Source organism: Streptomyces sp. NPDC048270, from assembly GCF_040652335.1.
Lineage (GTDB): Bacteria > Actinomycetota > Actinomycetes > Streptomycetales > Streptomycetaceae > Streptomyces.
Genome location: NZ_JBEZLV010000014.1, coordinates 112,413 through 166,898 on the forward strand (window position 1 = coordinate 112,413; position 54,486 = coordinate 166,898).

55 protein-coding genes and 2 pseudogenes (1 of these 57 cut by a window edge) are annotated in these 54,486 nt (G+C 72.4%); 35 read left to right on the plus strand and 22 right to left on the minus strand.

The window, feature by feature from the left end:
- From AB0D66_RS15280 to amaP, 8 genes are all read left to right on the plus strand, one after another.
- A protein-coding gene (locus AB0D66_RS15280; RefSeq protein WP_362302272.1) for an ABC-F family ATP-binding cassette domain-containing protein crosses the window boundary here: on the plus strand, positions 1 to 1,243 show its 3' portion. It extends 356 nt beyond the left edge of the window; the window shows 1,243 of its 1,599 coding nt (coding positions 357-1,599); its start codon lies off the left edge, out of view; its stop codon occupies positions 1,241 to 1,243.
- Positions 1,244 to 1,578: 335 nt separating this feature from the next.
- Entirely contained in the window at positions 1,579 to 1,800 is a 222-nt protein-coding gene (locus AB0D66_RS15285) for a helix-turn-helix domain-containing protein (protein WP_030010789.1), read from the plus strand.
- 157 nt (positions 1,801 to 1,957) lie between these two features.
- Positions 1,958 to 2,737, plus strand: a complete 780-nt coding sequence (locus tag AB0D66_RS15290) for an enoyl-CoA hydratase/isomerase family protein (protein WP_362302275.1) — start codon at positions 1,958 to 1,960, stop codon at positions 2,735 to 2,737.
- Positions 2,738 to 2,869: 132 nt separating this feature from the next.
- A complete protein-coding gene (locus AB0D66_RS15295; protein WP_362302278.1) occupies positions 2,870 to 3,304 on the plus strand; it encodes an Asp23/Gls24 family envelope stress response protein in 435 nt (144 codons plus the stop codon).
- Between the two features lie 17 nt (positions 3,305 to 3,321).
- On the plus strand, positions 3,322 to 3,507 hold the full coding sequence (locus tag AB0D66_RS15300; RefSeq protein ID WP_362302281.1) for a hypothetical protein: 186 nt from the start codon (positions 3,322 to 3,324) through the stop codon (positions 3,505 to 3,507).
- A gap of 7 nt (positions 3,508 to 3,514) precedes the next feature.
- Positions 3,515 to 3,946, plus strand: coding sequence for a hypothetical protein (locus tag AB0D66_RS15305; RefSeq protein WP_362302283.1), 432 nt, complete (start codon positions 3,515 to 3,517; stop codon positions 3,944 to 3,946).
- Positions 3,943 to 4,527 carry a DUF6286 domain-containing protein gene (locus AB0D66_RS15310; RefSeq protein ID WP_362302286.1) on the plus strand — a complete coding sequence of 195 codons (585 nt, stop codon included), beginning with the start codon at positions 3,943 to 3,945 and terminating at the stop codon, positions 4,525 to 4,527. Before AB0D66_RS15305 ends, AB0D66_RS15310 begins: the two co-directional genes overlap by 4 nt.
- Before the next feature lie 4 nt (positions 4,528 to 4,531).
- Positions 4,532 to 5,089: an alkaline shock response membrane anchor protein AmaP gene (gene amaP / locus AB0D66_RS15315; protein ID WP_362302289.1), complete on the plus strand. Its 558-nt coding sequence runs from the start codon at positions 4,532 to 4,534 to the stop codon at positions 5,087 to 5,089.
- A gap of 114 nt (positions 5,090 to 5,203) precedes the next feature.
- Here the strand turns inward: amaP and AB0D66_RS15320 are convergent, their stop codons facing one another.
- The 5 genes from AB0D66_RS15320 to AB0D66_RS15340 form a co-directional block, all read right to left on the minus strand.
- Complete coding sequence (locus tag AB0D66_RS15320; protein WP_362302292.1) at positions 5,204 to 5,959, minus strand: SDR family oxidoreductase; 756 nt, start codon at positions 5,957 to 5,959, stop codon at positions 5,204 to 5,206.
- 9 nt (positions 5,960 to 5,968) lie between these two features.
- Entirely contained in the window at positions 5,969 to 6,763 is a 795-nt protein-coding gene (locus AB0D66_RS15325) for an SURF1 family protein (RefSeq protein ID WP_362302295.1), read from the minus strand.
- Positions 6,764 to 6,864: 101 nt separating this feature from the next.
- Positions 6,865 to 7,098, minus strand: a complete 234-nt coding sequence (locus AB0D66_RS15330; RefSeq protein ID WP_362302298.1) for a hypothetical protein — start codon at positions 7,096 to 7,098, stop codon at positions 6,865 to 6,867.
- A gap of 86 nt (positions 7,099 to 7,184) precedes the next feature.
- Positions 7,185 to 8,264: a DEDDh family exonuclease gene (locus tag AB0D66_RS15335; RefSeq protein WP_362302301.1), complete on the minus strand. Its 1,080-nt coding sequence runs from the start codon at positions 8,262 to 8,264 to the stop codon at positions 7,185 to 7,187.
- 60 nt (positions 8,265 to 8,324) lie between these two features.
- Complete coding sequence (locus tag AB0D66_RS15340) at positions 8,325 to 8,951, minus strand: TetR family transcriptional regulator (RefSeq protein ID WP_362302304.1); 627 nt, start codon at positions 8,949 to 8,951, stop codon at positions 8,325 to 8,327.
- Between the two features lie 126 nt (positions 8,952 to 9,077).
- Here AB0D66_RS15340 and AB0D66_RS15345 point away from each other — a divergent pair, with 126 nt between their 5' ends.
- Genes AB0D66_RS15345 through AB0D66_RS15360 form a run of 4 tightly spaced genes read left to right on the plus strand, consistent with a single transcriptional unit; the run spans position 9,078 to position 13,301 of the window.
- The gene (locus tag AB0D66_RS15345) at positions 9,078 to 9,875 is read left to right on the plus strand and encodes an acetoacetate decarboxylase family protein (protein WP_362302307.1); all 798 of its coding nucleotides are present in this window, start codon (positions 9,078 to 9,080) and stop codon (positions 9,873 to 9,875) included.
- Between the two features lies 1 nt (position 9,876).
- Complete coding sequence (locus AB0D66_RS15350; RefSeq protein WP_362302310.1) at positions 9,877 to 10,761, plus strand: SDR family NAD(P)-dependent oxidoreductase; 885 nt, start codon at positions 9,877 to 9,879, stop codon at positions 10,759 to 10,761.
- Between the two features lie 30 nt (positions 10,762 to 10,791).
- Positions 10,792 to 12,084: an amidohydrolase family protein gene (locus AB0D66_RS15355; RefSeq protein ID WP_362302441.1), complete on the plus strand. Its 1,293-nt coding sequence runs from the start codon at positions 10,792 to 10,794 to the stop codon at positions 12,082 to 12,084.
- The gene (locus AB0D66_RS15360; protein WP_362302313.1) at positions 12,081 to 13,301 is read left to right on the plus strand and encodes an amidohydrolase family protein; all 1,221 of its coding nucleotides are present in this window, start codon (positions 12,081 to 12,083) and stop codon (positions 13,299 to 13,301) included. The genes AB0D66_RS15355 and AB0D66_RS15360 overlap by 4 nt, the downstream gene beginning before the upstream one ends.
- Positions 13,302 to 13,320: 19 nt before the next feature.
- On the opposite strand, the gene AB0D66_RS15365 is transcribed toward AB0D66_RS15360, so the two are convergent.
- A complete protein-coding gene (locus AB0D66_RS15365; protein ID WP_362302316.1) occupies positions 13,321 to 16,386 on the minus strand; it encodes an NACHT domain-containing protein in 3,066 nt (1,021 codons plus the stop codon).
- 93 nt (positions 16,387 to 16,479) lie between these two features.
- Between AB0D66_RS15365 and AB0D66_RS15370 the strand changes: the two genes are divergently transcribed.
- The 3 genes from AB0D66_RS15370 to AB0D66_RS15380 are packed head-to-tail and all read left to right on the plus strand — an operon-like array spanning position 16,480 to position 19,226.
- Entirely contained in the window at positions 16,480 to 17,457 is a 978-nt protein-coding gene (locus AB0D66_RS15370) for a sterol desaturase family protein (RefSeq protein WP_362302319.1), read from the plus strand.
- Complete coding sequence (locus AB0D66_RS15375; protein ID WP_362302322.1) at positions 17,454 to 18,152, plus strand: lysoplasmalogenase; 699 nt, start codon at positions 17,454 to 17,456, stop codon at positions 18,150 to 18,152. Before AB0D66_RS15370 ends, AB0D66_RS15375 begins: the two co-directional genes overlap by 4 nt.
- 30 nt (positions 18,153 to 18,182) lie before the next feature.
- Positions 18,183 to 19,226: a zinc-dependent alcohol dehydrogenase family protein gene (locus AB0D66_RS15380; RefSeq protein ID WP_362302325.1), complete on the plus strand. Its 1,044-nt coding sequence runs from the start codon at positions 18,183 to 18,185 to the stop codon at positions 19,224 to 19,226.
- A gap of 75 nt (positions 19,227 to 19,301) precedes the next feature.
- On the opposite strand, the gene AB0D66_RS15385 is transcribed toward AB0D66_RS15380, so the two are convergent.
- Complete coding sequence (locus AB0D66_RS15385) at positions 19,302 to 20,846, minus strand: S8 family serine peptidase (protein ID WP_362302328.1); 1,545 nt, start codon at positions 20,844 to 20,846, stop codon at positions 19,302 to 19,304.
- Positions 20,847 to 21,107: 261 nt separating this feature from the next.
- On the opposite strand from AB0D66_RS15385, the gene AB0D66_RS15390 reads away from it, so the two are divergent.
- The 3 genes from AB0D66_RS15390 (at position 21,108) to moaA (ending at position 24,262) form a co-directional block, all read left to right on the plus strand.
- Positions 21,108 to 21,479 carry a DUF485 domain-containing protein gene (locus AB0D66_RS15390; protein ID WP_362302331.1) on the plus strand — a complete coding sequence of 124 codons (372 nt, stop codon included), beginning with the start codon at positions 21,108 to 21,110 and terminating at the stop codon, positions 21,477 to 21,479.
- Positions 21,480 to 21,517: 38 nt separating this feature from the next.
- Complete coding sequence (locus AB0D66_RS15395; protein WP_362302444.1) at positions 21,518 to 23,119, plus strand: cation acetate symporter; 1,602 nt, start codon at positions 21,518 to 21,520, stop codon at positions 23,117 to 23,119.
- Between the two features lie 153 nt (positions 23,120 to 23,272).
- On the plus strand, positions 23,273 to 24,262 hold the full coding sequence (gene moaA, locus AB0D66_RS15400; RefSeq protein ID WP_362302334.1) for a GTP 3',8-cyclase MoaA: 990 nt from the start codon (positions 23,273 to 23,275) through the stop codon (positions 24,260 to 24,262).
- Between the two features lie 25 nt (positions 24,263 to 24,287).
- On the opposite strand, the gene AB0D66_RS15405 is transcribed toward moaA, so the two are convergent.
- Positions 24,288 to 24,527: a hypothetical protein gene (locus AB0D66_RS15405; RefSeq protein ID WP_362302337.1), complete on the minus strand. Its 240-nt coding sequence runs from the start codon at positions 24,525 to 24,527 to the stop codon at positions 24,288 to 24,290.
- A gap of 146 nt (positions 24,528 to 24,673) precedes the next feature.
- Entirely contained in the window at positions 24,674 to 24,952 is a 279-nt protein-coding gene (locus AB0D66_RS15410) for a DUF3099 domain-containing protein (protein WP_362302447.1), read from the minus strand.
- A 241-nt stretch (positions 24,953 to 25,193) separates the two neighbouring features.
- On the opposite strand from AB0D66_RS15410, the gene AB0D66_RS15415 reads away from it, so the two are divergent.
- Positions 25,194 to 25,472 (plus strand): GlsB/YeaQ/YmgE family stress response membrane protein, encoded by a 279-nt coding sequence (locus AB0D66_RS15415; RefSeq protein WP_362302340.1) that lies wholly within the window; start codon positions 25,194 to 25,196, stop codon positions 25,470 to 25,472.
- A 94-nt stretch (positions 25,473 to 25,566) separates the two neighbouring features.
- On the opposite strand, the gene tyrS is transcribed toward AB0D66_RS15415, so the two are convergent.
- From tyrS to AB0D66_RS15430, 3 genes are read right to left on the minus strand one after another with little or no spacing between them, the layout of a single operon-like run.
- On the minus strand, positions 25,567 to 26,835 hold the full coding sequence (gene tyrS, locus AB0D66_RS15420; RefSeq protein ID WP_362302343.1) for a tyrosine--tRNA ligase: 1,269 nt from the start codon (positions 26,833 to 26,835) through the stop codon (positions 25,567 to 25,569).
- 52 nt (positions 26,836 to 26,887) lie between these two features.
- Entirely contained in the window at positions 26,888 to 28,288 is a 1,401-nt protein-coding gene (locus AB0D66_RS15425; RefSeq protein ID WP_362302346.1) for a metallopeptidase TldD-related protein, read from the minus strand.
- Positions 28,285 to 29,808: a TldD/PmbA family protein gene (locus AB0D66_RS15430; protein ID WP_362302349.1), complete on the minus strand. Its 1,524-nt coding sequence runs from the start codon at positions 29,806 to 29,808 to the stop codon at positions 28,285 to 28,287. The genes AB0D66_RS15425 and AB0D66_RS15430 overlap by 4 nt, the downstream gene beginning before the upstream one ends.
- 184 nt (positions 29,809 to 29,992) lie before the next feature.
- Between AB0D66_RS15430 and fabG the strand changes: the two genes are divergently transcribed.
- The 3 genes from fabG (at position 29,993) to AB0D66_RS15445 (ending at position 32,105) form a co-directional block, all read left to right on the plus strand.
- A complete protein-coding gene (gene fabG / locus AB0D66_RS15435; RefSeq protein ID WP_362302352.1) occupies positions 29,993 to 30,712 on the plus strand; it encodes a 3-oxoacyl-[acyl-carrier-protein] reductase in 720 nt (239 codons plus the stop codon).
- 5 nt (positions 30,713 to 30,717) lie between these two features.
- The gene (gene fabI / locus AB0D66_RS15440; protein ID WP_362302355.1) at positions 30,718 to 31,488 is read left to right on the plus strand and encodes an enoyl-ACP reductase FabI; all 771 of its coding nucleotides are present in this window, start codon (positions 30,718 to 30,720) and stop codon (positions 31,486 to 31,488) included.
- A 185-nt stretch (positions 31,489 to 31,673) separates the two neighbouring features.
- Positions 31,674 to 32,105, plus strand: coding sequence for a hypothetical protein (locus AB0D66_RS15445; protein ID WP_362302358.1), 432 nt, complete (start codon positions 31,674 to 31,676; stop codon positions 32,103 to 32,105).
- 100 nt (positions 32,106 to 32,205) lie between these two features.
- On the opposite strand, the gene AB0D66_RS15450 is transcribed toward AB0D66_RS15445, so the two are convergent.
- On the minus strand, positions 32,206 to 32,883 hold the full coding sequence (locus tag AB0D66_RS15450) for a FadR/GntR family transcriptional regulator (RefSeq protein WP_362302361.1): 678 nt from the start codon (positions 32,881 to 32,883) through the stop codon (positions 32,206 to 32,208).
- Positions 32,884 to 32,940: 57 nt separating this feature from the next.
- Here AB0D66_RS15450 and AB0D66_RS15455 point away from each other — a divergent pair, with 57 nt between their 5' ends.
- The 4 genes from AB0D66_RS15455 to AB0D66_RS15470 all read left to right on the plus strand — a co-directional run bounded on the left by AB0D66_RS15455 (position 32,941) and on the right by AB0D66_RS15470 (position 35,523).
- Positions 32,941 to 34,278: an MFS transporter gene (locus AB0D66_RS15455; protein WP_362302364.1), complete on the plus strand. Its 1,338-nt coding sequence runs from the start codon at positions 32,941 to 32,943 to the stop codon at positions 34,276 to 34,278.
- Between the two features lie 5 nt (positions 34,279 to 34,283).
- Positions 34,284 to 34,403, plus strand: coding sequence for an SGM_5486 family transporter-associated protein (locus tag AB0D66_RS15460; protein WP_279628666.1), 120 nt, complete (start codon positions 34,284 to 34,286; stop codon positions 34,401 to 34,403).
- 301 nt (positions 34,404 to 34,704) lie between these two features.
- The gene (locus tag AB0D66_RS15465; RefSeq protein ID WP_362302450.1) at positions 34,705 to 34,902 is read left to right on the plus strand and encodes a hypothetical protein; all 198 of its coding nucleotides are present in this window, start codon (positions 34,705 to 34,707) and stop codon (positions 34,900 to 34,902) included.
- A 99-nt stretch (positions 34,903 to 35,001) separates the two neighbouring features.
- Positions 35,002 to 35,523 carry a histidine phosphatase family protein gene (locus AB0D66_RS15470; protein WP_362302368.1) on the plus strand — a complete coding sequence of 174 codons (522 nt, stop codon included), beginning with the start codon at positions 35,002 to 35,004 and terminating at the stop codon, positions 35,521 to 35,523.
- Between the two features lie 77 nt (positions 35,524 to 35,600).
- Here AB0D66_RS15470 and serB read toward each other — a convergent pair whose 3' ends face one another.
- Positions 35,601 to 36,800, minus strand: a complete 1,200-nt coding sequence (gene serB / locus AB0D66_RS15475; RefSeq protein WP_361765697.1) for a phosphoserine phosphatase SerB — start codon at positions 36,798 to 36,800, stop codon at positions 35,601 to 35,603.
- A 194-nt stretch (positions 36,801 to 36,994) separates the two neighbouring features.
- Positions 36,995 to 38,599 (minus strand): streptophobe family protein, encoded by a 1,605-nt coding sequence (locus tag AB0D66_RS15480; protein WP_362302372.1) that lies wholly within the window; start codon positions 38,597 to 38,599, stop codon positions 36,995 to 36,997.
- A gap of 242 nt (positions 38,600 to 38,841) precedes the next feature.
- Between AB0D66_RS15480 and AB0D66_RS15485 the strand changes: the two genes are divergently transcribed.
- A complete protein-coding gene (locus tag AB0D66_RS15485; RefSeq protein ID WP_362302375.1) occupies positions 38,842 to 41,331 on the plus strand; it encodes an FHA domain-containing protein in 2,490 nt (829 codons plus the stop codon).
- Positions 41,332 to 41,432: 101 nt separating this feature from the next.
- Here the strand turns inward: AB0D66_RS15485 and AB0D66_RS15490 are convergent, their stop codons facing one another.
- From AB0D66_RS15490 to AB0D66_RS15500, 3 genes and pseudogenes are all read right to left on the minus strand, one after another.
- Positions 41,433 to 42,110, minus strand: coding sequence for a transglycosylase SLT domain-containing protein (locus AB0D66_RS15490; protein WP_362302378.1), 678 nt, complete (start codon positions 42,108 to 42,110; stop codon positions 41,433 to 41,435).
- 465 nt (positions 42,111 to 42,575) lie between these two features.
- Positions 42,576 to 42,834, minus strand: a pseudogene (locus tag AB0D66_RS15495) (hypothetical protein); the annotation flags it as partial.
- An 871-nt stretch (positions 42,835 to 43,705) separates the two neighbouring features.
- Positions 43,706 to 44,376 (minus strand): annotated as a pseudogene (locus AB0D66_RS15500) (SDR family oxidoreductase); the annotation flags it as partial.
- A 98-nt stretch (positions 44,377 to 44,474) separates the two neighbouring features.
- On the opposite strand from AB0D66_RS15500, the gene AB0D66_RS15505 reads away from it, so the two are divergent.
- From AB0D66_RS15505 to AB0D66_RS15515, 3 genes are all read left to right on the plus strand, one after another.
- On the plus strand, positions 44,475 to 45,620 hold the full coding sequence (locus AB0D66_RS15505; RefSeq protein ID WP_362302381.1) for a GAF domain-containing sensor histidine kinase: 1,146 nt from the start codon (positions 44,475 to 44,477) through the stop codon (positions 45,618 to 45,620).
- The gene (locus tag AB0D66_RS15510; RefSeq protein WP_362302384.1) at positions 45,613 to 46,269 is read left to right on the plus strand and encodes a response regulator transcription factor; all 657 of its coding nucleotides are present in this window, start codon (positions 45,613 to 45,615) and stop codon (positions 46,267 to 46,269) included. The genes AB0D66_RS15505 and AB0D66_RS15510 overlap by 8 nt, the downstream gene beginning before the upstream one ends.
- A gap of 147 nt (positions 46,270 to 46,416) precedes the next feature.
- Complete coding sequence (locus AB0D66_RS15515) at positions 46,417 to 46,662, plus strand: chaplin (protein ID WP_362302453.1); 246 nt, start codon at positions 46,417 to 46,419, stop codon at positions 46,660 to 46,662.
- Positions 46,663 to 46,928: 266 nt separating this feature from the next.
- Here the strand turns inward: AB0D66_RS15515 and AB0D66_RS15520 are convergent, their stop codons facing one another.
- Positions 46,929 to 47,717: a hypothetical protein gene (locus AB0D66_RS15520; protein ID WP_362302387.1), complete on the minus strand. Its 789-nt coding sequence runs from the start codon at positions 47,715 to 47,717 to the stop codon at positions 46,929 to 46,931.
- A gap of 134 nt (positions 47,718 to 47,851) precedes the next feature.
- Here AB0D66_RS15520 and AB0D66_RS15525 point away from each other — a divergent pair, with 134 nt between their 5' ends.
- The 4 genes from AB0D66_RS15525 (at position 47,852) to AB0D66_RS15540 (ending at position 51,134) form a co-directional block, all read left to right on the plus strand.
- Positions 47,852 to 48,646: an ABC transporter ATP-binding protein gene (locus tag AB0D66_RS15525; RefSeq protein WP_362302390.1), complete on the plus strand. Its 795-nt coding sequence runs from the start codon at positions 47,852 to 47,854 to the stop codon at positions 48,644 to 48,646.
- A gap of 55 nt (positions 48,647 to 48,701) precedes the next feature.
- A complete protein-coding gene (locus AB0D66_RS15530; protein ID WP_362302393.1) occupies positions 48,702 to 49,130 on the plus strand; it encodes an NfeD family protein in 429 nt (142 codons plus the stop codon).
- 84 nt (positions 49,131 to 49,214) lie between these two features.
- Entirely contained in the window at positions 49,215 to 50,201 is a 987-nt protein-coding gene (locus AB0D66_RS15535) for an SPFH domain-containing protein (RefSeq protein WP_362057396.1), read from the plus strand.
- Positions 50,202 to 50,363: 162 nt separating this feature from the next.
- Positions 50,364 to 51,134, plus strand: coding sequence for a sulfite exporter TauE/SafE family protein (locus AB0D66_RS15540; RefSeq protein ID WP_362302456.1), 771 nt, complete (start codon positions 50,364 to 50,366; stop codon positions 51,132 to 51,134).
- A gap of 36 nt (positions 51,135 to 51,170) precedes the next feature.
- Here the strand turns inward: AB0D66_RS15540 and AB0D66_RS15545 are convergent, their stop codons facing one another.
- The 3 genes from AB0D66_RS15545 to AB0D66_RS15555 all read right to left on the minus strand — a co-directional run bounded on the left by AB0D66_RS15545 (position 51,171) and on the right by AB0D66_RS15555 (position 53,203).
- Positions 51,171 to 51,698: an HNH endonuclease gene (locus AB0D66_RS15545; RefSeq protein WP_362302396.1), complete on the minus strand. Its 528-nt coding sequence runs from the start codon at positions 51,696 to 51,698 to the stop codon at positions 51,171 to 51,173.
- A gap of 149 nt (positions 51,699 to 51,847) precedes the next feature.
- Entirely contained in the window at positions 51,848 to 52,381 is a 534-nt protein-coding gene (locus AB0D66_RS15550; RefSeq protein WP_362302399.1) for a YbhB/YbcL family Raf kinase inhibitor-like protein, read from the minus strand.
- A 39-nt stretch (positions 52,382 to 52,420) separates the two neighbouring features.
- Entirely contained in the window at positions 52,421 to 53,203 is a 783-nt protein-coding gene (locus tag AB0D66_RS15555; RefSeq protein ID WP_362302402.1) for a sporulation protein, read from the minus strand.
- Positions 53,204 to 53,300: 97 nt separating this feature from the next.
- On the opposite strand from AB0D66_RS15555, the gene AB0D66_RS15560 reads away from it, so the two are divergent.
- Complete coding sequence (locus tag AB0D66_RS15560; RefSeq protein ID WP_362302405.1) at positions 53,301 to 53,942, plus strand: DNA-3-methyladenine glycosylase; 642 nt, start codon at positions 53,301 to 53,303, stop codon at positions 53,940 to 53,942.
- Positions 53,943 to 54,486 lie beyond the last annotated feature (544 nt).

Below are 54,486 nucleotides of genomic sequence, written 5' to 3' on the forward strand. Positions count from 1 at the left end.
CGAGCGCCAGGAGACCGAGTTCCTCACCAAGGGCGGGTACGCCGCCGAGTCGGAGGCCGCGACCATCTCGGCCGCCCTCAGCCTCCCGGACCGGGTCCTCGGCCAGCCGCTGCACACCCTCTCCGGCGGTCAGCGCCGCCGCGTCGAGCTCGCCCGGATCCTCTTCTCGGACGCCGACACCCTGCTCCTCGACGAGCCCACCAACCACCTCGACGCCGACTCGATCGTCTGGCTGCGCGACTACCTGAAGAACTACCGCGGCGGCTTCGTCGTGATCTCCCACGACGTCGACCTGGTCGAGACCGTCGTCAACAAGGTCTTCTACCTGGACGCCAACCGGTCCCAGATCGACGTCTACAACATGGGCTGGAAGCTCTACCAGCAGCAGCGCGAGGCCGACGAGAAGCGCCGCAAGCGCGAGCGCCAGAACGCGGAGAAGAAGGCCGCGGCCCTGAACTCGCAGGCCGACAAGATGCGCGCCAAGGCGACCAAGACCGTCGCCGCGCAGAACATGGCCAAGCGCGCCGAGCGGCTGCTGTCCGGCCTGGAGGCCGTCCGCGTCTCGGACAAGGTCGCCAAGCTGCGCTTCCCGGACCCGGCGCCCTGCGGCAAGACCCCGCTGACCGCCGAGGGCCTCTCGAAGTCCTACGGCTCGCTGGAGATCTTCACCGACGTCGACCTGGCCATCGACAAGGGCTCCCGCGTGGTCATCCTCGGCCTCAACGGCGCCGGCAAAACCACGCTGCTGCGCCTGCTGTCGGGCACAGAGAAGCCGGACACCGGCACGGTCGTCCCCGGCCACGGCCTCAAGCTGGGCTACTACGCCCAGGAGCACGAGACCCTGGACCCGGACCGCACGGTCCTGGAGAACATGCGGTCCTCCGCGCCCGACCTGGACCTGGTCGCCGTACGCAAGACGCTCGGCTCCTTCCTCTTCTCCGGGGACGACGTGGACAAGCCCGCCGGGGTGCTCTCCGGCGGTGAGAAGACCCGTCTGGCCCTGGCCACGCTGGTCGTCTCCTCGGCGAACGTGCTGCTGCTCGACGAGCCCACGAACAACCTCGACCCCGCCAGCCGCGAGGAGATCCTGGGCGCCCTGCGCACGTACAAGGGCGCCGTCATCCTGGTCACCCACGACGAGGGCGCCGTCGAGGCGCTGGAGCCGGAGCGGATCATCCTGCTGCCGGACGGCGTCGAGGACCTGTGGGGTCCCGACTACCGGGACCTGGTCGCCCTCGCCTGATCCAATTCCTTATGGATCATTCGGCTCAGGGGTGATCCATCATCTGAGTGAGACGGTCTCGTACCGTTGCGCGTCGTACGACGGCCCCGGCCGCACTCGCGAGAGTGCGCGACCGGGGCCGTTCTTGTCTGCGCCACCCGCCCCTGACCTGGCGATTCCCCGCGAGGGCGGCGGAGTGTGACGGAGGTCATGCGGCGGAAGAGAAGATTCCGTTCTGCTCGGGTGTCCACGCCTCGAGAAATGCCGTCGTACCGACCTTGCGGAATGGGTGGCCAGGAAGCGTGGGAGGGGTGATCATGAGAAGTCCAGAGCGCACTTCCCACGAGGAGGCACGGGTGGCCGAGACTCTGAAGAAGGGCAGCCGGGTAACCGGCGCCGCGCGCGACAAGCTCGCGGCAGACCTGAAGAAGAAGTACGACTCCGGTGCGAGTATCCGGGCGCTGGCCGAAGAGACCGGCCGGTCCTACGGATTCGTCCACCGGATGCTCAGTGAGTCCGGGGTTTCGCTGCGCGGTCGCGGTGGCGCGACGCGGGGCAAGAAGGCCGCCACGGCCTGACCCTGGGCCCAACGGATCCGACGCTCGAACGTTTCACCGTTCCACATGGTCCGACGTTCCCTTCGGTGACCCCCGGTCGGCCGTCCGGTCGACTGGGTGGTTACTGTGCAGTCACTTAGGCCGGCTTTGCGGCCGACTGCACACCGGAGGCATACAGATGGCTCTGCTCGACAAGGACGGCGTACGGCTCACCGTCGACGACTCGCTCGCCACGGTGACACTGACCAATCCGGCCAAGCGAAACGCCCAATCCCCCGCGCTCTGGCGGGCTTTGGCGGAGGCCGGAAGGTCGTTGCCGGGCACCGTCCGGGTCGTCGTGCTGCGCGGCGAGGGAAAGTCCTTCTCCGCCGGGCTCGACCGGCAGGCGTTCACCCCCGAGGGTTTCGAGGGCGAGCCGTCCTTCCTCGACCTGGCACGCGGTTCGGACGAACTGCTCGACTCCACGATCGCCGAGTACCAGGAGGCTTTCACCTGGTGGCGGCGTAACGACATCATCTCCGTCGCTGCGGTGCAGGGGCACGCGATCGGCGCCGGCTTCCAGCTCGCGCTCGCGTGCGACCTGCGCGTCGTCGCCGACGACGTGCAGTTCGCCATGCGCGAGACCAGCCTGGGCCTGGTGCCCGACCTGGCCGGCACCCAGCCGCTGACCTCGCTGGTCGGCTATGCCCGTGCGCTGGAGATCTGCGCCACGGGTCGCTTCGTGCATGCCGAGGAGGCGGAGCGGGTGGGCCTGGCCAACCTCGTGGTGCCCGCCGACGAGCTCGACGCCGCCGTGCAGGACCTCGCCACCGCGCTGCTGGCGCCGCCGCGCGACGCCGTCATCGAGACCAAGGCGCTGCTGCGCGACGCGCAGTCCCGGCCGTACGACGACCAGCGGACCGCCGAGCGCGCCGCCCAGGCCCGCCGCCTGCGCGACCTGGCCGGGCTGTCGGACTGACCCGGGGCACGGACGGGGTCCGGGGCCGGCCGGGCCCCGGATCTTGCCCGGGTCGGCGTAGTCCTCGGGCGGGGGCGGCCTCGCGCGCTTACCGTGGTGCGGAGTGAGTCCGTACGCGCGAAGGGACATGCGATGACCGAATCCGCATCGGGCAGCAGCCCCGGCAAGGCGCCCGCCGACCGGGGCCGCACCTCCATCGCCGACGGGGTGGTCGAGAAGATCGCCGGGCTGGCCGCGCGCGAGGTGGTCGGCGTGCACGCCATGGGCAGCGGCAGCGGGCTCTCCCGCACCTTCGGCGCCGTCCGGGACCGCGTACCCGGCGGCGCGAAGGCCTCCGTCAGCCGCGGGGTCAAGGCGGAGGTCGGCGAGGTGCAGACGGCCCTCGACCTGGAGATCATCGTCGACTACGGCGTGTCGATCAGGGACGTGGCCCGGGCCGTCCGGGAGAACGTCATCTCGGCCGTCGAGCGGATGACCGGCCTGGAGGTCGTCGAGGTCAACATCGCGGTCAGCGACGTCAAGCTGCCCGACGAGCCCGACGACGAGCCGGAGTCCCGGCTCCAGTAGCCGAGAGGAGCCACGCAATGAGCATGGCGATCGCCGGCCTGTTCGCCGGCATGGCCCTGGCGTTCGCCGGGTACTTCGGCGGCTTCGGAGCCTTCCTGCTGGTGGCGGCGCTCGGCGCCATCGGCTTCGTCGCCGGCCGGTTCCTCGACGGGGACCTGGATCCCGGGGACCTGTTCCGGCGCCGCGACGACCGGCGCGGGTGAGGCGCCGATGAGCAGCACCCCACCGAAGGGCGCCCCGCCGAACGGCACCGGGGCCGCGCCGCCCGCGGCCCTCCCGCCCCGCGCCGCCCCGCCCCGGGTGGCCCCCGCGGACCGGGGCGCCACCCGGATCGCCGACCGGGTCGTTGCCAAGATCGCCGCCCAGGCAGCCCGGGAAGCGCTCGCCGAGCCGCCCGCGGACCGGGCGGCGGCCCCGCACGCCACCGTCACCGTGCACCACGACATCGCCCGGGTACGGATCAGCCTGGAGCTGGACTACCCCTCCGACCTCGGCGCCCAGTGCGCGGCCGTCCGCCGCCAGGTCGCCCTCCGGATCGAGGAGTGCGCGGCGATGTCCGTACCCGAGGTGGACATCGACATCGAGCACCTGCACCCCACGCACGCCCGGCCCGCGGCCGGGCGGGACCGGCGGCTGCGGTGACGGACACCACCCCGGTCGAACCCCGGACCCCTCGCGAACCGCGCGCCCACCGGTTCCGCTCGGCCCGGCGCGTCCCGGCGGCGCTGACCGCGCTCGCCGTCCTGGGGGCGGCGGGGCTGTTCCTGTACGACCTGGCCGCCGTACGGGCCGGCCGGCCCGGCATGGCCTGGCGGCGCGAGCTCGCCCGGCAGCTGGACCGGCAGACCCCGGCCGATCTGGGCGTGCTGCTGGGCGCCGGCGCCCTCGCCGTCGCCGGCGCGGTGCTCCTGCTGCTGGCGCTCGCCCCGGGACTGCGCGGGCTCCTGCCCATGCGGACTCCGCAGGCGGGCGCGGGCACCGGGCTGCGGGCCGGGCTCGGGCGCAAGGACGCGGCACAGGTGCTGCGGGACCGGGCCATGGAGGTGTCCGGGGTGCGCTCGGTCCGGGTGAGGGTGGGCCGCTCGCGCATCGGGGTCAGGGCCACCTCGCACTTCCGCGAACTGGACGACGTACGGGCCGATCTGGACGCGGTGCTCGCCGTCGGCGTCGAGGAGCTCGGCCTCGCGCACCGGCCGCACGCGCAGGTCAAGGTCAGGAGGTGACGGCATGCTCGCAGCGGTGAACCGGACCCTGCTGGCCCTGGCGGGCCTGGTCCTGCTGGCGGCCGGGGTCTCGGTGCTCGCGGCGTCCTGGCCGCTGGGCGGCCGCCATGCGCCGCTGCTGACCGAGGAGGCCCGGCGCGGGTACTGGCATGCGGAGGGCTGGTGGTGGTGGGCGGTGATCGCCGGCCTCGGGCTGGGCGTGCTGCTGTCGCTGTGGTGGCTGCTGTCCCAGCTGAGGCGCTCGCGCCTGCAGGCCGTGGCGGTCGACTCCGGCGACGGGGCGTTCGCCCTGCTGCGGGGGCGCGCCCTGGAGGAGGCGGTGGCGGCGGAGGCCGGCGCCCTGGACGGGGTGGCCCGCTGCCGGGTCGCGCTGCGCGGCAGGCGGGGATCGCCCGCCCTGCGCATCGCGCTGGAGCTGGAGCCGCACGCCGTCCCGGCCGATGTGCTGGCCGCCCTCGCGGGGCCGGTCCTGACCCACGCGCGCACCTCGGCGGGCCTCGCCGAACTGCCGGCGGAGGCCCGCTTGAAGGTGACGTCCCACAAGGCCCAGCGGGTCACGTGACCGCGGTCGCGGCCACGGGCCGGACCACGGGCCGGACCACGGGCCGGACCACGGGCCGGACCACGCGCCGGACCACGCGCCGGACCACGCGCCGGACCACGGGCGGGCAGCGGGTCAGAACCCGTGCCGGGAGCCGCCGTCGACCGGGAGCATGACGCCCGTCAGGTACGAGGCGGCCGGGGAGAGCAGGAACGCCGCCGTGCGGCCGAACTCCTCCGGGGCGCCGTAGCGCCGCAACGGGATCCTGGACTCGTTCCCGGCCCGGGCCGCCGCCGCGTCCCCGGACAGCGCGTCCAGCTCGCGCACCCGGTCGGTGTCGATCCGCGCCGGGAGCAGGCCGACGACCCGGATCCCGCGCGGGCCGAGTTCCACCGAGAGGGACTTCGCGAAGCCGGCCAGGCCCGGGCGCAGGCCGTTGGAGATGGTCAGGCCGGGGATCGGCTCGTGGACCGAGCCGGACAGGACGAAGCCGACGACCCCGCCCTCGCCGAGTTCCGCGGCGGCCGCCCGGGCGAGGCGGACCGCGCCCAGGAAGACCGACTCGAAGGCGGCCGTCCACTGCTCGTCGGTGTTGTCCAGCGCGGAGCCGGGGGCGGGGCCGCCGACGCTGATGAGGATGCCGTCGAGGCGTCCGAAGCGCTCGCGCGCGGTCGCGATGAGCCGTCCGGCCGCCGCCGGGTCGGCGTTGTCGGCCGCCACCGCGACCACGTCCGGGCCGAGTTCGGCGGCGGCCGCGGCCGTCCGCTGCTCGTCGCGGCCCGTCAGGACGACCCGGGCGCCGTCGGCGGTCAGTTCCCGGGCGGCTGCGAAGCCGAGGCCGCGCGTGGCCCCGGTGACGATGTAGACACGGTCCTTCAGTCCAAGATCCATGCCGACACGCTACGCCGTCGCGGGCTCCCGTTCGGCGCCGGATCCGGATCCGGCCGCCTGTTCCGCGCGCTCGCGCTTCTCGCGCCGTACGAGGACCACCCATCCCACCGGGACCGCGGACGCGAACAACCACCACTGGACGGCGTACGCCATGTGCGCGCCGATCGAGTCGTGGTCGGGTTCGGCCACGGGCTGGGGGCTGCCGTCGGCCGGGGCCGGAGAGGTGAGTTCCAGGTAGCCGCCGAGGACCGGCCTGCCGAGGGAGCGGGCCTGCTGGGTGCTGTTGATCAGCATCACCTGGCGGTCCGGCAGGCCCTTGCGGTCCTTGATGCCGCTGCCGCCGCTGGTCTCGTCGGCCTTCAGCCGGCCGGCGACCGTGACCTCGCCCGCGGGGGCGGCCGGGACGGGCGGGTAAGCGCGGGGGTCGTCGCCGCCCGGCACCCAGCCCCGGTTGACGAGCACCACCCGGCCGTCGCCGAGGACGAGCGGGGTCAGGACGTGGAAGCCGACCTTGTCGTCGTTGTCGGTCCGCATCCGGACGACCACCTCGTGCGCGGTGTCGTACGTGCCGGTCGCGGTGACCGCCCGCCAGAAGTCCGCGCGGGGGACGCGGTGGCCGGGGGAGGTGACCTCGGTCATGGGGACCGGCGCCGCCCGCAGGTTCTCCTCGATCAGGTGGTTCTGCGCGACCCGGTGCTCATGGCGGTGGAACTGCCAGAACCCCAGCTTGACCATCACGGGGATGAGGACGAGGGCGATGAGGGTGAGGCACACCCACTGCCGGGTCAGCACAAAGCGGTACACGCCCACGACGGTACCCCCAGCGGGTCGGCCCCGGGCGGCCGGGTGGCCGTCCGGGGCCGGGCGGGCAGGGGAGCGGGGGATCGGGGTGCGGGGACGGGGTGTCAGACGTGGTCCTTGACGCCCACCTTCCCCTCCGCGCGGGCGCAGTGCGCCCCGCAGAACCACTGCCCCTCGACCTCGACGCCCTGGCCGATGATCTGGACCCGGCAGTGCTCGCAGATGGGCGCCATGCGGTGGATGGCGCAGGAGAAGCAGTCGAAGACGTGCACGGCGCCCTGCGCGTGCACCTCGAACGACATGCCGTAATCGTTTCCGCAGACCTCACAACGTGCCATGCGCCGCATGCTCCGCACGGCGGCGGACCGGAACAAGATCCACCGGGGTGAGTCGCGGCGCCTGCACCCTCCCGGCGCAATCGCGCTCAGTCCGCGGCGCGGTCCGGGCCGTCGTGCGCGCCGTGGTCCGAGGCGTGCCCAGAGCCGTGCTCCGAGCCGTCGTCCGAGGCCGGGTCCCCCGCGGCCGCGTCCTGCGCCGCGGCCGCCACGTCCCGCAGCAGCTGGGTGAACGCGGCCTCGTCGACGACCGGCGTGCCGAAGGACTTCGCCTTGACCGTCTTCGAGGTCGCCGAGTCGGGGTCGTTCGTCACCAGCAGGCTGGTGAGCCGCGACACACTCGTCGCGATGTGCAGGCCCGCCTCCACCGCGCGGTCCTCCAGCAGCTCCCGGTCCACGGAGGTGTCGCCGGAGAAGGCGATCCGCATGCCCTGCTTCAGCGGCTTGCCGTCCTCGTAGCGCCCCGGGTTCGGGTGCGGGCACGGCGGCCGCTTGCGCGAGGGCCGCCAGCCGCCGCCCCGGTAGGAGGCCTGGTAGCCCACCCGCGGGGTGGCGGGGGAGTCGGACCACTCCGTCAGCGGCCGGCATTCCAGCAGGGGCAGCCGTACGCCGTCCCGCGCGGCCGCGTGCAGCGACGGACGGAACGCCTCCGCCAGCACCCGGGCGTCGTCGAGCGCGTGGTGCGCGCGCTGCTGGACCACGCCGAAGTGCGCGGCGAGCGATTCGAGCTTGTGGTTGGGCAGCGGGAGGTTCAGCTCCTTCGACAGGGCGATGGTGCACAGCCGCTGACGGACCGGCGCGGTCTCGGCGGCCCGCGCGTACTCCCGCGCGATCATCTGCCAGTCGAAGATGGCGTTGTGCGCGACCAGCACCCGGTCGGCGAGCCGGCCCGCGAACTCCTCGGCGATGTCCTTGAAGAGCGGGGCGTCGCCGAGCATGTCGCTGGTGATGCCGTGGATCCACACCGGCCCGGGATCGCGCTGCGGGTTGACCAGCGTGTACCAGTGGTCCTCCACGTTGCCCTGCGCGTCCAGCCGGTAGACGGCGGCGGAGACTATCCGGTCGTCGCGAGCGAGTCCGGTGGTCTCCACGTCGACGACCGCGTACCCCTGTGGGTACGCGGTCGGCCACATCGTCTCTGCGGTCGTACGGTCGTCGAGCATGGTCACAGAGGATATCGGCCCCGACCGACAGCCGTGGCCGCGATGCCCCCGCCCCCGACCGGGGCCCTAGCGGGCGGGGGGCGCGAGCAGGGCGCGGACCAAGGCCCGCACGGAGACGAGGAACAGCCGTTCCGGGTCGGCCGGGCGGGCCAGCGCGCGGGCGAGCGCCGGATCGTGGGGGGCGGCCACCGGGTCCCACAGCTCGCTCTCGGCGGGGGACTGGGCCGGTGCGCGCTCGCGGTTGCGCTCGACGAGGAGGAAGCCGACGATCTGGAACTGGATCGCGCGCACCGCGTCGGCGGCCCGGGTGCCGCGCAGCCCCGCGGCGTGCACCTCGTGCACCAGGGCCTGCTGCGCCGGCAGGAACATCCGCTCGGTGAGACCGCGTTCGTGGACCATCGCGATCAGGTGCGGGCGCTCGCGCAGTTCGTGGCGCAGGGTCCGGGCCACCGACAGGATCCGGTCGGCCGGGGTGCGGCCGACGGGCCGGATCGCGCCCATCTCCTCGACGGTCCGCCGCACGAGGGCGTCGAGCAGTGACTCGCGGTTGCCGACGTGCCAGTAGATGGAGGTCACCGCGGTGCCCAGCTCGGCGGCCAGTTTGCGCATGGTGAGGGCGGCCGGACCGTGCTGCTTGACCAGGGACGCGGCGGCGTCCAGCACCTCGTCGCGGGTCAGCGTGCTTCTGGCCATGGCTCCGGGTCCACCCATCTGTCGATCCGTCAGTTCTGGTGCGTGCAGGGGTCTTTACCCTTCATCGTCAGCGGTGTAACTGTGTTACAGGACCGACTGCACCCTAGCCGAGGGATGGTGCGATTCATGGCACGCGTACGGTACGGAGCGCGGACCGAGGCCGAGATCGCGGCGTCGCGCGAGAAGAGTTCCAAGCTCCCCGACATCTGGTCCACCGGGGTGGTGGCCGTCTGGGAGAGCGACCCGGACGTGGTGGCGGCGGTGCTGCCCCCGCCGCTCAAGCCGGCCGACCGGCCCCTCGTACGGGCCAACATCAGCAAGGTCGACCTGCCGGGCTATCCCCTCGGCGCCGGCTCGGTGGCCGTCGCCGCCCAGCACGGCGGGGTCGAGGGCTGGTACCCGCTGGTCATGCCGATGACCCACGAGCGCGCCCTGACCGGCGGCCGCGAGGTCTTCGGCGAACCGAAGAAGCTGGGCGAGGTCACCGTCGAGCGCGAGGGCCTCGTCATACGGGCCTCCCTCGCCCGGCACGGCATCGCGTTCGTCGAGGTGCGCGGGGCCGTCGACCGCGAGCTGCCGCTGCCCGAGCCCACCCAGAAGACCGACTTCTACTTCAAGTTCCTGCCCGCCGTGGACGGTTCGGGCTTCGACGCCGACCCGGTGCTCGTGCACTGCACCCGGAACGAGAAGGTCCGCAAGCTGGAGCACATCACCGGTGACGTGGTGCTCCGCGAGTCCATGTTCGACCCCGTCGCCGACCTCCCCGTCCGCCGGATCGTGGAGATCACCATCGGCGAGAAGACCACCGACCAGAGGGGCCGGGTCGTCGAGCGCGTCAGCGCCCAGGCCCTGCTCCCGTACATCCACCAGCGCTACGACGACCCGATGCAGATCCTGGACGGGCCGCCCGAGGGGAGTGTGTGACGTGCGACTCGAACCGGGACAGGTGGCCGTCGTCACCGGAGCCGCCGGCGGGATCGGCCTCGCCATGGCCCGCCGCTTCGCCGCCGAGGGACTGAAGGTGGTCCTCGCCGACGTGGAGGAAGCCGCCCTGCGCAAGGCCGCCGACGAGCTCGCCGCGGACGGGGCCCAGGTGCTCGCCAGACTCGTCGACGTGAGCGAGCGCGAGTCCGTGCTCTCCCTCGCCGACGCCGCCTACGAGGCCTTCGGCGCGGTCCACGTGCTCTGCAACAACGCCGGCGTCGGCTCGGGCGCCGAGGGCCGGATGTGGGAGCACGACCCCAATGACTGGAAGTGGGCCTTCTCCGTCAACGTATGGGGGGTCTTCCACGGCATCCAGGCCTTCGTCCCCCGCATGATCGCGGCCGGCGAGCCGGGGCACGTCGTCAACACCTCCTCCGGCGACGGCGGCATCGCCCCGCTCCCCACCGCCTCCGTCTACGCCGTCACCAAGGCGGCCGTGGTCACCATGACCGAGTCCCTGTACGCCCACCTCAAGGCGGAGGGCGCCGCCGTCGGCGCCTCCGTCCTCTTCCCCGGACCGCACATGCTGCGCACCGGCCTGTGGGAGTCCCACCGCAACCGGCCCGAGCGGTACGCGAAGCAGCGCCCGCGCAAGACCCCGTACCGCAGCCTCGACCAGTACGAGGCCGCGATGAAGCAGGCCGGCCACGAGGTGGAGTTCACCCCGGTCGAGGAGGTCGCGGAGCACGTCGTCGACGGCATCCGCGCCGACCGCTTCTGGATGCTGCCGCCGAGCGAGCACAGCGACCGGCAGATCCGCGCCCGGTCGCAGTCGATGCTCGACCGCGCCGACCCCGCCTACCTGGAGAGCTTCATCCTCGACTGAGGAGCGTCCGCCGTGAGTGACACACCTGCCGTGAGCGACACACCGTACGAAGACCCGTACCTGATCATCTCCTCCGACTGCCACGCGGGCCTGCCCACCGAGCGGTACCGCCCGTACCTGGACTCCCGCTTCCACCCGCAGTTCGACGAGTTCCTCGGCCAGCGCGACGCCCGGCGCGAGGAGGCCACCCGGCTGGGCGTCCGCAACGAGGCCTTCGCCGAGAAGTGGTTCCACGACCACGAGGAAGGGCTCAGGGGCGGCTGGGACGCCGGACAGCGCCTGAAGGAACTCGACGGCGACGGGGTGGCCGCCGAGGTCGTCTTCCCCGACGCGGACGCCGTCGACAGCCAGACCGCGGCCCCCTTCGGGGTGGGCCTCGGCCTCTCCGGCGACCAGGACCCGGAACTCGGCATGGCGGGCGCGCAGGCGCACAACCGCTGGCTCGCCGAGTTCGTCTCGCAGAACCCCGAGAGGCACTGCGGTGTCGCCCTGCTGCCCATCACCGGGGAGCCGGACAGGGTCGTCGCCGAGATCCACCGGGCCAAGGAGTCCGGGCTTGGCGCCCTGATGATCCCCTCCATGTGGGTGGACAAGGCGCCCTACCACGACCGCCGCTACGACCCGGTCTGGGCGGCCGCCGCCGAGACGGCGATGCCGATCGTCACCCACTCCGGGGCCGCGCCCCGCCACGAGTACGGCGACCACCTCGGCATCTACGTCTCCGAGGTCACCTGGTGGCCCGCCCGGCCGCTGTGGTTCCTGCTCTGGTCCGGGGTCTTCGAGCGGCACCCGGGGCTGCGCTTCGGCGTGGCCGAGTCGGGCTGCTGGTGGCTGCCCAACCAGCTGTGGTTCATGGACCGCCTCTACCTCGGCGCCCACGGCGGCAAGAAGCTCTCGCCCTTCGCGGAGCTGAAGCGCCCGCCGAGCGAGTACCTGGACCGGCAGGTCTTCGTCTGCGCGACGAACACCAAGCGCCGGGAACTGGCCCAGCGCTACGAGATCGGCGTGGACAACATCCTGTGGGGCTCGGACTTCCCGCACCCCGAGGGCACCTGGCCCGACACCCGGAACTGGCTGCGCAGGACCTTCCACGACATCCCGGTGGCCGAGACCCGCCGGATGCTGGGGCTGGCGGCCGCCGAGGTCTTCGGCTTCGACACGGACAAGCTCGCACCCGTGGCCCGCCGGATCGGCCCCACCCCCGCCGAGCTGGGCCAGTCCCCGGACCAGGCGGCGGTGGAGGCCTCCTGGGCCCGCTCCCGCGAGGTGGGCCGGCACTGGCTGACGGACAACGAGTTCCCGGTCCTGGGGGTGTCGCGGTGACGCAGGACCGCTACACCGTGATCTCGGCGGACTGCCACGCCGGCGCCGACCTGCTGGACTACAAGCCGTACCTGGAGAAGCGCTACCACGACGCGTTCGACGCCTGGGCCGCCACCTACGTGAACCCGTACGAGGACCTCCTCGCTGACACGGCCGACCGGAACTGGAACTCGGCGCGGCGCCTGGCGGAACTGGAGGCCGACGGCATCGTCGCCGAGGTCGTCTTCCCCAACACCATCCCGCCGTTCTTCCCCAAGGCCTCGCTGATGGCCCAGCCCCCGACGGCCGCCGAGTACGAGATGCGGTGGGCGGGGCTCCAGGCGCACAACCGCTGGCTGGCGGACTTCTGCGCGGACGCGCCGGGTCGGCGGGCGGGCGTGGTGCAGATCCTCCTCAACGACGTGGACGCGGCGGTGCAGGAGATCCGCCGCACGAAGGAGGCGGGGCTGACGGGCGGCATCCTGCTGCCCGGCGTGCCGCCCGGCTCCACGGTCCCCGAGCTCTACTCGGCCGCGTACGACCCGATCTGGGCGGTGTGCTCCGAGCTGGACGTGCCGGTCAACCACCACGGCGGTTCGGCCTCGCCGCCCCTGGGCGACGAACCCGCCGCCCGCGCGGTGTTCATGGTCGAGACCACCTGGTTCTCGCACCGCGCCCTGTGGCACCTGATCTTCGGCGGCGCCTTCCGCCGCCACCCGGGTCTCCGGCTGGTCCTGACGGAGCAGGGCTCCGGCTGGATCCCGGGTGTCCTGGAGATGCTGGACTACTACCACCGCCGGCTGGTGGCGGCCTCCGCCACGGCCGAGTCCAAGTTCGGGGCGGGGCTCGCCGATTCGATGGGCAGGGGCCCGGGCGAGGTCTGGCGCGACAACTGCTTCGTGGGAGCGAGCTTCATGCGCCCCCACGAGGTCCCGCTGCGGGAGCGGATCGGCCTCGACAAGATCATGTGGGGCAGCGACTACCCCCACGACGAGGGCACGACCCCCTTCTCCCGCGAAGGCCTCCGCATCGCCTACGCGGGCCTCCCGCGGGCCGAGGTCGCCGCGATGGTGGGCGGCAACGCGGCCCGTGTCTACGGCTTCGACCTCCCCTTGCTGGACGCGCTCGCGGCCAAGCACGGACCGCTGGTCACGGAGATCGCCGAACCACTGACGCAGGTCCCGCCGGGGGCGACCAGCCCGGCCTTCGCGAAGGGGGGGTCGGTCCGGGTCTGGTGACGCGTTCCTGTGGGGCGGTTCACGGCGTGTACGTGATCCGCCCCGGCGGGAACAGCTCGCCGCCGAGCAGTTCCGTACCCCCGAGTACATGGACGGTCAGTTCGGGCATGCCGGCGAGGGGGGTGAGGTCGACCGTGCCGCAGACGTTGAACGAGAGGGTGTGCAGCTCGGTCAGCTCCCGCCAGACGTCGACCCCGGAGGCGATCCGGCAGTCAGACAGGTAGAGGGTCTTCAGCCGGGGGAACCGGAGCAGTTCGGCGGGGTCCAGATCGTCGCGATGGATCATTTGGAGGAATGCGAGGTCGGGCACCTGCCGCATGTCGCGCAACTGGTGCCCCTGACGATTGCCGGTGAGGGTCAGGAAGTCCAGGTCCGGCCAGCGTTCCAGACCGTCGAGGGACGCTTCCTCCGAGCCTTCGAAGAGGTAGAGGGTGGTCAGCGCGGCCGAACCCGGCAGGTCTCCCACGCACCGCCGCCCGTCGAGCGACGAGAGGCCCAGGGAGACGAGGCTCCCTAGGCGCTCCAGAACCCCCAGCGAGACCTGACGGCTGCCGAACGTGAACAGGCGCTCCAACCCCAGGTCCGCCAGGGGGCCCAGGTCGATCAGACTCGTACAGGCGGACAGGTAGAGGTACTTCAGCCGCGAGGCGGCGGCCAGGGGGCCGAGGTCGGTCAGCTCGGGAGCGTTCACCACCGTCAAACCCCGCAGCCCGGGCCGCCTGGCGATCTCCACGGGAATCTCGCGGGGCTCGAACAGGCGCAGATCCTCGTACTGCCCGAGCCCGTCCATGCATGCGAGCTGTTCCGGTGTCCGCAGGGACAGCGGCCCGTGCCCCAGGGTCGCGTCGGCGAGCACTGCCTCGGCGTACATCCTGGCGTCGAAGCGACTCCAGGCTTCGTCCAGTTCCACGGCCGGCTTCAGGCGGGTCTCCGCGCGGAACCGGCGGATCACCGCCAGGGCGCGCTCACCCCCGATAAGTGCGGCCGTGCGGATGGTCCCGGCCACCTCCAGCTCGTCGGCCGCGTCCGACGGTGTCTGCAGCAGGTCAAGCACCAGTTCGCCGGCCCTGGCCAGTTCCTCGGCCTGTTCCGGGCCGCGCGGCGGCAGGAGTTCGGCGGTGCGGTCCAGTACCGCCGCCGACACGTCGCGATCCAGCTCCGGGGCGTGCTCCAGGCAGGCCGCTGCCAGCAGCACCAGCCGGTTGCGGACGCCCTTGACCTTGTCGGCCCGGCGCAGCAGGCCGCGCAGGATGCGGGTGCGCTCGTCCGGGCGGGCGTGGCCCACCGCCATGCGGACCACGTCGTCCCAAGTGTCGTCGTGGGCGTTCGTCACCAGCACGCCGAAGTCCCGCGACTCCACCGCCGCCTTGGCACCCAGGTAGTCCTGGAACGTGCGGTGGACGAAGACCACCGAGCCCGGTACCGGTTCCAGGAGCAGCCCGCTTCGGATCAGCAGGTGGGTGAAGACCTGCTCCGCACCGCCCTGCGCCCGCACCTGCTGCATCGAGCCCAGCCACTCGCTCATCATCTCGACGGCCTCGCCGCGGCCCGCCTCCACCTGCCCGTTGCGGATCAGCCAGTATGCCAGCCGCTGGAGCAGCGCGATCTGCTCGTCGCGGGTCAGGTAGACCCCCTCGACGCCGCTGATCTCCCGTTCCGTGTCCCGGCGGACCAGCAGCATGTCCAGCGCGGCGTCGTACAGCTCCTTGCGGGCCCGGGGGAGTTGCATGCGGCGGTCCTGGTTCAGGGCGCAGAGCAGCGCGCACATCAGGGGGTTGGTGGCCAGCCGGGCCAGATCCCGCCGGGAGGCGACCGCCTCCAGCAGGGCGGCCTCGTACGCGTCGACTTCCAGCCCCTCCGCCCGGGCCGCCGCGTGCCAGTGGGCGACGAAGGCCTGGATGTCCTTCTGCTCCATCGGCAGCATCGTGTGAGTGGCGAAGCCCAGGCCGGCGAGCCAGTCCTCGGGGACCGCGGACGGCCGCGTCGTCACCACGCACCGGGCCTTCGGGAAGGCGGAGACGAGCGAGCGCAGCCAGGCCTCGGTGCGGGCGCGCAGCCGCTGCGGGACCTCGTCCACACCGTCGACCAGGACCAGCGCCCGGCCGCTGAGCATGAGCCCCTCCACCCACCCGGGCGGAGCCGACAGCGGGACCCCGCCGGCGCGCAGGAAGTCCTCGGGCAGCGGCAGCTCGCCGGAAGCCGTGAACGCCCGCAGCCGCAGTACGAAGGGGACGCACGTGCTCCACAGGCCATCGGCCTGCCGGGCCGAGTTCAGGGCCAGCCACTGGACAAGGGTCGACTTCCCGGAGCCCGCCGGGCCGCGCAGCAGGACCCGGTTGGACGCGCCGAGCACCTGCTCCGCCCGGAGCGAGGTCTGGTGCATCCCGGGCGCGCCCGGAATCAGCTGCTGCTCACCGCTCACCGCCAGGCTGATGTAGGCCATGTCCAGCGGCCACTCCTGGCGGGAGCGGCTGAGGGTGAGGCCGAAGAGCTGGAGGCGGCCGTGGGTGTCGGCGACGTAGCGGGCGTAGCGCTCCTCGAAGGCGTATGCGGCGCCGTCGGACCGGTCGCCCAGCCGGTCCACGGCCCGCGCCAGCTCCCCGGTGCGCCGCACCAGTTCCACATCCGCCCGCGCTCCGAACCCCGGCAGGGTCGTCGCGTACTCCACCGCGTGCGCGCAGCACAGCCGGACCAGCCGCCCGTACAGGGCCTCGGCGGTCGGTGCGAGGCCGGCCGGGGGCCGGGGCACGGCCGCGGCCAGGGTCGCCGGGTCCAGGTCCGCCGCGAAGAGGGCCTCCGCGTCCAGCGGGCCGAGCGCGGCGAAGGCGTCGCCGACCGCGTCGAGGGCGGCCAGGCGTTCGTGGGCCGGGAGAGAGGCGCACGCGGGGCCCAGCCGCGCCGCCAGGATGTGCGTCAGCTCCCGTACCTCCCCGTCGCCGAGCTGCGCGGGGCGGCGCCAGCGCGGGGCCGGCCGCGCCGGGTCGGCCGTCAGGCCCGCGCCGGGGGCCCGCGACAGGAGGGACTTCAGCAGCGCCCCCGCCGCCGTGCCCGCCACCCGTAAGAGAACCATCTCGAAACCCGTCATCCCCCACCCTCCCCGAACCGTCGGTAACCCCGATGGATACCGATCGGTAACAACCCCTAGCGGCACCCCTGAGGCCGCCTCTATGGTGCCCACATGCCGAACCTGCCCGATGTCGTGCTGTGGTCCATACCCGCCTTCGTGCTGCTCACCGTCATCGAGGTGGTCAGCTACCGGCTCCATCCCGACGAGGACGCCGCCGGGTACGACACGAAGGACGCGGTCACCAGCGTCACGATGGGGCTCGGCAGCATCGGGTTCGACCTGCTCTGGAAGATCCCGGTCGTCGCGGTGTTCACCGCGGTCTACGAACTCACCCCGCTGCGGGTGCCGTTCCTGTGGTGGACCGTGCTGCTGATGCTGCTCGTCCAGGACTTCCTCTACTACTGGCAGCACCGCCTCCACCACGTCATCCGCATCCTGTGGGCCTGCCACGTGGTCCACCACAGCAGCCGGCGGTTCAACCTGACCACCGCCCTGCGCCAGCCCTGGACCAGCGCCACGACCTGGTGGTTCTACCTGCCGATGGTGGCCCTCGGGGTGCACCCCGCGGCGATCCCGTTCTGCTACGGCATCAACCTGCTGTACCAGTTCTGGGTACACACCGAGCGCATCGGGAAACTGCCCCGGGCCTACGAGTACGTGTTCAACACCCCCTCCCATCACCGCGTGCACCACGCCTCCCAGGGCGGGTACCTGGACCGCAACTTCGGCGGGATCCTGATCGTCTGGGACCGGATGTTCGGCTCCTGGGTGGGGGAGACGGAGCGGCCCGTCTACGGGCTCACCAAGAACATCGGCACCCACAACCCGCTGCGCGTGGCCACGCACGAGTACGCCGCCATCGCCCGTGACGTGCGTGCCGCGAGCAGCTGGCGCGAGCGCGCCGGGCGGGTCTTCCGCGGCCCCGGCTGGCAGCCGGCCCCGCCCACCGCTGCCGCCCCGCCCGCTGCTCCCACGTCTGCTGCCGCTGCCGTCCCGCCCGCCGCTCCCGCCGCCGAGTCTGCTGCCGCTGCCGCCTACGCCGCCCCGCCCGCGCCCGCCTCCGCCCCGGAGTCGGAGCACGCCGCGTGAGCGCCGCCGAGTCCCGTACGCCGTCCTGGGCCCGCCCCGTACCCGCCGGGCGCGCCGGCGCCCCCGGCTCCCGCGCGCTGCTCGGCGCCTTCGCCGCGGCCGCCGCCGTCGACCTCGGCTCGCTGCTCGCCGACTGGAACCTCGGGCACGTCCTCGCCAAACCCCTGCTGATGCCGCTGCTGGTGGCCTACGTGATCACGCGCGGCGCCCCCCGCCTGCTGGTCGCCGCCCTGCTGTTCGGCTGGGGCGGGGACCTCGCCCTGCTCTTCGACGCCGAGGCCGCCTTCCTGATCGGCATGGGCTCCTTCGCCGTCGGGCACGTCTGCTACCTCGTGCTCTTCGGCCGGCGCCCGGCCAACCCGCTGCTCGGCGGCGCGTACCTGCTCGCCCTGCTCGGCACCGTCGGCCTGATGTGGCCGGACCTCCCGGCCGATCTGCGCATCCCCGTCGCCGGGTACAGCCTGCTGCTCACGGCGATGGCCTTCCGCTCCAGCGCCCTCGGGCCGCGGGCCGGGATCGGCGGGGCGCTGTTCCTGATCTCGGACACGCTCATCGCGACCGGGGTCGCCGCGTGGCCGCAGCTGCCCCGGCCCGACTTCTGGATCATGGCGACCTACCTGGCCGCCCAGTACCTGCTGGCCACCGGCGCGCTCGCCCGGACGCAGGCGTACGGTAGGCAGGTCATACAAGACTGAACGACCCCCTAGCCGGAGGACTGCACCACCATGCGCGCCACCGTCATCCACGCCCCGCACGACATCCGCGTGGAGGAGGTGCCCGACGCTGCGATCCAGCGCCCCGAGGACGCCGTCGTCCGCGTCCTGCGCGCCTGCATCTGCGGCAGCGACCTGTGGGCCTACCGCGGCGAGGCCGCCCGACAGCCCGGCCAGCGGATCGGCCACGAGTTCCTCGGCGTGGTCGAGGAGACCGGCTCCGCCGTCTCCGGCCTGCGCGCCGGGGACCTGGTCGTCGCGCCCTTCATGTGGTCCGACGGCACCTGCGACTACTGCTCCGAAGGCCTTTACACCTCCTGCGCGCACGGCGGCTTCTGGGGCTCGGTCGGCCACGACGGCGGCCAGGGCGAGGCCGTCCGCGTCCCGCACGCCGACGGCACCCTGGTGAAGCTGCCGGCCGAGGCCGTCTCCGACGACCACCTGCTGACCGGGCTGCTCGCGCTCTCCGACGTCATGGGCACCGGCCACCACGCCGCGCTGGGCGCGGGCGTGCGCAAGGGCTCCACGGTCGCCGTGGTCGGCGACGGCGCCGTCGGCCTGTGCGGTGTCCTCGCCGCCAAGCGCCTCGGCGCCGAGCGGATCATCGCGCTGGGCCGCCACGCCGCCCGTACGGACATCGCCAAGCTCTTCGGGGCCACCGACGTCGTCGCCGAGCGCGGGGAGGCCGCCGAGGCGGCCGTCCGCGAGCTCACCGGCGGCCAGGGCGCGCACGCCGTCATCGAGGCGGTCGGCACGGAGCAGTCCATGCGCACCGCCGTGAACATCACCCGCGACGGCGGGGCCGTCGGCTACGTCGGCGTGCCGCACGGCAGCGGCACCGGTCTCGACCTCGGCGTGATGTTCGACCGCAACATCACCCTGCGCGGGGGCGTGGCACCGGTCCGGGCCTACATCCCGGAGCTGCTCGAGGACGTGCTCAGCGGAGCCATCGACCCGTCGCCGGTCTTCGACCGGGCGGTGTCCCTGGACGAGGTCCCGGAGGGCTACCGCGCGATGGACGACCGCAGTGCGCTCAAGGTGATGATCACGCCCTGACGGCCGGTACGCAGAAGGGCCGGGCGGGATGGTCCCCGCCCGGCCCTTCCGCGTTTCAGCCGGTGTGCCGGCCGGTTACTTGACGGCCTTCAGCGCGTCGACGACGCCGTAGCCGTAGTAGCCCGTCTGGCCCCACTTGCTCTCGCAGGTGGTGGCGTCGACGAGGGTGCCCGCGGCGTTGTAGATCTGCGCCGGGCAGGGCGCCTTCGTGGCCTGGCTCTTGAGCATCGCCTGGAGCTGCGAGGGCGTGGCCGACGGGTGGGCGCTCTTGAGCAGCGCCGCGACGCCCGCGACGTGCGGGGCGGCCATCGAGGTGCCCTGCTTGTAGCCGTACCCGCCGCCCAGGACGGTGGACAGCACCCGGCCGTTCGCGTCCGGCGTGGCCGGTATCTGCCACTTGTCGCCGCCCGGGCCGGCGACGTCCACGACGCCGAGGCCGTAGCTGGAGTAGTACGAGCGCAGGCCCTGGTCGCCGGTCGCCGAGACCGTCACCACACCCGGCAGCTGGGTGGGCAGGTCCAGGCAGACCCTGGGGTCGATGGTGCGGGGCCCCGGGGTGGTGTCGTTCGGGCTGGAGTCGTCCAGGATCGAGTCCGCGGCGAGGTCGTGGTCGGAGTTGCCGGCCGAGGCCACGTGGAGCGTGCCCTTGCGCTCGGCGTACTTGGTGGCCCGGCCGATGGCCTCCACCAGCGCCTTCTGGTCGTCGTCCGACTTGCAGTTGTAGAGCCAGGGGTCGACGTAGTAGCTGTTGTTGGTCACCTCGATCCCCTTCTCGGCGGCGAACATGAAGCCGCAGACGACCGCCTCGGTGAAGAAGAGGCTGGTCCCGGGCTCGCTCACCTTGATCGCGGCGACCTTGACGCCGGGCGCGACACCGCTGACACCGATGCCGTTGCGCGGGGCCGCGATGGTGCCGGCCACGTGCGTGCCGTGGTCGCTGCCGTCCGGGTAGGGACGCCAGGCGCCTTCGGAGGTGTCCGCGACGCCGCCGACGCAGTTGGCCGACTGCTCCTTGGAGAAGTTCGGTGCCAGATCGGGGTGAGTGTCGTCGACACCTGTGTCGATGACGCCCACGGTGACGTTCTGGCTGCCATCGTTGATCTTGTGAGCCTGGTCGGCCTTGATCGTCCGCAGATCCCACTGGTTGGGCTCCAGCGGCTCCTGACCCTCCTGGGCCGCCGCGGCCGCCTTGGCGGCGTCCGCCGCGCTCAGCTGCTGCGTCGTGCCCTCGTCCGTCGTCTGCACCGCCTGGAGGGGGGCCGTACGGGTGGCGCCGACCGAGACGAACAGGCCGCGGTTGGCCCGCAGCTGCTTGGCGAAGTCGGGGTTCTGGGAGTGCGCGACGATGACCCCGATCTGCTCATAGGCCGTCACCACCGTTCCGCCGGCCCGCTCGATGGCCTTCTTCGCCGCCTTCACCGTGGCATACGCGTTGAGGTTCGCCACGTACGACAGCTTGGGGCCGGTGGTCTCCGCCCTCGAAGCCGTTGCCGCGTCCGCCGTGTTGCCCAGCGGCGCGGCCGAGGCCGAGACGGAGGGCAGGAAGGCGAGCGACGCGGTGAGCGCCAGGCCGACCGGTACGGCGAGAGCACGCCGGCGGCCGGATCCCAGATGAGCCATGGGTTCTCCACATCATCCTTGAAAAGAAGCCCGTCCGGACGTGGTCACGGCGGACGGGTTCATGACATGGGGAACCTAGTGCCGGTGTTCCCCATTCCGCCATCAGTTCGAGAAATCAGTTCTCAAAGAAACGCCAGGTGTTGAACCGTCCCGACGCGCCGGCCGTGCCGTTGACAGGGGGCCTTCAGCGCCACCGTCCCCCACACGGAGGTTGTTTTGTCCGTCGTCCCCACCGCACCCGCGTCACAAGGAGAGCCCCCCGTGACCACCGAAGCAGCGCCGCCGCCCGGCAGCACGGGAACGCCCCAGGCGAGTCCCGGCCCCACGGCCGAAGAGTTCGCAACCGTCCAGCAGAGTGCCGAGTTCGCCGAACTGCGCCGCTCCTACCGGTCCTTCGCCTTCCCGCTCACCGTGGCCTTCATCGCCTGGTACCTGCTCTACGTGCTGCTGTCCAGCTACGCGGGCGGCTTCATGGGGACCAAGCTCTTCGGCAACATCAACATCGCCTTCGTGCTCGGCCTCGCCCAGTTCGGCACGACCTTCCTGATCGCCTGGCTGTACTCGCGGCACGCCGCCGCCAAGCTCGACCCCAAGGCCTCGGCCATCAAGGCGCGGATGGAGGGCGGCAAGTGAGCGGCACGCTCCACCTCACCACGACCGCGACGACCACGATGGCCGCCGGCGCCTCCGAGCACCGCCCGCTGATCATCACCCTGTTCGGCCTGTTCGTCGTCGCCACCCTGATCATCACGATCTGGGCCGGCCGCCAGACCAAGGACGCCGCCGACTTCTACGCCGGCGGCCGCCAGTTCACCGGCTTCCAGAACGGCCTCGCCATCTCCGGCGACTACATGTCCGCCGCGTCCTTCCTCGGCATCGCCGGAGCCATCGCCCTCTTCGGCTACGACGGCTTCCTCTACTCCATCGGCTTCCTCGTCGCCTGGCTGGTGGCGCTGCTGCTCGTCGCCGAGCCGCTGCGCAACTCCGGCCGCTACACGATGGGCGACGTCCTCGCGTACCGGATGCGCCAGCGGCCCGTCCGTACCGCCGCGGGCACCTCCACCATCGTGGTGTCGATCTTCTACCTGCTCGCCCAGATGGCCGGCGCCGGCGTGCTCGTCTCGCTGCTCCTCGGCATCACCAGCGACGGCGGCAAGGTCGCGGTCGTCGCGCTGGTCGGCGTCCTGATGATCGTGTACGTGACGATCGGCGGGATGAAGGGCACCACCTGGGTCCAGATGATCAAGGCCGTCCTGCTCATCGCGGGCGCCCTGCTGATCACCTTCCTGGTGCTGGTGAAGTTCAACTTCAACATCTCCGCGCTGCTCGGACAGGCCGCCGAGAACAGCGGCCAGGGCACCAAGTTCCTCGAGCCGGGGCTCAAGTACGGCAAGGACTCGCTCACCAAGCTGGACTTCATCTCGCTGGGCCTGGCCCTGGTCCTCGGCACCGCCGGCCTGCCGCACATCCTGATCCGCTTCTACACCGTGCCCACCGCCAAGGCCGCCCGCAAGTCCGTGAACTGGGCCATCGGCATCATCGGCGCCTTCTACCTGATGACCATCGCCCTGGGCTTCGGTGCCGCGGCGCTGCTCAAGCGGGACGACATCCTGGCCTCGAACAAGGCGGGCAACACCGCGGCCCCGCTGCTGGCCCAGGAGATCGGCGGCGGGGCCGGCTCCACCGGCGGCGCGGTCCTGCTCGCCGTGATCTCCGCGGTCGCCTTCGCCACCATCCTCGCCGTGGTCGCGGGCCTCACCCTGGCCTCGTCCTCGTCCTTCGCGCACGACCTGTACGTCAACGTCATCCGCAAGGGCAAGGCCACCGAGAAGGAGGAGGTGCGCGCGGCCCGCTGGTCCACCGTGGTCATCGGCGCCGTCGCCATCGGCCTCGGCGCGCTCGCCCGCGACCTGAACGTCGCCGGCCTGGTCGCCCTCGCCTTCGCCGTCGCCGCGTCGGCCAACCTGCCGACCATCCTCTACAGCCTCTTCTGGAAGCGCTTCAGCACCCAGGGCGCGCTCTGGTCCATCTACGGCGGCCTGGTCTCGGCGGTCGGCCTGGTGCTCTTCTCCCCGGTCGTCTCCGGGAAGCCCACCTCGATGTTCAAGGACGCCGACTTCTACTGGTTCCCGCTGGAGAACCCGGGCATCATCTCCATCCCGCTCGGCTTCCTGCTGGGCTGGCTGGGCACCGTCCTGTCCAAGGAGAAGGCGGACCCGCAGAAGTTCGCCGAGCTGGAAGTCCGCTCCCTCACCGGAACGGGCGCGCACTGACATCACACGAACACGCAGTGTGGCCGCGTCGTACTTCCGTACGACGCGGCCACACTGCGTCTCGTCCGTTCGGGCACGACTGGATGTAACACGCGTCGCGTAGGCTCGAATCATCGAAACCTCTACAGATCCGGACAGGGGAGGGGGCCCACAGTGCTTCTCGACACCTACGGCCGCGTGGCCACTGACCTGCGCGTCTCGCTCACCGACCGGTGCAACCTCCGCTGTACCTACTGCATGCCCGAAGAGGGACTGCAGTGGCTGGGGAAGTCCGACCTGCTCAGCGACGACGAGATCGTCCGCCTGATCCGCATCGCCGTCACCCGGCTCGGCATCACCGAGGTCCGCTTCACCGGCGGCGAGCCGCTGCTCCGTCCCGGCCTGGTCGGGATCGTCGAGCAGTGCGCGGCCCTGGAGCCGCGCCCCAAGATGTCGCTGACCACCAACGGCATCGGCCTCAAGCGCACCGCGCAGGCACTCAAGGCCGCCGGCCTCGACCGAGTGAACGTTTCGCTGGACACCCTGCGGCCCGAGGTCTTCAAGACCCTCACCCGCCGGGACCGGCACAAGGACGTCATCGAGGGCATGGCCGCGGCCCGCGAGGCCGGCCTGACCCCCGTGAAGGTCAACGCCGTGCTGATGCCCGGACTGAACGACGACGAGGCTCCCGACCTGCTGGCCTGGGCCGTGGAGAACGAGTACGAGCTCCGCTTCATCGAGCAGATGCCCCTCGACGCCCAGCACGGCTGGAAGCGCGAGGGCATGATCACCGCCGGCGACATCCTCCAGTCGCTGCGGACCCGCTTCACGCTCACCGAGGAGGGCGCCGACGAACGCGGCTCCGCCCCGGCCGAGCGCTGGGTGGTCGACGGCGGCCCGGCCACCGTCGGCGTCATCGCCTCGGTCACCCGCCCCTTCTGCGGAGCCTGCGACCGTACGCGGCTCACGGCCGACGGCCAGGTCCGTACGTGCCTGTTCGCCACCGAGGAATCGGACCTGCGCGCCGCCCTGCGCTCGGGCGCCCCGGACGAGGAGATCGCCCGGCTGTGGAAGCTGGCGATGTGGGGCAAGAAGGCCGGATCCGGTCTTGACGACCCGTCCTTCCTGCAGCCCGACCGCCCCATGTCCGCGATCGGCGGCTAGGGGCGGCCGGCGGCCGGCGGGGGCTTCAGCGTGCGCGCTCCGAGCCCTCCGGCTGCACCCACTCGCCGAGCTTCACGACGTCCTTGAGGAAGCCGCGGACACCCAGGAACTGGGAGAGGTGTTCGCGGTGCTCCTCGCACGCCAGCCAGGTCTTGCGGCGCTCGGGCGTGTGCAGCGTCGGGTTGTTCCACGCCAGTACCCAGACGGCCGCTTCGCGGCAGCCCTTGGCGGAACAGGTGGGGGTGTCGGTCTCAGGGGAGGTCACGCCTCAACCCTACAAACCGCCGGAGCGGAAGGGCGACGCCGAGCAGCCACGGGGGGAGCTGCCCGGCGTCGGTCCGTCGCTCCGACGGGGGATGCGGAGCGCGTAGGCAGTATGTCACGCAGGACCCGGTACGGTGCACCGGAACTTCATGATTGATCTGAGCTTTTCCTGAGGTTTCCCGCTTCCAGCGCGGGCAGCACCGGAGCCGGAATGAAGTGCGAGGGCAGCGAGGGCGCCGACTCGCGCCCCGCGTTCGCGATGACCACGGCGACGTAGGGCAGCAGGGCCCCCGCGACCAGCGTCACGATCGCCACCGGCCGCTGCACGTTCCACAACAGCACCGTCGCGATGACCGACAAGGTCCTGATGACCATCGAGATCACGTAGCGGCGCTGACGGCCCCGGACGTCCTCGGCGAGGCCCATCCGCGCGCCGGTGATCCGGAAGACCTCGGCCCCGTTCCGCTTCTGTCGCTTCGTCCGTTCCACACTCCACCACCCGATCACCCGCCGGACGCTCCCCGGCCCGGACCCCTCCCACCGTACGCCGCCTCCCCGGCCGCGAGGAGAGGGGGTTCCCCCGAACGGTGCCGCCCGAAATGCGCGGTACGCCGAACGGGCCGAGACTGGGCCCACGTGCGCACAACGCGCCAGGAGGAGGCTCGACATGCACTGGTTGTGGGCGATCATCGTCGGTTTCGTGCTGGGCCTGATAGCCCGGGCGATCCTGCCGGGCAAGCAGCACCAGCCCCTCTGGCTGACCACCCTCATGGGCATCATCGGCGGTGTCCTCGGCAACGCCGTCGCCACCTGGATCGGGGTCGCCGACACCCGGGGCATCGACTGGACCCGCCACCTGCTCCAGCTCGTCGGCGCGGTCGTCCTCGTCGCGCTCGGCGAGATGGTCTACAAGGCGATGCGGGGCGGCAGGCGCGAGATGACCTAGCGCGGCGCCCCGGAACGCGGCGGAGGGACCGGCCGGACCATGTCCGCACCGGCCCCTCCGCCGTGTTCCGTACCGGGCGTCCGCCCCGGAGCCGTCAGGCGCCGGTGACCTCGACCGCCGCCAGGTTCTTCTTGCCGCGGCGCAGCACCAGCCAGCGCCCGTGCAGCAGGTCCTCCTTCGCGGGGACCGCGTCCTCGGCCGTCACCTTCGCGTTGTTCACGTAGGCGCCGCCCTCTTTCACGGTCCGCCGGCCGGCCGACTTGCTCGCGACCAGACCGGTCTCCGCCAGCAGGTCCACGACCAGGCCGGGCTCCGCGACCTTGGCGTGCGGCAGCTCCGACAGGGCCGCGGCCAGCGTGGCCTCGTCCAGCTCCGCCAGATCGCCCTGCCCGAACAGCGCCTTCGACGCGGCGATCACGGCCGCGCACTGGTCGGCGCCGTGCACCAGCGTGGTCAGCTCCTCCGCCAGCGCCCGCTGCGCGGCACGCGCCTGCGGCCGCTCGGCGGTCTGCGCCTCCAGCGCCTCCAGCTCCTCACGGCTCTGGAAGGACAGGATCCGCATGTAGGTGGAGATGTCCCGGTCGTCCACGTTCAGCCAGAACTGGTAGAACGCGTACGGCGTGGTCATCTGCGGGTCCAGCCAGACGGCCCCGCCCTCGGTCTTGCCGAACTTGGTGCCGTCCGCCTTGACCATCAGGGGGGTCGCCATCGCGTGCACGACCGCACCCGGCTCGACCCGGTGGATCAGGTCGAGGCCGGCCGTCAGGTTGCCCCACTGGTCGGAGCCGCCCTGCTGGAGCACGCATCCGTGGCGCCGGTACAGCTCCAGGAAGTCCATGCCCTGGAGCAGCTGGTAGCTGAACTCCGTGTAGCTGATGCCCTGGTCGGACTCCAGCCGCTTGGCCACCGAGTCCTTCGTCAGCATCTTGTTGACGCGGAAGTGCTTGCCGATGTCCCGCAGGAACTCGATGGCGGACATGCCCGCCGTCCAGTCCAGGTTGTTGACCAGGACCGCCGCGTTCTCGCCCTCGAAGGACAGGAACGGCTCGATCTGCGACCGCAGCCGGTTCACCCACTCCGCGATGACCGCGGGATCGTTCAGGGTCCGCTCGGCCGTCGGGCGCGGGTCGCCGATCTGCCCGGTGGCCCCGCCGACCAGCGCCAGCGGCCGGTTTCCGGCCAGCTGGAGCCGGCGCATGGTGAGCACCTGGACCAGGTGCCCCACGTGCAGCGAGGCCGCGGTCGGGTCGTAGCCGCAATAGAACGTGACGGGACCGTCCGCGAAGGCCTTGCGCAGCGCTTCTTCGTCAGTGGACTGGGCGAAGAGCCCGCGCCACTTCAGTTCGTCGACGATGTCCGTCACGGTCTCTCGACTCCTTACGTTTTGTGGAAATGCCGTGCTCAGTCTAGGTGGGTCAGACGCCCTTGCTCACCGAACTCATGTTGAAGTCCGGGATGCGGACAGCGGGCATCGCGGCGCGCGTGAACCAGTCGCCCCACTCGCGCGGCAGCGTCTTCTCGGTCCGGCCCGCCTCCGAGGCCCGCGAGAGCAGGTCCACCGGGGACTCGTTGAACCGGAAGTTGTCCACCGCGCCCGTGACCTGCCCGTTCTCCACCAGGTACACGCCGTCCCGGGTCAGGCCCGTGAGCAGCAGGGTGGCCGGATCGACTTCCCGGATGTACCAGAGGCAGGTGAGCAGCAGGCCCCGCTCGGTACCGGCGACCATCTCCTCCAGCGACTTGTCGCCGCCGCCGTCCAGGATCAGGTTGCCGAAGGCCGGGGACAGCGGCAGGTCCGTGAGCGCGGCGCTGTGCCGGGTCGTGGTCAGCCGGGCCAGCTCGCCGTCGCGGATCCACTCGGTCGCCGGGACCGGCAGGCCGTTGTCGAACACCGAGGCGTCGTCCCCGGAGCTGTGCGCGATCACGAACGGCGCGGACTCCAGGCCCGGCGCGTTCGGGTCGCTGCGCAGCGTCAGCGGGAGCTCGGACAGCCGCTCGCCGACCCGGGTGCCGCCGCCGGGCTTGGAGAAGACCGTCCGGCCCTCCGCCGCGTCCCGGGCCGCCGCCGACCACATCTGGTAGATCAGCAGGTCCGCCACGGCCGTCGGCGGCAGCAGCGTCTCGTACCGTCCGGCGGGCAGCTCGATCCTGCGCTCGGCCCAGCCGAGGCGCACGGCGAGCTCCGCGTCCAGGACCGTCGGGTCCACGTCCTTGAAGTCGCGGGTGGCGCGGCCGGCCCAGGCGGAGCGCTGGCGGTCCGGGGACTTGGCGTTGAGCTCCAGGGTGCCCTTGGGCTGGTCGTGGCGCAGCCGCAGGCCCGTGGAGGTGCCGACGTACGTGGAGACCAGCTCGTGGTTGGCGAAGCCGTACAGCTCGCGGCCGCCCGCGCGGGCCCGGGCGAAGGACTCGCCGAGCGCCGGGGCGAAGTCCGCGAACACCGCCGAGGAGGTCTCGGCCGGGGCGTCGGTGAAGTCCGGCGAGGCCGGGGTCCCGGTCACCAGCGGCTGGGCGTCCTCGGCCGGGCCGGCCCCGCGGGCGGCCGCCTCGGCGGCGCGCACCAGCGGCTCCAGGTCGGCGGCGGTGACGGCGCTGCGCGAGACGACCCCCGAGGCCGTCCCCTCCTTGCCGTCGACCGTGGCGATGACCGTGAGGGTCCGGCCGCGGGTGACGCCGTTGGTGGTGAGCGCGTTGCCCGCCCAGCGCAGGTTGGCGGTGGACTGCTCGTCGGCGATGACCACGCACCCGTCGGCGGTGGACAGCTCCAGGGCCCGCTCGACGATCTCGTGGGGCTTGGTCGATCGAATCGATGAGGTCATCGTCCGGCCTCCTGCGTGGTGTTCAGGATGTTCACGTCGCGGAAAAGGGCGGACGGGCAGCCGTGCGAGACCGACGCGACCTGGCCCGGCTGGGCCTTTCCGCAGTTGAAGGCGCCGCCCAGGACGTAGGTCTGCGGGCCGCCGACCTTCTCCATCGAGCCCCAGAAGTCGGTGGTCGTGGCCTGGTACGCGACGTCGCGCAGCTGCCCGGCCAGCCTGCCGTTCTCGATGCGGAAGAAGCGCTGCCCGGTGAACTGGAAGTTGTAGCGCTGCATGTCGATCGACCAGGAGCGGTCGCCGACCACGTAGATCCCCCGCTCCACCCCGCCGATCAGGTCCTCGGTGGACAGGCCGCCGGGATCCGGCTGGAGGGACACGTTGGCCATGCGCTGGACGGGCACGTGCCCGGGGGAGTCGGCGTAGGCGCAGCCGTTGGAGCGGCCGAGGCCGGTCAGCTTCGCGATCCGCCGGTCCAGTTGGTAGCCGACCAGGGTGCCGTCCTTGACCAGGTCCCAGCTCTGCGCCTCGACGCCCTCGTCGTCGTAGCCGATGGTGGCCAGGCCGTGCTCGGCGGTGCGGTCACCCGTCACGTTCATGATCGGAGAGCCGTACTTGAGCGAGCCGAGCTGGTCGAAGGTGGCGAAGGAGGTCCCCGCGTACGCCGCCTCGTAGCCCAGCGCCCGGTCGAGCTCGGTGGCGTGGCCGATGGACTCGTGGATGGTGAGCCACAGGTTGGAGGGGTCCACCACCAGGTCGTAGCGCCCGGCGCGGACGCTCGGCGCCTTCATCTTCTCGGCCAGCAGGTCGGGGATCTGCTCCAGCTCGGAGCCCCAGTCCCAGCCGGTGCCGGTCAGGTACTCCCAGCCCCGGCCGGCGGGCGGGGCGATGGTGCGCATCGAGTCGAACTCGCCGGTGGTGGCGTTGACGGCGACCGCCGTGAGCTGCGGGTGGATCCGGACCCGCTGCTGTGTGGTCGTGGTGCCCGCGGTGTCCGCGTAGAACTTGTTCTCGTGCACGGCCAGCAGCGAGGCGTCCACGTGCGCGACCCCGTCGGCCGCCAGCAGCCGCGAGCTCCAGTCGGCGAGCAGCGCCGCCTTCTCCGCGTCCGCCACCTCGAAGGGGTCGACGTCGTAGGCGGAGATCCAGGTGCGGTCCGCGTGCACCGGCTCCTCGGCGAGCTCCACCCGCTCGTCGGATCCGGCGGCCTTGATCACCTGGGCGGACAGCTTGGCCATGGCCACGGCCTGCGAGGCCACCTTGGCGGCGGCGTCCATGGTCAGGTCCACGCCGGAGGCGAACCCCCAGCTGCCCCCGTGCACCACCCGGACCGCGTACCCGAGGTCGGTGGTGTCGGACCCGCCGGAGGGCTTGGCGTCGCGCAGCCGCCAGGAGGCGCTGCGGATCCGCTCCAGCCGGAAGTCGGCATGCTCGGCGCCCAGCGCGCGGGCCCGGGCGAGCGCCGCGTCGGCGAGCGCCCGCGAGGGAAGCGCGGTGAAGGCCGCGTCGATGGAATGGGGCACGGAATTCCTCCCGAAGTCGGGGCCGGTCTCCCCGATCATGTCGCGACCGGGGCTGTCGTGCCTACACCTTTCTGTAGGGATTCGACAGAGCCCGTCCCAAGGCCCTGTCGGAGGTCGATTCTCCGTACGAGGGGTGCGACCTATAGGTTTTCGGTATTCAGACCGCTAGCGAAAGGGTGATCCGTTGAGCCGCTCGGTTCTCGTCACCGGAGGTAACCGGGGCATCGGCCTCGCCATCGCCCGCGCCTTCGCGGAGGCCGGAGACAAGGTCGCGATCACGTACCGGTCCGGGGAGCCGCCGCAGGCGCTCACCTCGATCGGCGTTCTGGCGGTCCGGTGCGACATCACCGACTCCGAGCAGGTGGAGCAGGCCTACAAGCAGATCGAGGAAGCGCACGGCGCTGTCGAGGTGCTGGTGGCCAACGCGGGCATCACCAAGGACACGCTGCTGATGCGGATGACCGAGGAGGACTTCTCCTCGGTCGTCGACACCAACCTCACCGGCACCTTCCGGGTGGTCAAGCGCGCGAACCGCGGCATGCTCCGCGCCAAGAAGGGCCGCGTCGTCCTGATCTCCTCGGTCGTCGGACTGCTGGGCTCGGCGGGTCAGGCCAACTACGCCGCCTCCAAGGCCGCGCTGGTCGGTTTCGCCCGGTCGCTCGCCCGCGAGCTGGGCTCCCGCAACATCACCTTCAACGTGGTCGCCCCCGGCTTCGTCGACACGGACATGACCAAGGTCCTCACCGACGAGCAGCGTGCGGGCATCGTGGGCCAGGTGCCGCTCGGCCGCTACGCGCAGCCCGAGGAGATCGCGGCGGCCGTGAGCTTCCTGGCGTCCGACGACGCCGCGTACATCACCGGAGCCGTCATTCCCGTTGACGGCGGATTGGGCATGGGTCACTGATCACCATGAGCGGAATTCTCGAGGGCAAGCGCATCCTCATCACCGGCGTGCTGATGGAGTCCTCCATCGCGTTCCACGCCGCCAAGCTCGCCCAGGAGCAGGGCGCCGAGGTCATCCTCACGGCGTTCCCGCGGCCGACGCTGACCGAGCGCATCGCCCGCAAGCTCCCCAAGCCCGCCAAGGTGATCGAGCTCGACGTCACCAACCAGGAGCACCTGGACCGGCTGGAGGGGCTCGTCCGCGACGAGCTCGGCGGTCTCGACGGCGTCGTCCACTCCATCGGCTTCGCGCCGCAGGACGCGCTCGGCGGCAACTTCCTGAACACGCCGTTCGAGTCGGTCGCCACCGCCATGCACGTCTCGGCGTTCTCGCTGAAGTCGCTGACCATGGCCTGCAAGCCGCTCTTCCCGCACGAGGGGGCGGCCGTCGTCGGCCTCACCTTCGACGCGCAGTTCGCCTGGCCGCAGTACGACTGGATGGGCCCGGCCAAGGCCGCCCTGGAGGCCACCAGCCGCTACCTCGCCCGCGACCTGGGCAAGGAGAACATCCGCTGCAACCTGGTCTCGGCCGGGCCGATCGGCTCCATGGCCGCCAAGTCCATCCCGGGCTTCGGCGAGCTGGCGGACGTCTGGAACTCCCGCTCGATGCTGGAGTGGGACATGAGCGACCCGGAGCCGGCGGGCCGCGGCGTCGTCGCGCTGCTGTCGGACTGGTTCCCGAAGACCACCGGCGAGATCGTCCACGTGGACGGCGGCCTGCACGCGATGGGTGCCTGACGGCACTCGCGTCCGTACGGCGGCGGCCGCGCCCCCCTTTCCGGGGGCGCGGCCGCCGCCGTTTCCGCGTTTTCGATCGGATGTTCACCGGCTGATCGGATCTTCCCGAGTCGAAAACCAGGACAGATGCCTGCAAACTGACCCAGTCGGGATCTTCTCGGCTGTTGCGGGGAGGAGGTACGGGATTGCGCGCGAGATCGAGCGGAGCGGTATCGCTGCTGGTCACCTCGGTGGTCCTGACCGCACTCCTGGGCCCGGGCGCCCTCGCGAACACCGCCCCCGACGAGCCCGCACCCGCCCCCGAGGCCGCCGCCCCCGCCGTGGTGGACCTCGCCGAGATCCCCGCCGAACCGCCCGTGCAGCCCGCGCGGACCCCCGCCCGGGACCTCTTCGGGGCCGACTGCGACACCGAGATCAGCGGCTCGACGGTGACGGCGCACTGCCACAACCGCTACCCGCAGACCGACCTGGTGCGGCTGCACGTCGAGTGCGACCGCTGGTGGGACGTGGACGGCGACGGGGCCGCCGTGGCCGTCGGCCCGGCCGGGCGCGTCGAGCTCGCCGGCCGCTGCTGGAAAGAGGTCCGCTCGGCCTGGGTCAGCCACCAGCGGCCGTGAACGGACCGGGCCGGCGCGGCACCTCCGGGTGGCGCCGACCGGACCGGTGCGAGGCCCCCGGGTGGCGCCGACCCGACCGGTGCGAGGCCCCCCGGTGGCGTCAGCCGGCGCCCTTGCCGAGGCAGGCGAAGGGATAGCCGGCCGCCTCCGAGGCGGCCGTGTCCCCGTCGCCCCGCCGGATCGCCTCGATCAGCCGGGCGTGGTCCAGGTGCGCGGAGGGGTGCAGCTCCGTGCCGACGTCCGCCCGCAGCCAGTCGGCCACCAGGTCGCCGAGGTCCGCGTACAGCTCGATCAGCACGTCGTTGTGCGAGGCCGTGACCACGGCCATGTGCAGGCTCACGTCCGCCGCCACGAACACCTCCGCGTCCCCGCTCGCCCAGGCCTCCTCGCGCCGCGCGAGGAGCGCGTCCAGCTGTACGAGGTCCCGCTCGGTGCGCCGCTCCGCCGCCAGCCGGGCCGCCGAGGACTCCAGGGTCGAGCGCAGCTCCGCGATGTGCCGCGGCTCCGCCCCGGCGAAGCGGCGGTGCATCACGCCGGCCAGCTCGCTGGTGGCGATCACGTAGGTACCCGAGCCCTGCCGGATGTCGAGCAGGCCGTTGTGCGCCAGCGCCCGCACGGCCTCGCGCACGGTGTTGCGCGCGACGCCGAGCAGCTCCACCAGCTCCGGCTCGGTCGGGACGCGGGAGCCGACCGGCCACTCGCCGGAGGTGATCTGGTTCCGCAGCGCGGCGATCACCTGATCGACGAGCGCCGAGCGCCGGGGTGAGGTCAGCGGCATGGGTCTCCCTCGGGGACGACTGGACAACCAATCATCCCATGATTCTATGATGGTCGAATGTCCGACGATGAAACCAAGATCCTCGACCGCCCCGCCGCGGGCCGCAAGCCCGCACCGCAGGCCACCGGCGGCACCGGAGCCGCGGCCGCCGCCCCGACCGCACCCGCGCAGCCGGCCTGGCTCGGTCCGGTCCTCATCGTCGGCATCGTGCTCGCCGCGCTCAACCTGCGGCCCGCCATCACCAGCCTCGGCGCCCTCTTCGAGGAGACCCGCACCGGCCTCGGCATGAGCGGCACCGTGGCCGGGCTGATCACATCCGTCCCCGCCCTCTGCTTCGCCGTCTTCGGCGTCACCGCACCCCGGCTCTCCCGCCGCTTCGGCCCGGCCGCCGTGATCTGCGCCGGCATGGCCGCCGTCGCCGCGGGCCTGCTGATCCGCCCGTTCGCGGACGGCGCCGCCGCCTTCCTCGCGGCCAGCTCCCTGTCTCTGGCCGGCATAGCCCTGACCAACGTCCTGCTCCCGGTGATCGTCAAGCGCTACTTCCCGGACCGGGTCGGCACCATGACCGGCCTGTACTCCATGGCGCTGGCCGCCGGCACCTCGCTCGCCGCCGCCGCGACCGTCCCGCTCACCGGGGCCCTCGGCGGCAGCTGGCGCACCGGCCTGCTGATGTGGGCCCTGCTCGCGCTGGTCGCCGTACTGCCCTGGCTGCCCATCGCCCGCGCCTCCCGGCGCGCCGCCCGGGCCGAGCGCGCCGCGGCCGCCGGCTCCGGCGAAGGCGGCGGCGCACGGGCCGACGCCGGCCCCCGGATCGTCCGCAGCCGCACCGCCTGGGCCCTGGCCTGCTACTTCGGCCTCCAGGCCACCGGCGCGTACATCACCATGGGCTGGCTCCCGCAGATCTTCCGCGACGCCGGCGTCTCCGCCTCCACCGCCGGAGTGCTGCTCGCCGTCACCATGGTCATGGGCGTGCCGCTGGCCTTCGTCATCCCCGGCCTCGCCGGCCGGATGAAGAACCAGGGCCTCATGGCCGCCGTCCTCGGCGTCTTCGGCCTCACCGGCTACCTCGGCCTCTACCTCGCCCCCGCCGCCGGCGCCTGGGTCTGGGCGCTCCTGCTCGGCGTCTCGAACTGCGCCTTCCCCCTGGTCATCACCCTGATCGGGCTGCGCGCCAAGTCCCCGGCCGGAGTCGTCAGGCTCTCCGCCTTCGCCCAGAGCACCGGTTACCTGATCTCCATCCCCGGCCCCCTGGTCATCGGCACCCTCTACCAGCACAGCGGCGGCTGGGACCTGCCGCTGGCCCTGATGGCCGGCCTGCTCGTCCCGCAGATCGCCCTCGGCATCCTGGCCGGCCGGGACCGCACGATCGAGGACGAATGCGGCATGCGAGACTGACCGGCATGTCGCCCGTACTTGAACCGAACCCCCAGAACGGCCGCAAGAAGCTCGGCCTCGTCTTCGGCGCCATGATCGCCGTGACCGTGATCATCGCGGTCATCGCGACGATCGCCTCCCCCTGACGGACACCCGGGGTGGGGATAACCCCACCACCCCCTAGGGGGCCAGGGTCAGGGTGAACTGGGGTGAGACCCGGATGGGAACCGCTCCTTCGGATCCATAGATTCGAAGGAGCGAGCCCGTCCCGTCAGCACCCCGGAGGCGGCCATGTCGGCCCCCACGCACACCCGCACCGTCCCGCCCGGCGCCCGAGCCGCGGCCGGCCCCCATGCCCCCGTAGGCCCCCGTGCCCTCGTCGGCCCGCGCGCCGTCGCCGGCTCCCGCGCCCTGGTCCGCCCGCGCGCCGTCGCCGGTCCCCGTGCCGTGACCGGCCGGCCCACCCCGGCCGGCGCCCGGCACGGCGCCGACGCCCGCCTGCACTGGTGGGCGCTGGCCCTGCCCGCACTCGCCTTCGGCCTGCTCCTGCTCCTCCTCGCCGGATCCGCCGAGGCGCACGCCGCCACCGGCGAGGCCACCGGGCTGCTCCACGTCACCCAGCAGCTGCTGCGTGCCGTCGGCTGACCGGGCGTGCGCCGGGGCGCGCCGGGCCGTGCCCCACCACCGGACGCGGGCCCTCAACACCCTGCGCCCCGTGGCCCGTTTCATGCGAAGCTGGGAGTCATGAGCGCCGACACACCCCGCAGGATCGCCCTCCTCCGGCACGCCAAGGCCGACTGGCCACAGGTGTCCGACCACGACCGCCCGCTGGCGGAACGCGGCCGCTCGGAGGCGGCGGCCGTCGGTCTGAAGCTGGCCGAAACCGGCATCGCCTTCGACCTGGCCCTCTGCTCCACCGCCGCCCGCACCCGCGAGACCTGGAAGGTCGCCGTCCAGGAGCTGCCGCACCGGCCCAAGACCCACTACGAAGAGCGGCTCTACGAGGCCTCCCCGGGCGAGCTCATCGCCCTGCTGAACGAGACCCCCGACGAGGTGAACGACCTCCTCCTGATCGGTCACAACCCCGGCATGCACGCCCTCGCCGACGTGCTCTCCAGCCGCGCGCAGAACGACACCCTGGCCAGGATGACCCGCAGCGGCTTCCCGACCGCGGCCCTCGCCGTGGTCTCCTTCGCCGGCCCGTGGAAGTCCCTGGAACCCGGCGCGGGCACCCTGCTCGACTACTGGACCCCCACGGAACACTGACCGGAGGACACGTGCGCGAGGGCCCCGGCAGCCGACCCGGCCGCCGGGGCCCTCCCACGTCGTACGGACAGGAGCGCTCAGGCCAGGTCGGCGGCCTCGATCTCCTCCCGGGTGATCCCGAGCAGGTACAGCACCGCGTCCAGGAACGGCACGTTCACCGCCGTGTGCGCGGCCTCGCGGACCACCGGCTTGGCGTTGAAGGCCACACCCAGCCCGGCCGCGTTCAGCATGTCCAGGTCGTTCGCGCCGTCGCCGATGGCCACCGTCTGGGACAGCGGCACCTCGGCCTCCGCGGCGAACCGGCGCAGCAGCCGGGCCTTGCCCGCCCGGTCCACGATCTCGCCGGTCACCCGGCCGGTCAGCTTCCCGTCCACGATCTCCAGGGTGTTGGCGGAGGCGAAGTCCAGCCCCAGCCGCTCCCGCAGATCATCCGTCACCTGGGTGAACCCGCCGGAGACCACGCCCACCTGGTAGCCGAGCCGCTTGAGCGTGCGGATCAGCGTCCGGGCACCCGGCGTCAGCCGCACCTCGGCGCGGACCTTGTCCACGACGGACGCGTCCAGACCCGCCAGCAGCGCCACCCGGGCGTGCAGCGACTGCTCGAAGTCCAGCTCGCCGCGCATGGCCCGCTCGGTGACCTCCGCGACCTCGGCCTCACACCCCGCGTGCGCCGCGAACAGCTCGATGACCTCGTCCTGAATCAGCGTCGAGTCCACGTCCATCACGACGAGGCGCTGGGCCCGGCGGTGCAGCCCGGCCGACACGACGGCCACGTCCACGCCGATGTGCGCGGCGGCCGTGGCCAGCGCGGTGCGCAGCGGCTCGGTCTCGCATCCGGAGACGGCGAACTCCACGGCCGTCACCGGGTACTTGGCGAGCCGGAAGATACGGTCGATGTTGCCGCCGGTCCCGGTGATCCGGGCGGCGATGGCCGCCGTGGACTCGGCGGTGAGCGGGTGGCCGAGCACGGTGACGTGGGACCGGCCGCTGCCGCGCGGCCGGTTGTCACCGGTCCCCGAGAGGATCTCGGCCTGGAGCCTGAGCGATTCGGCCCAGCTGTGGACGGTGGCCCGCAGCTCGCCCTCGGTGCCGACGGACGGCTTGGTGACGAGGGCGCACAGGACGATGCGGCCACGGGTGACGACCTGCTCGATGTCGACGACGTCGACGGAGTAGGCGGCGAGGGTGTCGAACAGCCCGGCGGTGATCCCGGGACGGTCCTTGCCGAAGATCTTGACGAGGAGGGTGGGGACCTCGGAGGTCTGCGATGCGCTCATGGTGCTCTCACCGTATCTTCCCGTCCCGGAAGGCAGGACCCCCGTCCCACCCTTCAGACGTACCGACCCCCGGTCGGCGCTCCACCGCGGCGGCCTGCGGCTGTCGAACACCGGGCGGAGTGCCGACCGGCCGGCCCCTCGGGGGCGCACTCCCCGAGGGGGCGGCCGAAGGTGCGGCGGCGGCTCTACGGCGGTCAGCGCGGGTTCGGCGGCGGAGGCGGTCCCGGTGGGGGCGGCGGGGTGAAGGGTGGCCGGCGGGGCGGCTTCACAGGCCTGGGCGGCCGAGGCGGGATGCCGGTGACCGTCACGTCCCAGGAGCCGTCCGGCTCCGGATGCGGGCGGGACCGGCCCGGCGCAGGCCCCTGGCCGTACGAGGCCGTCGGCGCGTCGGGGTCGGGCCGGGCAGGGCCGCCCGCCGCGCCGGGGGCGGGGCGGGCGGCGTCGGGCCAGTGCGCACCGGGGCCGCGGCCCGCCCCCGGACGGGGCCCGCGAGGTCCGGGCCACGCCGGCCCCGGCACGGGGGCACGGCGGTGACGGGCCAGGAGGGCGCCGAGCGCGCCGGCCGCCGCGCCCCACACGGCGCCCAGGACCAGGGCCGGCGGGACGGACCCCCGCAGCTCCACCCCGGCGTCGACCGCATCCACCCCCAGCACGGCGAGGGAGGCGTCCGCCGACAGGGCCGTCAGCCACACCAGTGCCGCCAGCGCCACCCCCGTCACGGCCGACAGCCGCGCCGCGCACCCGGCGATCCCACGCCCCGGAGTCCGTACGGCGGCCAGCACGCCCGCGAAGAGCAGCAGCAGCCCGGCCCCCGCCACCAGCAGCCACACCCGCCCGTCGTACTCCGCCAGGCGGGCCACCGTCACCGGCTCCCGCGCGGAGCCCGCCAGCAGCTCGTCCAGCGGATCCGGCAGCAGCCGGGCCGGCGCACCGGTGGCCCGGCCGTCCAGCGGGACGGACAGGCCCAGCAGCACCCCCGCCCAGCTGCCGTTCGGCGCCCCCAGCAGGGCCGCGCCCAGCACCCGGCCGGGCCGCCCGTCGCCCGGCGCCGCCCACACCGCCGCGGCCAGCCCGGCCGCCACCGCGACCAGCAGCGCCGCCACCACCGCCGACGCCGCCGGGCGCAGCCGCGCCGCCCCCGCTGGCCCGCGCCGCGAGACCAGCAGGGCCAGCGCGAGCACCACCGCGGCCCACACCCCCGCGGCCCACAGGGTCGGCCCCGGCTCCACGGAGAACCCCACCCGGGCCCGCGTCTCGACCAGGTCCCCGACGCGGTCCGGGAGCAGCCCGCCCACGTCCCCCATCCCCGGCACCGCGATCCCGGTCGGAGCGCGCGGCAGCACCGCCCCGTCGAGGGTGACCACGTCGTGCCCGGCCCACGCCGGCACCCCCGCCGCGGCGACGAACAGCGCCACGACCACCACCGCCCGGGCCAGGAGCTCGCCGGCGGCGGCGCCCGCCCGCAGCGAGCGCAGGAACAGGTGCGCCAGCACCAGGGCTCCGGCCAGGCCCACCCCCAACGGCATCACGTCCAGCGAGGCTTCGGCGCCCGCACCGCCCGCCACTCCCGCACCGCCCGCCACTCCCGCCCCGAACACCGACACGTCACCCGAGGGGGTCACGGTTCCGCCCACGGCCAGGACCACCACCGCCGCGGTCATCGCCCCCAGCGAGCCGCCCGCCGCGTCGGCGCCCAGCAGGTGCAGCCCGAGTGCGGCCACCCCGGCCATCGCCACCAGCGACCAGCCCGCGGCGGCGGCAGCGGACACCAGGACGTCTCCCCAACGGATGCGGCGCATGAGCGGTCCCCCGATGCGAGCGGAGCGGGACCGCCGGGCGAGAAGTCCCGTATTTCACTCTCCGGGTGGCTTTCGCCCCCGTCAACGGGCAGACGTAGACGCCCCGGCCGGGCCCCGATTCCACATGTGGCCCCAGGCCTGAAATAGTTCCCCCGGATGTTCGCCATCCCTAGACTCCCTGACGTCATGGGGGATTCTCGGGGGACTTAAGTGGGGCTGGAGTGCCGGAACTCGTACTGGAATTGAATGGAAGGACCTGGACGCTCGATCCGTCCAGGTCGTACTCGCTGGGGCGCGACCCCCAGGGAGACGTGGTGATCGACGATGCCCGGGTGTCGTGGCGACACGCCACCATCAGCTGGAACGGCCGTGGTTGGGGCATCGAGGACCACGGCAGCACCAACGGCACCTATGTGCACGGGGCCCGGGTGCAGCAGGCCGAGCTCGTGCCGGGCACGCCGGTCCACCTGGGCAACGCCACCGACGGACCGCGGCTGAATCCCGTCGCCGCCGCGGCGCCCCAACCGGCCGTGGCCCAGCAGGCGCCGGCCCAGGCCTACGCCCAGCAGCAGGCCCCGGCGTACCAGGCCCCGCAGCAGCAGCCCCAGCAGCAGGCCTGGGAACAGCAGCCTCAGCAGCCGCAGGTCCCGCACCAGCAGGGCGGCGGCCCGGCCGCGGCCCGCCCGGCGCAGGGGGCCGCTCCCCACCACGGGGGCGACCGCAGCCCGACGACGTTCCACCAGCTCTCGCTGGGGCACGTCATGCGCATCGGCCGTGCGCTGGAGAACGAGCTGGTGGTCTCCGACCTCCAGGTCTCCCGCCACCACGCCGAGTTCCGCTCCATGCCCGGCGGACGCTTCGAGATCCACGACCTCGGCAGCCACAACGGCACCTACGTCAACGGTCAGCTGCTGGCCAAGTCCGGCACCGCACTCCTCGGCCCCAACGACATCGTCGGCGTCGGCCACTCGACGTTCCGGATCGTCGGTGACCGACTCGAGGAGTTCGTCGACACCGGCGAGGTCTCCTTCTCGGCCCGCCACCTGACGGTCACCGTCGACGGCGGCAAGCAGATCCTCAAGGACGTCACCTTCGGCGTCCCGGAGAAGTCGCTGATCGGCGTCATCGGCCCGTCCGGCTCCGGAAAGTCGACCCTGCTCAAGGCGCTGACCGGCTACCGGCCCGCCGACCAGGGCGACGTCCTCTACGACAACCGCAACCTGTACAAGCAGTTCGCGGAGCTCCGCCAGCGCATCGGCCTGGTCCCGCAGGACGACATCCTGCACAAGGAGCTGAAGGTCAGCACCGCTCTGAAGTACGCGGCCAAGCTGCGCTTCCCCGGCGACACCGCCGAGTCCGAGCGCGCGGCCCGCATCAACGAGGTGCTGCGCGAGCTCAAGCTCGACATCCACAAGGACAAGAAGATCACCTCGCTCTCGGGTGGTCAGCGCAAGCGCGTGTCCGTGGCCCTGGAGCTGCTCACCAAGCCGTCGCTGATCTTCCTGGACGAGCCGACCTCCGGCCTCGACCCGGGCATGGACCGCGACGTCATGCAGCTGCTGCGCGCCCTCGCCGACGACGGCCGCACGGTCCTCGTCGTCACCCACTCGGTCGCCGAGCTGGCCATCTGCGACAAGCTGCTGGTCATGGCCCCGGGCGGCTCGGTCGCGTACTTCGGCCCGCCGGACGAGGCGCTGAACTTCTTCGGCTACACCACGTGGGCGGACGTCTTCTCGTCCTTCGAGAACTACCGCGACTACGACTGGGCCGGCCGCTGGAAGGGCTCGCAGCACTACCAGCTGTACGCCGCCGACATCGACGCGGTCGCCCCGCAGTCCGTCGCGATGCCGTCGCCGCAGCAGATGCGCCCGACGAAGCCGCAGGGCTGGGGCTCGCAGCTGTGGACGCTGATCCGCCGCTACGTCTCGGTGATCGCCTCCGACAAGGGCTTCATCGGCCTGATGCTGATCCTGCCCGCGGTCCTGGGCGTGGTCTCCACGGTCATCCCCGCGACCTTCGGCCTCGCGCCGCCGACGCCGCCGTCCCAGTTCAACGGCGACGCGGGCACGATCATGCTGATCCTCGCGGTCGGCATGTGCTTCTCCGGCGCCGCGAACTCGGTCCGCGAGCTGATCAAGGAACGCGTGATCTACGAGCGCGAGCGGGCGACGGGCCTGTCCCGGTCGGCGTACCTCATGTCGAAGGTGATCGTCCTCGGCGTCATCACGGCCATCCAGGGCGTGATCATCTGCGGGATCGGCTTCGCCCCGCGCGACCTGCCCGTCGAGGGCCTGCTGATGCCGCCGGCCGTCGAGCTCTGCGTGTCGGTCATCGCGCTCGGCTTCACCTCGATGATGTTCGGCCTGGTGATCTCCTCGCTGGTGAAGACCGCCGAGAAGACCATGCCGCTGCTGGTCATGTTCGCGATCGTCCAGGTCGTCTTCACCGGCATCCTCTTCCAGGTCTACGACTCCCCGGGCCTGGAGCAGTTCGCTTGGCTGATGCCGTCCCGCTGGGCCGTCGCCGCCGCCGGCACCACGCTGGACCTCGGCACGCTCATGCCGCCGTGGGACCGCGACAACCCGACCAACACCGACCCGCTCTGGGACGCCACGGTCGGCCAGTGGAGCCTGAACATCACCATCCTGCTGCTCATCGGCATCGCCTGCGGGTTCGCGGTGCAGCGTCTGCTGCGCCGCCACGAGCCCGAGGTCATGCGGGCCGGCAAGTAGTCCGCCGGCCCGCGCACGCGCGGCAAAACGCCTGAGGGCGGCACCCGGTACTCCGGGGGCCGCCCTCAGGCGCATGGGGGGACGTGGTGACGTCGGCGGGCCTAGTAGGCGCTGTTGACGTTGTCCATCGAGCCGTAGCGGTCGGCCGCGTAGTTGCAGGCGGCGACGATGTTGGCGACCGGGTCGTACTGGTCGAACTTGGTGCCCTTGACGTGGTACGCCTTGAAGGTCGGGTAGATGACCTGGAGCAGACCCTTGCTGGGGATGCCGTTCTGGGCGTTGATGTCCCAGTTGTTGATCGCCATCGGGTTACCGCTGGACTCACGCATGATGTTCTTGTGGATTCCGGCGTAGCTGCCCGGAATGCCCTCCTTCTTCATGATGAAGAGGGCTTCCTTGATCCAGCCGTCCAGGTTGTTCGCGAAGACCGGGGTGCGGGCGGCGGACCGGCTCGCGGCCTCCTGCTGCTCGCGCGCCTTCTTGGCGGCGGCCGCGGCGGCGGCCTCGGCGTCGGCCTTGGCCTTGGCCGCGGCGTCCTTCGCGGCCTTGTCGGCGACGACCAGCTGGGCGGAGAGGTGCTGCTGCACGGCCTTCGTCTGGGCACCGTCGACGACCTGGGTCCAGGCGACGGGGGCGGCGGAGATCGTGTCGCCCTCCGCGGCACCGGCCGGGACGAGGGAGAAGGCGAGGGCGGCGGCGCCGAGCGTGGCGACACCGGCAAAGGACAGCTTGTGTGCCTTCGTCAGACGACTGTGACCGGGAGTGCTGGAAGCAGACATGGCGGGGCAACCTCTTCGAATCGCGGGAGCCGCAGGAAGGCGTCGCTGGGATCCGGGTGGATCCGCGGCGCTGTGCGACGGGAGCAATTCTTAGCGGCGGCAAAATCCTGTGGCAAAGGTGTGACGTACGATCCCGCTTAGTGGATCAGGGGCGGGCGCCGGGGCCCGATTTCGAGCCCCGGCGCTACGCGCGCCCGTGCTGACAGGGTCTTTACCTGTCCACTAGGGAGCTTCGTAAGTGATGTGGGTCCTATGCGCGGGCTCACATCGGGCACGTAACGGTCTCACCATGAGTTGCTGGCGCAACGCGTTCCGTGACCGGTCTCATCCTTGAGTAGCAGAGGGACGCCGCCGAACTCGTACCGGAGGCAGAGCCGGGCCACCGCCTCCGCATACCCCAGCCGCACCGCCGCACGCCCGGCGACCGCCGCCGACACCGGCGAGGGCACGCCTCGCCCTCATGCGGCCCGGCCGGCCGTCCACCGTCGCCGCCAGGGTGGCCGAGGTGTCCACCACCAGCACGTCCCCGGCCGGCAGCGGCTGCGGCCGCTCCCGGAAGGCGCGCTGCCGGCAGCAGCTGCGGCAGCTCCCGGAAGGCGCGCAGGGACACCTCCTCGGTCCCTCGCGAGACCAGCAGCCGTACGGAATCCCGGCCCAGCCCCGACCCGCGCTGCCCGGCGGGCACCCGGGCCACAAGGCCTGGCGGAATGTCCCTTATATGCAGTCCCTCCTCCGGTACCGCCGACCCCCGACCCCAGCCCCGCCCCACCTCCCACCCCCGGCAGCCCCGCCTCCCGCACCCCGGCCCCGCCCCGGCCGTGCCACCCTGCCCCCCGCCGCCCCCGCCGCCCCGGCCTCCCCGGCCGTGCTGCCGGCCCCGGCCCCGCCTGTGCCGCTGGGGCTCCGCCCCGCCCCGTCGCCGCCCGTGCTGCGGGGCACCCCCCAAGCCGCATCCCCGCGACCTGCCCCTCCGGCCGCGCTGCCGGGCTCCGTCCCGCCCGCGCTGCCGGCCCGGCCGGCCCGTCGGTCTCGGCCCCGGCCGGGCCACCGGGTTCAGCCCCGCCCGAGCTGCCGAGCCCCGCGCCGCCAGGCTCCACTCTCGCCCTGCCCCACGGCCGGCCCCGGCTCCGGCCGGGCCGCCGAACTCCGTCCCGCCCGAGCTGCCGGCCCCGCCCGTGCCGTCGGTCTCAGCTCCGCCCGGGCTGCCGGGTTCAGCCCCGCCCGAGCTGCCGAGCCCCGTGCCGCCAGGCTCCACTCTCGCCCTGCCCCACGGCCGGCCGCGGCCGGGCCGCCGAACTCCGTCCCGGCCGAGTCGCCTGGCTCCACTCCGCCCGTGCCGCCGGGTTCAGCTCCGCCCGGGCTGCCGGGCTCGCCCCGCCAGGCTCCACTCCAGCCGTGCTCCCGAGGCCGCCCCGGCTCCGGCCGGGTCATCGGGTTCCGCCCCGACCGAGTCGCCTGGCTCCACTCCGCCCGTGCCGCCGGGTGCAGCCCCGCCCGCGCTGCCTGCCCCCGCCCCGCCCGCACCGCGGCCCCCGCCCCGCCCGCACCGCGGGCCCAGGTTCCGGCCCCGGCCCGCTCGTCGGCTGCCTGGCCCGCCGCGAGGCGACCGGTCGTTCCGCCACCAGACGCAGCAGGGCCGGCGCCACCTCCTCCGGTGCGGGCAGCCCCGCCCGGTCCTCCCCGGGCTCGGCCGCCGCCATCATCCGCGTCCGCATCGAGCCCGGATCCGCCCACCAGACCCGCAGCCCCGGCTGCTCCACCGCCAGTACGGCCGACATCAGATCCCCGGCCGCCGGCGTGGTCGCCCCGTACGCCCCCACCTCTCGTACGCCACCACCGCCGCGTCCGGGCCGATGTTCAGCACCGCCCCGGCCGCCGAGGCCCGCAGCAGCGGCAGCCCCGCCTGGGCCAGCCCCAGCGGCCCCACCCCATTGACCTCGAAGGCCTCGCGCAGCCCCTCCAGGAGGTGGACCGCCAGCGGCATCAGCGGCTCTGCCCCCACCACCCCCGCGTTGTTCCCCAGCAGGTCCAGCCCGCCCAGCTCCCGCGCGGCCGCCACCAGCGCCGCCCGGTGCCCCGCCGAGGGCACGTCCCCCGCCACCGCCCTGACCCGGATGCGGACCCGGGCGGCCTGCTCCAGCCCGGCCGCGGCCTCCTCCAGCGGCTCCGCGCCCCGCGCGCTCAGCACCAGGTCCCAGCCGCGCGCCGCCAGCCCCCGGGCCAGCGCCCGCCCCAGACCCCTCGAAGCTCCCGTCACCAACGCCACACGCCCCCGCCTCGGCCGCGAGCCCGACCCCTGCCGGTCCGTTGGACCTACGACCGCGGCCCGATCCCGCAGGTCACGCCCCCGAGTACGGTGAGCGCATGCAGACCGGACCCCGCAGCGGCCTGGCAGCCGTCAGCACGGCGCTGCTCGCCATGAGCCGCCGCCTCGAGGTCCGCGACGTCCTGCGCACGATCGTCGTGTCCGCCCGCGAGCTCCTGGACGCCGAGTACGCGGCCCTGGGCGTCCCGGACGACCACGGCGGCTTCGCCCAGTTCGTCGTGGACGGCATCAGCGCCGAGCAGTGGCGCGAGATCGGCCCGCTGCCCCGCCAGCACGGCATCCTCGCCGCGATGCTCCACCAGGACGGCCCCGAGCGGCTGGCCGACGTACGCGAGGACCCCCGCTTCGAGGGCTGGCCGGCCGCCCACCCCGACATGTCCGACTTCCTCGGCCTGCCCGTCCGGGACGGCGAGGAGACCCTCGGCTGCCTCTTCCTCGCCAACAAGCGCCGCGCCCCGGGCACGGGGCACGGCTTCACCGACGAGGACGAGGAACTCCTCTCCCTCCTCGCCCAGCACGCGGCGATCGCCCTCACCAACGCCCGGCTCTACGAACGCAGCCGCGAGCTCACCATCGTCGAGGAGCGCTCCCGGCTCGCCCACGAGCTTCACGACGCCGTCAGCCAGAAGCTCTTCTCGCTGCGCCTCACCGCCCAGGCCGCCGCCACCCTCGTGGACCGCGACCCGGCCCGCGCCAAGGACGAGCTCCACCAGGTGGCCGCCCTCGCGGCCGAGGCCGCCGACGAACTGCGCGCCGCCGTCACCGAGCTGCGCCCGGCCGCCCTGGACGAGGACGGCCTGATCGCCACCCTGCGCACCCAGGTCCAGGTACTCGACCGCGCTCACACCGCGCGCGTCACCTTCACCTGTGACGGGGTACGGGCGCTGCCCGCGACCCAGGAGGAAGCGCTCCTGCGGGTCGCCCAGGAAGCCCTGCACAACGCCCTGCGCCACTCGGGCGCCGACCGCGTCGACGTGACCCTGGCCCGGAACCCCGCCGGCGGAGCCGTCCTCAGGGTCGCCGACTCCGGCAAGGGCTTCGACCCCCGGACCGTCCGCCGCGCGGGCCGCCACCTGGGCCTCGTCTCCATGCGGGACCGGGCGAGCGGCGTCGGAGGCCGGCTCGCCGTGCACTCGGAGCCCGGCACGGGCACCACGATCGAGATGGAGGTCCCCGGTGGCTGACGGCGCAAGGGGAAGCGGAATCCGCGTACTGCTGGTCGACGACCACCAGGTGGTCCGGCGGGGGCTGCGCACCTTCCTCGAGGTCCAGGCGGACATCGACGTGGTCGGCGAGGCCGCCGACGGCGAGGAGGGCATCGCCCGCGCCGAGGAGCTGCGGCCCGATGTGATCCTCATGGACATCAAGATGCCGGGCACCGACGGCATCGAGGCGCTGCGGAGGCTGCGCGAGCTGGCGAACCCGGCGCGGGTGCTGATCGTCACCAGCTTCACGGAGCAGCGGACCGTGGTCCCCGCCCTGCGCGCGGGCGCCGCGGGATACGTCTACAAGGACATCGACCCCGACGCACTGGCCGGAGCCATCCGCTCCGTCCACGCCGGACACGTGCTCCTCCAGCCGGAGGTGGCGGAGGTCCTGCTCGCCCAGGAGGACCAGGGCGCCTCGGCGGGCCGCCCGGGCTCGCTGACCGACCGCGAGCGTGAGGTTTTGGGCCTGGTCGCGGACGGCCGGTCCAACCGGGAGATCGCCCGGGCGCTCGTCCTGTCCGAGAAGACGGTCAAGACGCACGTCTCGAACATCCTCATGAAACTGGACCTCGCGGACCGGACCCAGGCTGCCTTGTGGGCGGTCAGGCACGGACTGGTCCAATAACGGCGCATATCGGATCGTGTCGTTCCGGACTGAGATTCATACGGTCGGGTGTATGTAGCCCACATGGCGTATCCCGACCGCCGGGTGACCGTTCTCCATGGCGTGCCGCGACGGCTGGTCGCGGCCGACGTACTGGAGGACGAGAACGTGAAGAACATCAAGAAGGCCGCAGCCGTCACCATGATCGCGGGCGGCCTCGTCGCCGCCGGCGCGGGTGTCTCCTCGGCGCACGGCGGTGCGTCGGCGGAGGGCGAGGCCCAGCACTCGCCCGGCGTGGCCTCCGGGAACCTGCTCCAGGTCCCGGTCCACGTCCCGGTGAACGCGGTCGGCAACGCCGTCACCGTGATCGGCCTGCTCAACGGAGCCTGGGGCAACACGGGCGTCAACGCCTGACCCCCCTCCACCGGCCCCGCTTCCCCCTCTCCCCAGGAAGCGGGGCCGCGCCACACCCCACTCCAAGCCCCGCCCATTCCAGCCCCGCCGGCGTTTGAGGCGCGGGGTCTGGGGCGGAGCCCCAGGAGCCTGGGCGCAGCCCGACCCGCGCGACCCGCCGAGCCCGGGCGCAGCCCGACCCGCGCGACCCACCGAGCCCGGGCGCAGCCCAGCCGGCCCGGGCGCAGCCCAGACCCGCCGAGCAAGGGCGCAGCCCGCCCCGTGGCCTAGCCGTCCCGCTCGCGGTCCTCCACCGCCGCGTTGTACGCGGCGACCAGCGCCCGCCGAGCCACCCGCTCCACCGGCCGCAAGGCCTCGGCCCGCGCCGCCATCTCCGAGGCCGCGACCGCTCCGCCGTGCCCCTTCTCGTACGCCAGCGACACCAGCAGGTCCACCCGCTGCGCCAGCGCCAGCACCCTGACCGCCCGCTGCGGATACCCCGGCGCCAGCATCTCCTGCCCGGACCCCTCCGCCCGCGCCCGGTACGCCGACACCGCGGCCTCCGCCACCGGCCCCGACCCGGCCACGTCCAGCCGGGTCAGCGCCACGGTCGCCTCGCGCAGCGCCTCCGCCAGCTCCCGCTCCGCCTCGCCGAGGGACGGCACGTCCGCCGGCGGGGCCTCCCGTACCGGCAGGCAGTGCCAGGTCACCGAGACGTGCACGTCACCCGCCGGCCCGGCCTCGGCCACCTCCGGCACCAGGCCCAGCGCAGCGCCCACGCACACCACCGCCTCCTCCGCGTCCAGCGCCCGCGCGTTGAACTCCGCCGGACCGCTCAGCCCCAGCGGATGCCCCGGCGCCGGCAGCGCCACCCGCAGCCCGGTCACCCCCAGCGCCCGCAGCCGTCCCAGCGCCAGCGTGAGCCCGACGGGACCCGATTCCCCCGGCAGCCCGGCCACCCGGTGCACGGCGTCCTCGGCCACGATCGACAACACGGCCTCGTCGGGCGAGACCAGACCGGCCAGCAGAGCGTTCCCCCAGGCGGCCAGCCGCCCTGAACGTGGTTCGAAAAGCATCCCCCAACTCTACGGACCCGCCCCCCGGCCCGGCCCCGGCCCCGCACTCCTTCCCGAGTGGCGTAGGTTTTCCCCTGGGGCTGCGCCTACAGGCGCACAGACGAACCGACACTGCAAGGGGAGACAACGCGCTCATGAGCGATGTTCTGGAACTGGTGGACGTATCCGTGGTCCGCGAGGGCCGGGCTCTGGTGGACCAGGTCTCCTGGTCGGTGAAGGAGGGGGAGCGCTGGGTGATCCTCGGCCCCAACGGCGCCGGCAAGACCACGCTGCTGAACCTCGCCTCCAGCTACCTCTTCCCCACCAAGGGCGCCGCCTCCATCCTCGGCAGCACCCTCGGCAAGGTGGACGTCTTCGAGCTGCGCCCGCGCATCGGCGTCGCCGGCATCGCCATGGCCGACAAGCTGCCCAAGCGGCAGACCGTCCTGCAGACCGTCCTCACCGCCGCCTACGGCATGACGGCGACGTGGCAGGAGGAGTACGAGGACGTCGACGAGCAGCGCGCCCGCGCCTTCCTCGACCGCCTCGGCATGACGGACTACCTCGACCGGAAGTTCGGCACCCTCTCCGAGGGCGAGCGCAAGCGCACGCTGATCGCCCGCGCCCTGATGACCGACCCCGAGCTGCTGCTGCTCGACGAGCCCGCCGCCGGCCTGGACCTCGGCGGCCGCGAGGACCTCGTGCGCCGACTCGGCCGGCTCGCCCGCGACCCGCTCGCGCCCTCCATGGTCATGGTCACGCACCACGTCGAGGAGATCGCCCCCGGCTTCACCCACGTCCTGATGATCCGTCAGGGCAAGGTCGTCACCGCCGGCCCGATCGACCTCGAACTCACCTCCCGCAACCTCTCGATCTGCTTCGGCCTCCCGCTGGTCGTCGAGCGCAACGGGAACGACCGCTGGACCGCGCAGGGCCTTCCGCTCGGCTAGGACCGCCGCCCACGCACCCTGTCCCGACCGCGCCCACCCGACCTACCATGACCATGTGGACATCGACGCATGGGTGTGGTGGCTCATCGGCGCGGTCGGACTGGGCATTCCCCTCGTCCTCACCGCGATGCCGGAGTTCGGCATGTTCGCCGCCGGGGCGGTGGCGGCAGCCGTGACGGCGGCTCTCGGCGGGGGAGTGGTGGCCCAAGTCCTCGTCTTCGTGGCGGTGTCGGTCGCGCTCCTCGCCGTCGTACGGCCCATCGCCAACCGGCACCGCGACCAGCGGCCCCAACACCGCAGCGGCATCGACGCGTTGAAGGGCCGCAGCGCCGTCGTCCTCGAACGCGTCGACGGCAGCGGCGGCCGCATCAAGCTCGCCGGCGAGATCTGGTCCGCGCGCGCCCTCGACGCCGACACCAGCTTCGAACCCGGCCAGTCCGTCGACGTCGTGGAGATCGACGGGGCGACCGCCGTCGTGATGTGACAAGCAGCCTGCTCGCGGCCCCCGGGTCTGCGAGACTCCGCCTAACGGGGCAGCACAGACAGCCGGAAGGGCACGGGGAACCGCATGCAACCGATCATCATCGTCCTGATCATTCTGGTGGTTCTGGTCTTCATCGCACTGGTCAAGACGATCCAGGTGATCCCGCAGGCCAGCGCCGCCATCGTCGAGCGGTTCGGCCGCTACACCCGCACCCTCAACGCGGGCCTCAACATCGTCGTCCCGTTCATCGACTCGATCCGCAACCGGATCGACCTCCGTGAACAGGTCGTCCCCTTCCCGCCGCAGCCGGTGATCACCCAGGACAACCTGGTCGTCAACATCGACACCGTCATCTACTACCAGGTGACCGACGCCCGCGCCGCGACGTACGAAGTGGCCAGCTACATCCAGGCCATCGAGCAGCTCACCGTGACCACCCTGCGCAACATCATCGGCGGCATGGACCTGGAGCGGACCCTCACCTCCCGCGAGGAGATCAACGCGGCCCTGCGCGGAGTCCTCGACGAAGCCACCGGCAAGTGGGGCATCCGCGTCAACCGCGTCGAGCTCAAGGCCATCGAGCCGCCGACCTCCATCCAGGACTCGATGGAGAAGCAGATGCGCGCCGACCGCGACAAGCGCGCCGCCATCCTCCAGGCCGAAGGCGTCCGGCAGTCCGAGATCCTGCGCGCCGAGGGCGAGAAGCAGTCCTCCATCCTGCGCGCCGAGGGTGACGCCAAGGCCGCCGCCCTGCGCGCCGAGGGCGAGGCCCAGGCCATCCGCACGGTCTTCGAGTCCATCCACGCCGGCGACGCCGACCAGAAGCTCCTCGCCTACCAGTACCTCCAGATGCTCCCGAAGATCGCCGAAGGCGACGCCAACAAGCTCTGGATCGTGCCCAGCGAGATCGGAGACGCGCTCAAGGGCCTCTCGGGCGCCATGGGCAACTTCGGCCCGATGGGCGGCGGTTCCGGCTTCAACCCGCAGAACTCCGGCAAGGACGGCGGCGGCATCCCGGCCGCGCGGGACAAGGACGCCGCGGACCGCCGCGAGCAGCCCCCCATCGACTAGGGCCCTTCCGGGCGAGGGGCCGGGCCCGGGGCCGGACCTGCCCCGCCCCCGCACACCCGGGCCCGTCCCTTGATGCATGATCAGTGAGGCCCCTCGACCTTCACGGCGGGGAGGCGACTTCCTCATGCAAAGGGGACGGCCCCGTCCATGTCCATGTTCTCGATGTCCGTCTGGGAATCACTCGCGGTGTTCGCCGCCGGCGTCGGCGCCGGCACCATCAACACCATCGTCGGCTCCGGCACCCTGATCACCTTCCCGGTGCTGCTCGCCACCGGCCTGCCGCCGGTCACCGCCAACGTGTCCAACACCCTCGGCCTCGTGCCCGGTTCCATCAGCGGAGCCATCGGCTACCGCAAGGAGCTCCAGGGCCAGCGCGCCCGCATCATCCGGCTCGGCGCCGTGTCCCTCGTCGGCGGGCTCGCGGGCGCCGTCCTGCTCCTGACCCTGCCGTCCGACTCCTTCGACACGATCGTGCCCGTCCTCATCGGACTGGCCCTCCTGCTCGTCGTCCTCCAGCCCCGGCTCGCCGCGGCCCTGCGCCGCCGACAGGATGCCGCGGGAGCAGACCCCGGGCACCCCGACGGCGGCCCCGTACTGCTCTCCGGCATGCTGCTGTCCAGCGCCTACGGAGGCTACTTCGGGGCCGCCCAGGGGGTGCTCTACGTGGGCCTGATGGGCCTGCTGCTCCGCGAGGACCTGCAGAGGATCAACGCGGTGAAGAACGTCATCGCGGCCATGGTCAACGGCATCGCGGCCGTCGTCTTCCTCTTCGTCGCCACCTTCGACTGGACGGCCGTGCTCCTCATCGCCGTCGGCTCCACCATCGGCGGCCAGATCGGCGCCAAGGTCGGCCGCCGCCTCTCGCCGACCGTGCTGCGCGGAGTCATCGTCGCGGTCGGCGTCATCGCCATCGTCCAGCTACTGGTCCGCTGAGCGACGTAGCAGAGTTACGTCGCCCAGCGGGCCCGACTACGCGGCGGACGGGGCATACGAGGAACCGGAACGCTCCAGCCACTCCGGCAGGGCCTCCCGCCCCGCCACCCCCAGGGCCAGCAGCATCGCGTCCGCCGGGGACGGCACGAAGGGCTTGCGCAGGAGGGGCATCCCCGCCTCCTCCGGAGTCCGCGCCGCTTTGCGGTGGTTGTCCTCGGCGCACGACGCCACCGTGTTCAGCCAGGTGTCCCCGCCGCCCTGCGCCCTGGGCAGCACGTGGTCCACGGTCGTCGCGCGCCTCCCGCAGTACGCGCACCGGTGTTGGTCCCGGACCAACACCCCCCTCCGCGACCAGGGAGCATGTCTTCGGAAGGGCACCCGCACGTACCTGCAGAGTCTGATCACACGGGGCATCGGAAGATCCATGGTGGCCGCGCGCACGCGCAGCTCCGGATGCGACTGTTCGACCACGGCCTTGTCCTGGAGCACCAGAACCACAGCCCGGTTCAGCGTCACCGTCGACAGCGGCTCGAAGCTCGCATTCAGCACCAGCGTGTCCCGCATCTCGCCCACCTCCCGTGTGCAGGCCCGCGACCACCCGTGCGGCAGGGCCCGCAACCACTCTGGCCGCGGGCGTCACGCGGGACAACGCAATAAAAATGCCCGGTCCTGGTCGTCTTTAGACCAGGACCGGGCAAACGCTCGGGGAACTGTCAGCCCGCGGGTGCCTCGTACTCACCGATCAGCTGGGCGCGCCCGAGCGTGTGGAAGCGCAGATTGAACCCGACCGCGGCCGGAGAGGCCCCCTCGTCGGGACCGAGCCGCTCCTGGTCCACCGCGTACACGGTGAACACGTACCGGTGCCGCTCCCCGGCCGGCGGAGCCGCCCCGCCGAAGTCCTTGGTCCCGTAGTCGTTGCGCACGTGCACGGCCCCGGCCGGCAGCCCCTCGAACTTCCCGCTGCCCGCCCCGGCCGGCAGCTCGGTGACCGAGGCCGGCAGATCGAAGAGCACCCAGTGCCAGAACCCGCTGCCCGTGGGCGCGTCGGGGTCGAAGCACGTCACGGCGAAGCTCTTCGTGCCCTCCGGGAACCCCTCCCACCGCAGCTGCGGCGAGACGTTCCCGCCCTCGAGCACCTGGGCGTCACCCAGATCGGCGCCCGGCGCGAGATCCGCACTGGCCACCGTGAAGGCGTGCACCTCGGGGTGGAAGTCGTGCGGAAGGGGCGCCCTGCTCTGCTCGGTCACTGCTGTACCTCCTGCTCGGATACGCGTACGGGTCCGAGCCTAGAACCAGTTGCGCTGCGAACCGACCGACGCGATCCACTGGTTCAGGTAAGCCGCCCAGTCCGTCTCCTGGTACGACTGCAGCCCCACCTGGAAGCAGCGGTAGGTGTCACTGCCCTCGCTGAACAGCCCGGGCTTCTTGTCCATCTCCAGGACGACGTCCATCTCCCGGCCGTCCGTGACGAAGGTCAGCTCGACCTGGTTCAGCCCCCGGTACTGCGACGGCGGCAGGAACTCGATCTCCTGGTAGAAGGGCAGCGTCTGCCGCGTCCCGCGGATGTGCCCGCGCTCCATGTCCGCACTGCGGAAGGTGAAGCCCAGCTGACGGAAGGCGTCGAGGATCGCCTGCTGCGCCTGCACCGGGTGCACGTTGATCGGGTCGAGGTCGCCCGCGTCGACCGCACGCGCGATCTCCAGCTCGGTGCTCACCCCGATGTTCATCCCGTGCAGGTGCTGGCCCCCGAAGTGGGTGATCGGCGTCTCCCAGGGAATCTCCAGCACGAACGGCACCACGTGCACCGCGCCGGCCTGCACCTGGAACGCACCGCCGAGACGCTGCTTGGTGAAGACGACGTCCTGCTTGTACTCCTGGTCGCCGCCCTCGACCTCGACGCGCGCCTGCAGCCCGACGGACAGCCCCTCGATCTGCTGGTCCACGGATCCGCCCTGGATCCGGACCTCGCCCTGGACGATCCCGCCCGGTGCGACGTTCGGCTCGGTGATGACCGTGTCCACCGAAGCACCACCGGCACCCAGGCTCGCGAACAGCTTCTTGAACCCCATGCTCTGACTCCCCTTGAAGGCTTGTGCGACTACCCCTTACCAACGCGGAACCATAGGCCCCGGTTGCAGCGGTACGCGTTCCACTACGCTCGACCGGATGAGCGCGCGCCCCGACCGTACGCCCCTGCCCCGGTCCTTCTTCGACCGCCCGGTCCTCACGGTGGCCCCGGACCTCCTCGGCCGCACCCTGGTCCGGCACGGCCCGGACGGCCCGATCGAACTGCGCATCACGGAGGTGGAGGCCTACGAGGGCGAGTCCGACCCGGGCTCCCACGCCTACCGCGGCCGCACGGCCCGCAACGCATCGATGTTCGGTCCGCCCGGACACGCGTACGTCTACTTCATCTACGGCATGTGGTTCAGCCTGAACCTGGTGTGCGGCCCGCCCGGCCACGCGAGCGGCGTACTGCTGCGCGCGGGCGAGATCACGGTGGGCGCGGACCTGGCAGCCAAACGCCGACTTTCCGCCAGATACCCGAGGGAACTGGCCAAAGGCCCGGCCCGGCTCGCGACCGCCCTGGCCGTGGACCGCTCCCTCGACGGCACCGACCTCTGCGCCGGCCCGGAGTCCCCCCTCTCCCTCCTCGCGGGCACCGCCACCTCGTCCGACCTGGTGAGCAGCGGCCCGCGTACCGGAGTGGGCGGCGCCGGCGCGGCTCATCCGTACCGTTTCTGGATCACGCACGACCCCACGGTGAGCCCGTACCGAGCCCATGCGCCACGCCGCCGTTCAACTTGACTCGGCTCTGCCGGACGCCTAACGTAGCCCGAGCCGCTTGAACGGGGCACTGCCATCGGCAGACCCCCGGAGCGGCCAACCCACTACCTACGACTTACCCCTGGCGGGGTCTTCTTCGGCATGCCCGAATTTCTTCGCCGGCCGCTCGATTATGAATGGCAAGGGATAAGCGCTAACGTAGCGGAGCGCCGAAAGGCACAGACCCTCCAGCGGTCACCGAATTCAAATCCGAGTCGGAAACGACGAAGGAAATGATCTGGTAGAGTTGGAAACGCAAGAACACAGAACGAAAGCCCGGAGGAAAGCCCGAGAGGGTGAGTACAAAGGAAGCGTCCGTTCCTTGAGAACTCAACAGCGTGCCAAAAATCAACGCCAGAAGTTGATACCCCGTCCACTTCGGTGGATGAGGTTCCTTTGAAAAAGTCCTGTAGGGCTCCCTTGTGGGGCACTTGCAGGCAATTACACAGCGAGGACGCAGTGGACGGTCGGTCTTATTCCGACATGACTGTCCCGCTCTAAGTGATGTGTGCACCCGATTACGGGT

Coding starts and splice junctions, on each gene's coding strand:
- AB0D66_RS15470 (WP_362302368.1), top strand. CDS start 35,002: ATGAGCGCCGACACACCCCGCAGGATCGCCCTCCTCCGGCACGCCAAG.
- AB0D66_RS15560 (WP_362302405.1), top strand. CDS start 53,301: ATGAGCGCGCGCCCCGACCGTACGCCCCTGCCCCGGTCCTTCTTCGAC.
- fabI (WP_362302355.1), top strand. CDS start 30,718: ATGAGCGGAATTCTCGAGGGCAAGCGCATCCTCATCACCGGCGTGCTG.
- AB0D66_RS15345 (WP_362302307.1), top strand. CDS start 9,078: ATGGCACGCGTACGGTACGGAGCGCGGACCGAGGCCGAGATCGCGGCG.
- AB0D66_RS15535 (WP_362057396.1), top strand. CDS start 49,215: ATGCAACCGATCATCATCGTCCTGATCATTCTGGTGGTTCTGGTCTTC.
- AB0D66_RS15380 (WP_362302325.1), top strand. CDS start 18,183: ATGCGCGCCACCGTCATCCACGCCCCGCACGACATCCGCGTGGAGGAG.
- AB0D66_RS15295 (WP_362302278.1), top strand. CDS start 2,870: ATGACCGAATCCGCATCGGGCAGCAGCCCCGGCAAGGCGCCCGCCGAC.
- AB0D66_RS15305 (WP_362302283.1), top strand. CDS start 3,515: ATGAGCAGCACCCCACCGAAGGGCGCCCCGCCGAACGGCACCGGGGCC.
- AB0D66_RS15450 (WP_362302361.1), bottom strand. CDS start 32,883: ATGCCGCTGACCTCACCCCGGCGCTCGGCGCTCGTCGATCAGGTGATC.
- AB0D66_RS15340 (WP_362302304.1), bottom strand. CDS start 8,951: ATGGCCAGAAGCACGCTGACCCGCGACGAGGTGCTGGACGCCGCCGCG.
- AB0D66_RS15365 (WP_362302316.1), bottom strand. CDS start 16,386: ATGACGGGTTTCGAGATGGTTCTCTTACGGGTGGCGGGCACGGCGGCG.
- AB0D66_RS15480 (WP_362302372.1), bottom strand. CDS start 38,599: ATGCGCCGCATCCGTTGGGGAGACGTCCTGGTGTCCGCTGCCGCCGCC.
- AB0D66_RS15545 (WP_362302396.1), bottom strand. CDS start 51,698: ATGCGGGACACGCTGGTGCTGAATGCGAGCTTCGAGCCGCTGTCGACG.
- AB0D66_RS15520 (WP_362302387.1), bottom strand. CDS start 47,717: ATGCTTTTCGAACCACGTTCAGGGCGGCTGGCCGCCTGGGGGAACGCT.
- AB0D66_RS15410 (WP_362302447.1), bottom strand. CDS start 24,952: ATGGGCCTCGCCGAGGACGTCCGGGGCCGTCAGCGCCGCTACGTGATC.
- AB0D66_RS15395 (WP_362302444.1), top strand. CDS start 21,518: ATGGCCGCCGGCGCCTCCGAGCACCGCCCGCTGATCATCACCCTGTTC.
- AB0D66_RS15490 (WP_362302378.1), bottom strand. CDS start 42,110: ATGTCTGCTTCCAGCACTCCCGGTCACAGTCGTCTGACGAAGGCACAC.
- amaP (WP_362302289.1), top strand. CDS start 4,532: ATGCTCGCAGCGGTGAACCGGACCCTGCTGGCCCTGGCGGGCCTGGTC.
- AB0D66_RS15525 (WP_362302390.1), top strand. CDS start 47,852: ATGAGCGATGTTCTGGAACTGGTGGACGTATCCGTGGTCCGCGAGGGC.
- AB0D66_RS15290 (WP_362302275.1), top strand. CDS start 1,958: ATGGCTCTGCTCGACAAGGACGGCGTACGGCTCACCGTCGACGACTCG.
- AB0D66_RS15370 (WP_362302319.1), top strand. CDS start 16,480: ATGCCGAACCTGCCCGATGTCGTGCTGTGGTCCATACCCGCCTTCGTG.
- AB0D66_RS15455 (WP_362302364.1), top strand. CDS start 32,941: ATGTCCGACGATGAAACCAAGATCCTCGACCGCCCCGCCGCGGGCCGC.
- AB0D66_RS15320 (WP_362302292.1), bottom strand. CDS start 5,959: ATGGATCTTGGACTGAAGGACCGTGTCTACATCGTCACCGGGGCCACG.
- AB0D66_RS15330 (WP_362302298.1), bottom strand. CDS start 7,098: ATGGCACGTTGTGAGGTCTGCGGAAACGATTACGGCATGTCGTTCGAG.
- AB0D66_RS15540 (WP_362302456.1), top strand. CDS start 50,364: ATGTCCGTCTGGGAATCACTCGCGGTGTTCGCCGCCGGCGTCGGCGCC.
- AB0D66_RS15505 (WP_362302381.1), top strand. CDS start 44,475: ATGCAGACCGGACCCCGCAGCGGCCTGGCAGCCGTCAGCACGGCGCTG.
- AB0D66_RS15415 (WP_362302340.1), top strand. CDS start 25,194: ATGCACTGGTTGTGGGCGATCATCGTCGGTTTCGTGCTGGGCCTGATA.
- serB (WP_361765697.1), bottom strand. CDS start 36,800: ATGAGCGCATCGCAGACCTCCGAGGTCCCCACCCTCCTCGTCAAGATC.
- AB0D66_RS15425 (WP_362302346.1), bottom strand. CDS start 28,288: ATGACCTCATCGATTCGATCGACCAAGCCCCACGAGATCGTCGAGCGG.
- AB0D66_RS15460 (WP_279628666.1), top strand. CDS start 34,284: ATGTCGCCCGTACTTGAACCGAACCCCCAGAACGGCCGCAAGAAGCTC.
- AB0D66_RS15385 (WP_362302328.1), bottom strand. CDS start 20,846: ATGGCTCATCTGGGATCCGGCCGCCGGCGTGCTCTCGCCGTACCGGTC.
- AB0D66_RS15555 (WP_362302402.1), bottom strand. CDS start 53,203: ATGGGGTTCAAGAAGCTGTTCGCGAGCCTGGGTGCCGGTGGTGCTTCG.
- AB0D66_RS15300 (WP_362302281.1), top strand. CDS start 3,322: ATGAGCATGGCGATCGCCGGCCTGTTCGCCGGCATGGCCCTGGCGTTC.